Source organism: Rhodococcus sp. JS3073 (assembly GCF_026810085.1).
Classification (GTDB): Bacteria; Actinomycetota; Actinomycetes; order Mycobacteriales; family Mycobacteriaceae; genus Rhodococcus_F; species Rhodococcus_F wratislaviensis.
Genome location: NZ_CP113951.1, coordinates 4,842,740 through 4,900,410, shown reverse-complemented (window position 1 = coordinate 4,900,410; position 57,671 = coordinate 4,842,740). Strand labels below are relative to the sequence as shown.

Annotated in this window: 48 protein-coding genes and 3 pseudogenes (1 of these 51 cut by a window edge); 32 read left to right on the top strand and 19 right to left on the bottom strand. The window is 65.3% G+C overall.

The window, feature by feature from the left end:
* Positions 1 to 264: 264 nt before the first annotated feature.
* The 3 genes from OYT95_RS22155 to OYT95_RS22145 are packed head-to-tail and all read right to left on the bottom strand — an operon-like array spanning position 265 to position 3,353.
* Positions 265 to 1,188: a 2-hydroxyacid dehydrogenase gene (locus OYT95_RS22155; RefSeq protein ID WP_268789073.1), complete on the bottom strand. Its 924-nt coding sequence runs from the start codon at positions 1,186 to 1,188 to the stop codon at positions 265 to 267.
* A gap of 1 nt (position 1,189) precedes the next feature.
* A complete protein-coding gene (locus OYT95_RS22150; RefSeq protein ID WP_268789072.1) occupies positions 1,190 to 1,996 on the bottom strand; it encodes a class II aldolase/adducin family protein in 807 nt (268 codons plus the stop codon).
* Between the two features lie 34 nt (positions 1,997 to 2,030).
* Positions 2,031 to 3,353, bottom strand: a complete 1,323-nt coding sequence (locus OYT95_RS22145; protein WP_268789071.1) for an MFS transporter — start codon at positions 3,351 to 3,353, stop codon at positions 2,031 to 2,033.
* A 291-nt stretch (positions 3,354 to 3,644) separates the two neighbouring features.
* Between OYT95_RS22145 and OYT95_RS22140 the strand changes: the two genes are divergently transcribed.
* The 3 genes and pseudogenes from OYT95_RS22140 to OYT95_RS22130 all read left to right on the top strand — a co-directional run.
* Positions 3,645 to 4,805, top strand: coding sequence for a PucR family transcriptional regulator (locus OYT95_RS22140; protein WP_268789070.1), 1,161 nt, complete (start codon positions 3,645 to 3,647; stop codon positions 4,803 to 4,805).
* 392 nt (positions 4,806 to 5,197) lie between these two features.
* A complete protein-coding gene (locus OYT95_RS22135; protein ID WP_128640822.1) occupies positions 5,198 to 5,467 on the top strand; it encodes a response regulator transcription factor in 270 nt (89 codons plus the stop codon).
* A gap of 614 nt (positions 5,468 to 6,081) precedes the next feature.
* Positions 6,082 to 6,858: pseudogene (locus OYT95_RS22130) on the top strand (SDR family oxidoreductase); the annotation flags it as partial.
* Here OYT95_RS22130 and OYT95_RS22125 read toward each other — a convergent pair.
* Positions 6,814 to 8,175 (bottom strand): cytochrome P450, encoded by a 1,362-nt coding sequence (locus OYT95_RS22125; RefSeq protein ID WP_268789069.1) that lies wholly within the window; start codon positions 8,173 to 8,175, stop codon positions 6,814 to 6,816. The pseudogene OYT95_RS22130 and the gene OYT95_RS22125 overlap by 45 nt on opposite strands.
* Positions 8,176 to 8,266: 91 nt before the next feature.
* On the opposite strand from OYT95_RS22125, the gene OYT95_RS22120 reads away from it, so the two are divergent.
* Positions 8,267 to 8,887 carry a TetR/AcrR family transcriptional regulator gene (locus tag OYT95_RS22120; RefSeq protein ID WP_268789068.1) on the top strand — a complete coding sequence of 207 codons (621 nt, stop codon included), beginning with the start codon at positions 8,267 to 8,269 and terminating at the stop codon, positions 8,885 to 8,887.
* A 180-nt stretch (positions 8,888 to 9,067) separates the two neighbouring features.
* Here OYT95_RS22120 and OYT95_RS22115 read toward each other — a convergent pair whose 3' ends face one another.
* Positions 9,068 to 10,312: a PucR family transcriptional regulator gene (locus OYT95_RS22115; RefSeq protein ID WP_268789067.1), complete on the bottom strand. Its 1,245-nt coding sequence runs from the start codon at positions 10,310 to 10,312 to the stop codon at positions 9,068 to 9,070.
* A 133-nt stretch (positions 10,313 to 10,445) separates the two neighbouring features.
* Between OYT95_RS22115 and OYT95_RS22110 the strand changes: the two genes are divergently transcribed.
* Complete coding sequence (locus tag OYT95_RS22110; protein ID WP_128640816.1) at positions 10,446 to 11,999, top strand: aldehyde dehydrogenase family protein; 1,554 nt, start codon at positions 10,446 to 10,448, stop codon at positions 11,997 to 11,999.
* Positions 12,000 to 12,023: 24 nt separating this feature from the next.
* Positions 12,024 to 12,851 carry an SDR family oxidoreductase gene (locus tag OYT95_RS22105; RefSeq protein WP_268789066.1) on the top strand — a complete coding sequence of 276 codons (828 nt, stop codon included), beginning with the start codon at positions 12,024 to 12,026 and terminating at the stop codon, positions 12,849 to 12,851.
* A gap of 210 nt (positions 12,852 to 13,061) precedes the next feature.
* Here the strand turns inward: OYT95_RS22105 and OYT95_RS22100 are convergent, their stop codons facing one another.
* Complete coding sequence (locus tag OYT95_RS22100; protein WP_268789065.1) at positions 13,062 to 14,312, bottom strand: TetR/AcrR family transcriptional regulator; 1,251 nt, start codon at positions 14,310 to 14,312, stop codon at positions 13,062 to 13,064.
* 669 nt (positions 14,313 to 14,981) lie between these two features.
* Between OYT95_RS22100 and OYT95_RS22095 the strand changes: the two genes are divergently transcribed.
* From OYT95_RS22095 to OYT95_RS22060, 9 genes and pseudogenes are all read left to right on the top strand, one after another.
* Positions 14,982 to 15,755: an enoyl-CoA hydratase-related protein gene (locus OYT95_RS22095; RefSeq protein WP_128640813.1), complete on the top strand. Its 774-nt coding sequence runs from the start codon at positions 14,982 to 14,984 to the stop codon at positions 15,753 to 15,755.
* 19 nt (positions 15,756 to 15,774) lie between these two features.
* A complete protein-coding gene (locus tag OYT95_RS22090) occupies positions 15,775 to 16,941 on the top strand; it encodes an acyl-CoA dehydrogenase family protein (protein ID WP_328286564.1) in 1,167 nt (388 codons plus the stop codon).
* Between the two features lie 2 nt (positions 16,942 to 16,943).
* Positions 16,944 to 18,017 carry an acyl-CoA dehydrogenase family protein gene (locus OYT95_RS22085; protein WP_268789063.1) on the top strand — a complete coding sequence of 358 codons (1,074 nt, stop codon included), beginning with the start codon at positions 16,944 to 16,946 and terminating at the stop codon, positions 18,015 to 18,017.
* Complete coding sequence (locus OYT95_RS22080) at positions 18,014 to 19,630, top strand: AMP-binding protein (RefSeq protein ID WP_268789062.1); 1,617 nt, start codon at positions 18,014 to 18,016, stop codon at positions 19,628 to 19,630. The genes OYT95_RS22085 and OYT95_RS22080 overlap by 4 nt, the downstream gene beginning before the upstream one ends.
* A gap of 46 nt (positions 19,631 to 19,676) precedes the next feature.
* Positions 19,677 to 21,308 (top strand): flavin-containing monooxygenase, encoded by a 1,632-nt coding sequence (locus tag OYT95_RS22075; RefSeq protein ID WP_268789061.1) that lies wholly within the window; start codon positions 19,677 to 19,679, stop codon positions 21,306 to 21,308.
* A 96-nt stretch (positions 21,309 to 21,404) separates the two neighbouring features.
* Positions 21,405 to 21,764: a Dabb family protein gene (locus OYT95_RS44700; RefSeq protein ID WP_442972568.1), complete on the top strand. Its 360-nt coding sequence runs from the start codon at positions 21,405 to 21,407 to the stop codon at positions 21,762 to 21,764.
* Positions 21,697 to 22,563 carry an SMP-30/gluconolactonase/LRE family protein gene (locus OYT95_RS22070; RefSeq protein WP_268789060.1) on the top strand — a complete coding sequence of 289 codons (867 nt, stop codon included), beginning with the start codon at positions 21,697 to 21,699 and terminating at the stop codon, positions 22,561 to 22,563. The genes OYT95_RS44700 and OYT95_RS22070 overlap by 68 nt, the downstream gene beginning before the upstream one ends.
* A 720-nt stretch (positions 22,564 to 23,283) precedes the next feature.
* Positions 23,284 to 23,622 carry a WhiB family transcriptional regulator gene (locus OYT95_RS22065; RefSeq protein ID WP_128640805.1) on the top strand — a complete coding sequence of 113 codons (339 nt, stop codon included), beginning with the start codon at positions 23,284 to 23,286 and terminating at the stop codon, positions 23,620 to 23,622.
* Between the two features lie 127 nt (positions 23,623 to 23,749).
* Positions 23,750 to 24,399 (top strand): annotated as a pseudogene (locus OYT95_RS22060) (tryptophan-rich sensory protein).
* Between the two features lie 474 nt (positions 24,400 to 24,873).
* On the opposite strand, the gene OYT95_RS22055 reads toward OYT95_RS22060, so the two are convergent.
* Positions 24,874 to 27,015 (bottom strand): MMPL family transporter, encoded by a 2,142-nt coding sequence (locus OYT95_RS22055; protein ID WP_268789059.1) that lies wholly within the window; start codon positions 27,013 to 27,015, stop codon positions 24,874 to 24,876.
* Positions 27,016 to 27,117: 102 nt separating this feature from the next.
* On the opposite strand from OYT95_RS22055, the gene OYT95_RS22050 reads away from it, so the two are divergent.
* The gene (locus OYT95_RS22050; protein WP_268789058.1) at positions 27,118 to 27,564 is read left to right on the top strand and encodes a MarR family winged helix-turn-helix transcriptional regulator; all 447 of its coding nucleotides are present in this window, start codon (positions 27,118 to 27,120) and stop codon (positions 27,562 to 27,564) included.
* Here OYT95_RS22050 and OYT95_RS22045 read toward each other — a convergent pair whose 3' ends face one another.
* On the bottom strand, positions 27,565 to 28,368 hold the full coding sequence (locus OYT95_RS22045) for a hypothetical protein (protein WP_268789057.1): 804 nt from the start codon (positions 28,366 to 28,368) through the stop codon (positions 27,565 to 27,567). It abuts the gene before it with no gap.
* Between the two features lie 96 nt (positions 28,369 to 28,464).
* The gene (locus tag OYT95_RS22040) at positions 28,465 to 29,016 is read right to left on the bottom strand and encodes a lipoprotein LpqH (RefSeq protein ID WP_268789056.1); all 552 of its coding nucleotides are present in this window, start codon (positions 29,014 to 29,016) and stop codon (positions 28,465 to 28,467) included.
* Between the two features lie 203 nt (positions 29,017 to 29,219).
* Between OYT95_RS22040 and OYT95_RS22035 the strand changes: the two genes are divergently transcribed.
* The 5 genes from OYT95_RS22035 to OYT95_RS22015 all read left to right on the top strand — a co-directional run bounded on the left by OYT95_RS22035 (position 29,220) and on the right by OYT95_RS22015 (position 34,907).
* Positions 29,220 to 30,545: a hypothetical protein gene (locus tag OYT95_RS22035; protein ID WP_268789055.1), complete on the top strand. Its 1,326-nt coding sequence runs from the start codon at positions 29,220 to 29,222 to the stop codon at positions 30,543 to 30,545.
* A complete protein-coding gene (locus tag OYT95_RS22030; RefSeq protein WP_268789054.1) occupies positions 30,542 to 31,573 on the top strand; it encodes a hypothetical protein in 1,032 nt (343 codons plus the stop codon). Before OYT95_RS22035 ends, OYT95_RS22030 begins: the two co-directional genes overlap by 4 nt.
* 1 nt (position 31,574) lies before the next feature.
* Positions 31,575 to 33,086 carry a tetratricopeptide repeat protein gene (locus OYT95_RS22025; protein WP_268789053.1) on the top strand — a complete coding sequence of 504 codons (1,512 nt, stop codon included), beginning with the start codon at positions 31,575 to 31,577 and terminating at the stop codon, positions 33,084 to 33,086.
* Between the two features lie 271 nt (positions 33,087 to 33,357).
* On the top strand, positions 33,358 to 33,765 hold the full coding sequence (locus tag OYT95_RS22020; protein ID WP_128640801.1) for a YciI family protein: 408 nt from the start codon (positions 33,358 to 33,360) through the stop codon (positions 33,763 to 33,765).
* Positions 33,762 to 34,907 carry an RNA polymerase sigma factor gene (locus tag OYT95_RS22015; RefSeq protein ID WP_268789052.1) on the top strand — a complete coding sequence of 382 codons (1,146 nt, stop codon included), beginning with the start codon at positions 33,762 to 33,764 and terminating at the stop codon, positions 34,905 to 34,907. The genes OYT95_RS22020 and OYT95_RS22015 overlap by 4 nt, the downstream gene beginning before the upstream one ends.
* A 10-nt stretch (positions 34,908 to 34,917) precedes the next feature.
* Here OYT95_RS22015 and OYT95_RS22010 read toward each other — a convergent pair.
* From OYT95_RS22010 to OYT95_RS21990, 5 genes and pseudogenes are all read right to left on the bottom strand, one after another.
* A pseudogene (locus tag OYT95_RS22010) lies at positions 34,918 to 35,061 on the bottom strand (Lsr2 family DNA-binding protein); the annotation flags it as partial.
* 102 nt (positions 35,062 to 35,163) lie between these two features.
* Positions 35,164 to 35,445, bottom strand: a complete 282-nt coding sequence (locus OYT95_RS22005; RefSeq protein WP_268789051.1) for a hypothetical protein — start codon at positions 35,443 to 35,445, stop codon at positions 35,164 to 35,166.
* Between the two features lie 871 nt (positions 35,446 to 36,316).
* Positions 36,317 to 37,996, bottom strand: a complete 1,680-nt coding sequence (locus OYT95_RS22000; RefSeq protein WP_268789050.1) for a PucR family transcriptional regulator — start codon at positions 37,994 to 37,996, stop codon at positions 36,317 to 36,319.
* Between the two features lie 92 nt (positions 37,997 to 38,088).
* The gene (locus tag OYT95_RS21995; RefSeq protein WP_268789049.1) at positions 38,089 to 39,591 is read right to left on the bottom strand and encodes an amidase; all 1,503 of its coding nucleotides are present in this window, start codon (positions 39,589 to 39,591) and stop codon (positions 38,089 to 38,091) included.
* A gap of 162 nt (positions 39,592 to 39,753) precedes the next feature.
* Entirely contained in the window at positions 39,754 to 40,863 is a 1,110-nt protein-coding gene (locus OYT95_RS21990; RefSeq protein ID WP_268789048.1) for a ring-opening amidohydrolase, read from the bottom strand.
* A gap of 805 nt (positions 40,864 to 41,668) precedes the next feature.
* Here OYT95_RS21990 and ahpC point away from each other — a divergent pair.
* The 4 genes from ahpC (at position 41,669) to OYT95_RS21970 (ending at position 45,889) form a co-directional block, all read left to right on the top strand.
* A complete protein-coding gene (ahpC, locus tag OYT95_RS21985; RefSeq protein ID WP_005250059.1) occupies positions 41,669 to 42,232 on the top strand; it encodes an alkyl hydroperoxide reductase subunit C in 564 nt (187 codons plus the stop codon).
* A gap of 174 nt (positions 42,233 to 42,406) precedes the next feature.
* Complete coding sequence (gene ahpF, locus OYT95_RS21980) at positions 42,407 to 43,999, top strand: alkyl hydroperoxide reductase subunit F (protein ID WP_128640794.1); 1,593 nt, start codon at positions 42,407 to 42,409, stop codon at positions 43,997 to 43,999.
* Between the two features lie 111 nt (positions 44,000 to 44,110).
* A complete protein-coding gene (locus tag OYT95_RS21975) occupies positions 44,111 to 45,385 on the top strand; it encodes a CHAT domain-containing protein (RefSeq protein ID WP_268789047.1) in 1,275 nt (424 codons plus the stop codon).
* A 90-nt stretch (positions 45,386 to 45,475) separates the two neighbouring features.
* Positions 45,476 to 45,889, top strand: coding sequence for a VOC family protein (locus OYT95_RS21970; RefSeq protein WP_128640792.1), 414 nt, complete (start codon positions 45,476 to 45,478; stop codon positions 45,887 to 45,889).
* Here OYT95_RS21970 and OYT95_RS21965 read toward each other — a convergent pair.
* Entirely contained in the window at positions 45,854 to 47,065 is a 1,212-nt protein-coding gene (locus tag OYT95_RS21965; protein ID WP_268789046.1) for an FAD-dependent monooxygenase, read from the bottom strand. The two genes, OYT95_RS21970 and OYT95_RS21965, sit on opposite strands and share 36 nt — an antisense overlap.
* Before the next feature lie 91 nt (positions 47,066 to 47,156).
* On the opposite strand from OYT95_RS21965, the gene OYT95_RS21960 reads away from it, so the two are divergent.
* On the top strand, positions 47,157 to 47,873 hold the full coding sequence (locus OYT95_RS21960) for a TetR/AcrR family transcriptional regulator (protein WP_128640790.1): 717 nt from the start codon (positions 47,157 to 47,159) through the stop codon (positions 47,871 to 47,873).
* A gap of 15 nt (positions 47,874 to 47,888) precedes the next feature.
* Here OYT95_RS21960 and OYT95_RS21955 read toward each other — a convergent pair whose 3' ends face one another.
* Positions 47,889 to 48,215: a hypothetical protein gene (locus OYT95_RS21955; RefSeq protein ID WP_128640789.1), complete on the bottom strand. Its 327-nt coding sequence runs from the start codon at positions 48,213 to 48,215 to the stop codon at positions 47,889 to 47,891.
* Positions 48,216 to 48,278: 63 nt separating this feature from the next.
* Positions 48,279 to 49,289, bottom strand: a complete 1,011-nt coding sequence (locus OYT95_RS21950; protein WP_128640788.1) for a GlxA family transcriptional regulator — start codon at positions 49,287 to 49,289, stop codon at positions 48,279 to 48,281.
* Between the two features lie 105 nt (positions 49,290 to 49,394).
* Between OYT95_RS21950 and OYT95_RS21945 the strand changes: the two genes are divergently transcribed.
* Positions 49,395 to 49,691: a putative quinol monooxygenase gene (locus OYT95_RS21945; protein WP_128640787.1), complete on the top strand. Its 297-nt coding sequence runs from the start codon at positions 49,395 to 49,397 to the stop codon at positions 49,689 to 49,691.
* A gap of 85 nt (positions 49,692 to 49,776) precedes the next feature.
* Positions 49,777 to 50,958, top strand: a complete 1,182-nt coding sequence (locus tag OYT95_RS21940; RefSeq protein WP_268789045.1) for a zinc-dependent alcohol dehydrogenase — start codon at positions 49,777 to 49,779, stop codon at positions 50,956 to 50,958.
* A 135-nt stretch (positions 50,959 to 51,093) separates the two neighbouring features.
* On the opposite strand, the gene yddG is transcribed toward OYT95_RS21940, so the two are convergent.
* Both yddG and OYT95_RS21930 read right to left on the bottom strand, forming a co-directional pair.
* Entirely contained in the window at positions 51,094 to 52,101 is a 1,008-nt protein-coding gene (gene yddG / locus OYT95_RS21935; protein ID WP_328286506.1) for an aromatic amino acid DMT transporter YddG, read from the bottom strand.
* 491 nt (positions 52,102 to 52,592) lie between these two features.
* On the bottom strand, positions 52,593 to 52,766 hold the full coding sequence (locus OYT95_RS21930) for a hypothetical protein (protein WP_268789044.1): 174 nt from the start codon (positions 52,764 to 52,766) through the stop codon (positions 52,593 to 52,595).
* A 344-nt stretch (positions 52,767 to 53,110) separates the two neighbouring features.
* Here OYT95_RS21930 and OYT95_RS21925 point away from each other — a divergent pair, with 344 nt between their 5' ends.
* The 4 genes in view from OYT95_RS21925 to OYT95_RS21910 are tightly spaced (at most 46 nt apart) and all read left to right on the top strand, a layout consistent with a single transcriptional unit that may run on beyond the window.
* The gene (locus OYT95_RS21925; RefSeq protein ID WP_037242665.1) at positions 53,111 to 54,505 is read left to right on the top strand and encodes a protoporphyrinogen/coproporphyrinogen oxidase; all 1,395 of its coding nucleotides are present in this window, start codon (positions 53,111 to 53,113) and stop codon (positions 54,503 to 54,505) included.
* A 46-nt stretch (positions 54,506 to 54,551) separates the two neighbouring features.
* The gene (locus tag OYT95_RS21920) at positions 54,552 to 55,445 is read left to right on the top strand and encodes a dihydrodipicolinate synthase family protein (protein ID WP_268789043.1); all 894 of its coding nucleotides are present in this window, start codon (positions 54,552 to 54,554) and stop codon (positions 55,443 to 55,445) included.
* A gap of 3 nt (positions 55,446 to 55,448) precedes the next feature.
* Entirely contained in the window at positions 55,449 to 56,936 is a 1,488-nt protein-coding gene (locus tag OYT95_RS21915) for an alanine/glycine:cation symporter family protein (RefSeq protein WP_268789042.1), read from the top strand.
* A 43-nt stretch (positions 56,937 to 56,979) separates the two neighbouring features.
* Positions 56,980 to 57,671, top strand: the beginning of a protein-coding gene (locus OYT95_RS21910) for an aminobutyraldehyde dehydrogenase (protein WP_268789041.1). The gene runs 817 nt beyond the window's last position; 692 of the gene's 1,509 nt are visible here — the first part of the coding sequence; the start codon lies at positions 56,980 to 56,982; its stop codon lies off the right edge, out of view.

Below are 57,671 nucleotides of genomic sequence, written 5' to 3'. Positions count from 1 at the left end.
AGTGGATCTGCGTCCGCCGGCCCCGGCGTCCGGGTAGCGGAGTCGACATCGTGTGCGACTGCGGATGTATCAATACAAGCACGTCCAGGCCTGATTTCGGGATGACGAACCTCAACCGGTTCGCCCAGAATCGTTGTGCATTCCCACAGGCAGAGCATTCGCGGGGTGAACGGGCCGTGTGCGGCGGATTCGCTCAGTCGTGACACTTATGCCCACCCACCCGGCTCGGGTGGGTGGGCATACGTACGTCTTCGACCGCTCGGGCTACCGATCCGGTTCCTCCGGAAGCGCGGCCACCGCCTCGGCGAACATGCGGAACGGGGCGTGGATGGACAGCTCGGAGATCCACGCGGCGTGCGGTGTGATGACCAGATTCGGTGTGGAGGAGAGTACGTGACCGTCGACGGGCGGTTCGGTCGCGAGCACGTCGACCGCGGCACCCGACAGGTGACCGGAGCGCAACGCGGCATCGAGGGCCCCTTCGTCGACGATTCCGCCGCGAGACACGTTGACCAGATAGCTGTCCCGCCGCATGGACCGCAGCGCCTGTGCGTCCAGCCGCCCCCGGGTCTCGTCGCTCAGCGGCACGTGCACGGTCAGAACGTCGCTGGTGGTGATCAGCTCGTTCCAGCTCACCTGGGTGTAGTCCGGGAAGTCGTCGCCGATCGGCCGGCGCGAATGTATCTGCACATGCATGCCGAGTGCATGTGCGCGGTGTGCCACCGCACGCCCGATCGCACCGAAACCCCAGATCCCCAGTGTTGCACCACGTACGAAACGGGGGCGGGGGGTGCCCACAGTCCAGCCGCCGAGGTGAACCGATCGGTCGAGTCGGTGCGTCTGGCGGAGAAGCCCGAGGACGAGGGCCGTGGTGTGGTCGGCGACCTCGTCGGTGCAGTAGTCCGGAGTGTTCGTGACGGTGATACCGCGGCGGCGTGCCTCCTCGAGGTCGAGGTGATCGGTACCGGCGGACGTCGCGGCGAGCAGCCGCAGATTCGGGACCCGATCCAGGTCCTCCGGCCCGACCTGCGCGGTCTCCGGATTCACCGCCATGGCGATGACGTCGTCACCGTGAGGCAGGTGCGGCAACACGTCGAGCATCCAGAGGTCCGGCAGCAGTGCGGGATCGGCGATGAGCGTACCGACCCCGTCCACGACCACGGCGCGGCGTTTGGTGTTTGGTGTCATCTCAGGACCGGTAGTCCGGGGCAATGCGATCGACCAGACGCAGCAACGCAGTCCAGGCGAGGTCCCAGTTGTCGCTGTTGTCGTGGTCATCGGTTTCGCCGACACGGTTTTCGTTGTTCAGCTGTCGAGCGGTGTGCTCGCAGACCTCCGGCGACGGAACGATCAGTTCCTGGCCGGTGGACTGCGCGGCGACCTGCATCTCGCATGCACGCTCGAGGTAGAACATCCGCAGGAAAGTGCGGCGCGCGCTGTCTCCCACCGTCAGGAGGCCGTGGTTGCGGAGGATCATCGCGTTCTTGTCACCGAGGTCCGCAACGAGTCGGACCTTCTCCGCATCGTTCAGCGCGACACCCTCGTAGTCGTGGTACGCGATCCGGTTGTAGAACTCCATCGACGTCTGGTTGACGGGCTGAAGGCCGTTCTTCTGCGCTGCCACCGCACAACCGTTGCGGGAGTGGGTGTGAAGCACGCAGTGCGCATCGGGCCGGGCGGCGTGGATGGCACTGTGAATGACGAACCCGGCCGGGTTGACCCGGTACTCCGACGGGGTGAACAGCTCGCCGTCGAGACCCACCTCGACGAGGTTCGACGCGGTGATCTCCTCGAACAAGAGTCCGTACGGATTGATCAGAAATCGAGGTTCGTCGCCCGGAAGTCGTTGTGAAATATGGCTGAAGATGAGATCGGTCATCCGGAAGTGCGCGACGAGGCGGTATACGGCTGCCAACTCGACGCGCAGGTCCCATTCGCTCTGCTCCTGCGTCGAGGCCGGGACGGGCGCGGGAATCTGCTGCTCTGCTGTGCTCATGACGACTGTTCCTTCTGTGGGTCGAGAGTGAATGTCAGTGCTTGAGGCCGTCTTCGACAACACTCCATCGTGGTGCGAGAACGCCACCGGCAAGCGCGATCGCGCCGATGGCCACGAGAATGATCGCTGCGGGCCAGAGGTGGTCACCGGTGACGGTCAGCACGGCGGTCGCGATCAGCGGGACGCATCCGGAGACCAGTCCGGCGATGTTCGACGAGACGGCCACGCCGCTGTACCGCACTTTCGCGGGAAACAGACTGGTGAGTACGGCACCGCTGACGGCGTACGGATAGGACACGGCCGCAACGCCCAAACTCATCCCGAGCACGACGAGGACGGGGTGCGCGGTGCCGATCGCCCAGAAGATCGGGAACGCGAGGATCATCGTGGCGACGGCACCGCCGATCACGACGCGGCACGAACCGAATCGCGAACCCCATCGTCCGCCGGAGATGATGACGGGAATCTCGATGACCGCCGCGATGACGGTCGCGAGAAGGAGCATCGACGCTTCCAGGCCGAGAACCCGCTTGCCATAGCTGATGATGAACGTCGTGATCAGGTAGAAGCCGCCCGCGCCGATGAGCATCACGGAAGCACCGACGAGCAGCTGCCGCCACGCCCCGACGAACACCTGGCGCAGGGGCGCCTCCGCAACGGCGTCCTCCTCCTGCAAGGCCTCGAATTCGGGGGACTCCTCGAGTTGACGCCGGATCAGGATGGACACTCCCAGCAGGGGCAGGGCCAGCAGGAACGGGATGCGCCAGCCCCAGGAATCGAAGACGTCCTCCGACAACAGGGCGGAGGTGAGGAAGAAGGCACCCGAGGACAGGATCGTGCCGACCGGGGATCCGAGCTGCGGGATGGACGCATACTTCGCCCGTTCCTCCGGTGAGGCGTTCTCGGCCGCAATCGTGACGGCACCGCTCCACTCACCTCCGACGGCGAGTCCTTGAAGCACGCGCAGCACGATGAGTGCGATCGGCGCGATGACACCGATCGAGTAGTAATTGGGCAGCATGCCGATCAGCACGGTCGCGACCCCGATACCGACGATGGTGGTCATCAAGATCTTCTTGCGACCGACGCGGTCGCCGAGCCATCCGAACAGCAGCCCACCCACCGGGCGCGCAACGAATCCGACCGCCAGCGTGCCGAACGAGGCGAGCGTCGCCGTCAGCGCGTTGTCGGAGACGAAGTACTGCACGTTGAACACCAGCGCGGCAGCGGTGGTGAACAGAAAGAAGTCGTACCACTCCATCGCCGTTCCCACGAATGCGGCGAAAGCCACGCGCCGGGACGTGTCGCGTGGAATCGGGGTCGTGGGGCCGACCTGTCGGGTTGCCGAGGGGCTCATGGTGGTGCTCCGAATGTCGCGGGTGAAGGGCAGGTCGTCCAATTGGCGTGTGTTCAATCAAACCCCACCCGGCAGCGGGAGGAAATCGCAATCTGCCTCGAGGAAGGGCAGGATTATTGTGTATGTGCATAATGTGACGGCGAAGGAGCAACGATGCCGGCGCGCTGTCCCAGGCGATTCACCCACCGCGACAAGAGCCGATGAACGAATCTCCAACGACGTGTTACCCCGATGCTCACAGTGGAGATCTCGACGAAACCTGACCGCAAACTCGGGTGAAAGGACGTTGCCGTGAGAAACCTCGCCAAGCGGAAGCAGGAGACACTGGCTCGTTGGCGTGAACTGATCGTCGGAACCATGCGCAACACGGACGACCTGGCCACCGCGTTCCTCGACAGACTCGAATCCGTCGAGGCATACCAGTCCGGGCTGGTCGACCGGGACGGTCTGCGCGATTCCGCTCGCGAGTCGATTCGGTTGATACTCGAAGCCGTCACCGCAGGCGCGACGACGACTCAGCTCAGCTCGTTGCCCTCCGACCTGGGTCGCCTGCGCGCGCGGCAGGGGATACCCGTCGAAGATCTGGTGACGGCGGTCCGGCTCGACTTCGGCATCATCTGGTCTGCTCTGCTGTGGCGCGCGAACTCGGCAGACATGGCCGTTCTCGCGTTGCACGTCGACAGTCTGTGGAACGTGGTCGACGACTATGCGCGCGCCGTCCACCAGAGTTACCTCGAGGAGAAGGCCGCGATGGCCGCGTTCACCCGTGACGAGCAGCAAACGTACCTGGCGGAACTGTTCGGGCCTGCAGGCCTCGTCCCCAGCAAGATCGAACAGATCGCCCGGGCGTTGAAGGTCGACGCCGACGCCACGTTCCGGGTCGTCGTCGTCGATCCCGAAGAGTCCCAGGCGGTGCACAGGATCGCGAACACACTCGCGGCCGGTGGCGAACAACTCTTCGTGCTGAATCAGTCTGGCCGCGTGGTGGTTCTGTGGCCGGCCCCGCGGACACCCACCCGGGGGCTCGAAACACAGCACCGGCAACTGCAGGACGTGGCCGGCGGCATGGTCGCGGCGGTGTCCGGCCTGGCCGCGGTGCCGGCGGCCGCGAACACCGCCCACGAGATCTTCCGGACGATCCGCCCCGACGAACACGGCCTGACGACGCTGACGGACGCATGGGCCCGGGTCACCAAGGGCCGGCTCGACGATCAGACCGATTTCTCGGCCCACCTGCTGTCCGGCCTCGCCCCGATCACCGACGAGGAACGCGAACGCATCCTCGAGACCGTGCGCGCCTATCTCGCGACGGGAAGCGTCACCGACACCGCGGCGCAATTGTTCTGCCACCGCAACACCGTGCTCAACCGCCTCGGCCGATTCGAGAAGCTGACGAGCCTGAACGTCACCGTCCCCGATCAGGCAGCGCTGGCGCTACTCGCGTTGGCGTGACTCCGTGTGAAGTGTCGTCTGTCGGCCACGGTAGCCACTCGCCTTTCGCGGGGAGACTCGACAACTCCGCGCACTCTAGCTCTTGATCCTCGGCCTATACACCTGGGATGTCGGAGATCCGCACGTCGTCGGTGTTCAGGTCGCGCAGCACCTCGCTGCGTACCGAATCGAGATAACCGATGTGAGTCGCGAATGCCTCGCGGTGTGAAATTACAGGTCCAGGTCGAGCCGCTCCTCGATATCCATCTCGAAGTCCCGCGGTGAACAACGGACAAAATGGACACTCCTCGGCGTTGCGGGGCTGTACGCCGACCCATCCGGTTGGTGTGCTGCCTCGAATTGCGCAGTAAGTTCAGCGGCAAGCGCTGCGGCTCGGAGAAGGTGAGATCGCGATGACTTCAGACCCCACGCCCGACTCCGTCGGGGAAACGGAACGGCGGCCCACGCTGACACCGCGCGAGCTGGAGATTCTCCGCCTGTGGCTGCGTAGTGAATCGAAGACGGTTGCCGCGTCCGATCTGGGAATCAGCCTGGGCACGATCAACACCCACCTGATCCGGATCCGAGCGAAGTACGCTGCCGCCGGGCGCCCCGTTGCCGACAAGTCCGGACTGTTGATCCGGGCGCTGCAGGACGGGCTGGTGTCCCTCGCCGAGCTCTGATGCGACGGTCCGCTGCATTCTCTAACGGCTCTAACAGGTCTGAGCGTTGTAGGGGGGTGACCCGTCGGCCTTGTTCAGTGCGGAGGATCCGACGGGCGTGGCCGGGAATTCTCGGCCTGACGCTGTGTCGCGACGACCGAGGGTGGCAGACGGCGACGGGCCGTCTCCATGACTAGTTTCCTACTGTTCGTCGTGCGGACCGGCCGGCGTGCGGTCTCGGGTCCTCAGGGCGTCTCGGATCGCCGGTACAGGGCTTGGTCGTTGAGCCGTGCTGCCCGGGCATTCTCATGGGCAACTATCGCTTCTTGCCAGTCGTGATCGGTCAGAGCGGCGTGGTCGCGGACGACTGGGGGTGGGACGCCGAGTTGCGCGGCGATCTGCGCCCACGACATGCCCGCCGTAAGGGCCTCGCCTGGTCCGGGAGCGGATCCTCCTGCAGGTCGGATTTCGAGGTTTGCGCGGCGCTCGATGGAATGGCGCGTGTGGCGTCCGTCTATGGTGCCGCCGCCTCGGGCGGGCGCATCGAGACGAGGTCGTCGAAGCCGTGGTCGTCGGCTTGCAGCTGGGACATCGCCTCGACGAACAGAACGAACCCCGCTGGAATGGCTCGAACGGACATCCGGGTCATCAGCCCGACACGAGTGATCGATGACCGCTACGCCAACAGCTACGCGAACAGCAAATGGGCCGGGGAGGTGCTGCTGCGCGAGGCCCACGACCTGTGTGGCCTGCCCGTCGCGGTCTTCCGCTGCGACATGATCCTGGCGGACACCAGGTACGTCGGTCAGCTCAACGTGCCGGACATGTTCACCCGGCTCATGCTGAGCCTGGTCGCCACCGGCGTCGCGCCCGGGTCGTTCTACGAACTCGACGCCAACGGCAACCGGGCACGCGCGCACTACGATGGACTGCCCGTCGATTTCATCGCCGAGGCGATGGCCACCCTCGGCGAACGGGTGGTGGACGCGTTCGAGACCTACCACGTGATGAACCCGTACGACGACGGTATCGGGCTCGACGAGTACGTCGACTGGCTGATCGATGCCGGTTACTCGATCCAGCGCATCCCCGACTATGACACCTGGCTGCAGCGGTTCGAGACGGCCATCCGTGCCCTGCCAGAACAGCAGCGCCAGCACTCTCTACCGCCGCTGTTGCACAACTATCAACGACCCGAAATGCCAATCCGCGGGTCCATCGCGCCCACCGTGCGCTTCCGGGCCGCGGTGCAGGAAGCGAAATTCGGCCCAGACAAAGACATCCCGCACGTCTCGGCGCCGATCATCGTCAAATACATCACCAACCTGCAACTGCTCGGACTGATCCGCCAGACCACCCCAGTTTCCTCAAGAAGTAGCGAGCAAACGCAGGTCGACAGGTTGTCCGTCTGAGGGGAACGGCAAGGACGTGAAGTTGAGTGGGGCGACGTAGTCGGCGTCGACGTGCCAGTCGAAGCGCAGGAGGAGATGATGCATGATTGCTTTGATCTCGGCGCCGGCGAAGTGCATTCCGAGGCATTTGTGCACGCCACCACCGAAGGGCTCCCAGGCATATCGGTGCACCTTGTCTTCACGTCGATGCTCCGCGAAGCGTTCGGGATCGAAACGCTCGGGTTCGGGCCAGTACTGCGACATGTGGTGGGTGAAATGTGGCACCACCGCCGCGTAGGTTCCCGCAGGCACGAAGTGCCCTCGCACCTGGGTGTCGTGAACCGCTCGGCGCGCCATGACCGGCACCGGAGAGACGATCCGGAGGCATTCCTTCATGACCAGATCGAGGCTGTCCAGTCCGTCTAGATCGGCATAACTCGGCGCCGGGGTCCCCAACGCGAGCGACTCCGCCCGGCATTTGTCCTGCCACTGCGGGTGTTGACCCAGGTACTGCATCATCGTGGAGATGGTGATCGTGGAGGTGTCGTGCGCGGCCATCAGGAGGAAGATCATGTGATCGACCACCTCGTCGTCGCTGAAGCGTTGTCCTGCTTCGGATTCGATGTGACAGAGCACGGAGAACAGGTCGTCCGTTTCGTGTGATCGACGCGCCGGTAGGTATTGCCGGAAGAAGTCTTCCAGGACTCGGCGTCCGTTTAGTCCTCGCTTCCACCTGGTCCCCGGGACCGGATAGCGGACCACCGAGGTTGCCGCCTGCACGCAATCGACGAAAGCCTTTTTCACCGAGGAAATCTCGCTCTCGGTAGACCCTTCCGCGCCACCCATGAAAATGTCGGTGGCGAGATCGAGAGTGAGCGTCTTGAGCGCCGTGTAGGCGCGGAATCCGTCGGTGGGAGTCCAGGCGTCGAGCGCCGAATCGATCGCCGGGTTGAGAACGTCGACGGTATTCTCGAGGCGCGACCGGGTGAAGGCTTGCTGCATGATTCGACGGTGTCGTAGATGTTCTTCCGAATCGAGAAGCATGAGGCCACCGTGAAAGAAGGGGCCGATCAGCACCGACCAGCCGTCACCGTTGACGAATGCCCGATCTTTGTTCTGCAGCACTTCCTGGCATGCGTCGGGTCCGAGGACTGCGACCCAACGCCGACCGACCATCGAGAACCAGGAGACCTCGCCGTAACGGTCCCAATGCTTTTGCATCAATGCGAGTGGATCTCGGATGTATTCGAGTACGTGCCCGACGCCGGGCAGCCCCGATCGCCCCGAGACCGGGTGCAACTGCGACTGCGCGGGTGGAACGGCCAGGATCTTGGACATGACGAACCTCAACTCCCGTCTCATCTGACAGCGCCTCCTGTCAGATGAGCGTAGTCTGCGCCATCGAGATCACGTCTGTCAATATCGATCCATGACTCCCCCTACGCCCCGTCGATACGCTGGACTGAGCGGCGACCAACGTGCAGCACTGCGCCGCGAGAGTCTGCTCGAGGCGGGATTGGACGTGTTTGCAGCCACAGGTAAGGGCGGCGCCACCATGACCGCCATCTGCGCGCACGCCAAGTTGACGGAGCGATACTTCTACGAAAGTTTTACCAGCAGAGACGAACTCCTACAGAAGGTCCTGGACGGCATCGCCGCCGAGGTCCGTCAGGCGGGACTGGATGCGCTTCGAGCGAGCACCGGGACGAACGAACAACGCGTACGAAATGCCATCGCGTCGTTCGTCACCATCCTCACCGAAGATCCACGCAAGGGACGGGTTGCGATGATCGAATCCGCCGCGTCCGAACCTCTGCGCACCCACCGACGCGCAGCACTGCGGGGCTTCGCTCAGATGGTGGCGGACGAAGCCACGCGCATGTACGGAGATCGAGCGTGGCCACCACATCAAGGTGAAATCAACGGACTGCTGTTTGTGGGCGGCTTGGCCGAGCTGGTCACCGCATGGTTGAACGACGAGATCTCCATCACGCCCGGCGAGATCGTCGATGCGGCAACATATCAATTCACCTCCACCGCACACCGATGAGGGGCGCGGTGCTTGGGTTCGTAATGTGATCGAGGCAGACGCCCTCGATGCACAGGAAAGGCAAGGTCCTGACGCTGCGACGAAATGCTGTACACGCGGCTACCCAACACTTGAACTGTGCGGCATCGATCAGTGTGTAGGGCCAGCGCTTGGGGCGCACTCGCCGACGGAGGTGCCTTTTCACTCCTTCAGAACGACCGGACCGTAGGTGTCGGCGTATTCGAGCGCGAGTTCCAGCTTCAGCCTGTTCGGTCCGACGGGGCGGCCGAGCAACTCCTCGGCGCGCTGGATGCGGTAACGCACGGTGTTCTTATGCACGCCGAGCGCCCGAGCAGCCGCGTCCGGACTGCGGTTCACGGTCAGATAGCCGCGCAGCGTCCGGCGCAGCATTGCGGAGGCTGCGTCGGTACCGTCAAGGCCGCGCAGTTCACGGGAAACCAGCGCCCTCGCCGCGTCGGGATGGCCGTCGAGCAGGTGGACAATTTCGACGTCCCCATAGCAAATGAGCTGAGTCTCGGCCGGTCGAGATTCCGAGATATGTTGAGCAGCAATAGCTTCGGTGTGACTTTGCCGAAATCCCTGAATTCCCTTGCTCGGGTTACCAATCGCGATCCGGATCCCGGCCGGGATGTCCGGACCGATGTCCAATGCAGTGAGATCCGGCTCGACTTCCGCCGCCAGCCATGCCCAGAGCCCTCGCGATCCGGACGGCACAGTAAGCATTTGCCGAGCCCCGATCTTGGCCGCAACCGTACGGGCGGCGGAGTCCAGAACGCCGATCTCGTCCTCGGCCTGATTCGACTGTGTGTCCTCGAGCCACAGCACAAGTGCGGTGTTATGCACGAGCAAGGGGTAATTCAAACGATTCGAGGCTGCCACGGCATCGGCGATCTCGCCTCGGATGATCGCCTGCACCGTTTCTGCCTGCCGGGCGAACGCGCCGCTCAATCCCCGCTCTCGTTCCTCGCTGTAGGTATCCGCGAGTACCTCCAATGAGACGTTAAGCCAGTGATTCGCTCGCTCCAGTAGCCGAATCAGGACTTTCGGTTCCAATACCGGGTCGGTGATGCGCTCACTTGCTGTTTCCGCGGCGAATCTCAGCAGAGCTTTCTGGCCGACTCGGTAGATCTGCATCAATACCCTCAGATGCAGGCCCCGTCGGGCGATTGTGCGCGCGAGACCATGTGCCGCGGGTGGGAGGTCCACCTCCGCGGAGTCTCCGGTGAGCCAGACCAGCAGTGCGCGCCCTTGGTCACGGGTGCTGGCATCGAGGTCCCGTCGCAACTCTCGGTCCGCGGAAACCTCGGGAACCTCGGCCACTATCACGGCGTCGAACCTCGCGACGAGACCATCCAGGGTGCCGGGCACCAGCGCCTCCGCAGCGAACTCCCGGAGCCAGGCAAGCACCATGTCGTCAGCGGACACGTCGATACCTCCTTCTAATTGGACCCAGAGCACAAATGACGAGGGCCCAATTGGCTGATTTCGCTAAGAAACGTGCGGATTGGTTGTGCAATTCTAATAGGAAGTGTCGTGCATCATAGGAGGCGGGGTTCACATGAGATCCGGAAGCAAGGCGCACACGAGGTGCGACGACATCGACGTGCACTGCCCCGCCGACGGCCGCCTCGTCGCGCGTGTACCGGACGAGAGTTCCGAGGCAGTGACCGATGCCGTCCGTCGACTGCGCGCCCACCAACCCGAGTGGGAAGCGCTGGGGCCGAAAGGAAGGGCCGCGTGGCTGCGGAAGCTGCGGGACTGGCTTCTCGACAATGAGCGCCACCTCATCGACGTGCTGCGGTCCGAGACCGGGAAGCCACGTGCCGAAGCAGCCATCGAGCCTGCGCTCGCGTGCGACCTGATCAACTACTTCGCGGACAACGCCGGCAAATTTCTCGCCGACGAGCGGGTGAAACCGCACGGGCCGCTGTCGATGACAAAGCGACTGATCAAGACCGTCCGCCCCTACCCGGTGGTCGGTGTGATCACCCCGTGGAACTTCCCGCTCGCGATGCCGGCGATGGACATCATACCGGCGCTGCTCGCTGGTGCGGCGGTGCTGCTCAAGCCGTCTGAGGTAACGCCGTTGTCAGCCGTCGAACTAGCTCGGGGATGGTCGGAAATCGGTGCACCCCCGGTCTTCTCGGTACTCACTGGCCTCGGCGACACGGGTGCAGCGGTAGTGGATTCGGTGGACTTCGTGCAGTTCACCGGCTCCACCCTGACCGGTCGAGCGATCGCCGTGCGGGCCGCAGAGCGGCTGGTGCCATGCAGTCTCGAACTCGGCGGCAAAGATCCGGCCATCGTGCTGGCGGATGCGGACCTGGACCGCGCGGCATCCGGAATCGCTTGGGGCGGACTGTTCAACGCCGGACAGGTGTGCGTGTCGATCGAACGCGTTTACGTCGAGGCGCCCGTGTACGACGAATTCGTCGCGCGACTGGTGGCACTCGTCGGCTCGCTCCGACAGGGTGACGACGGCGACGGGTATCGGATCGATGTCGGTGCGATGGCTACACAGGCCCAGCGTGACCTCGTTGCCCGACACGTCGCCGACGCTGTGGACGGCGGCGCCACGGCGCTGACCGGCGGCAAGGCCGGGAGCGCTGGCACCTTCTTCGAGCCGACGGTCCTCGTCGACGTGAACCATTCGATGGCCTGTATCCGGGAGGAGACGTTCGGGCCCACGATCCCGGTGGTGAAGGTCGCCGACGCCGACGAAGCCGCGCGCCTGGCCAACGATTCCGAGTACGGCCTGTCCGCGACGGTGTGGTGCGGAGATCGGGCCCGCGGCGAGGCGATCGCGCGCCGGCTCGAAGCCGGCGCGGTGAACATCAACGACGCCTTCTCCAACCTGTTCGCGCTGGGGTTACCGCACGGGGGATGGAAGCAGTCTGGTCTCGGCGCGCGATTCGGTGGTGAATATGGAGTTCGGAAGTACACCCGGCAGCAGGCGATCACGGTGCCGCGCGGACCCGCAATGAAGCGGGAGTTGCTCTGGTATCCGTACGCACCCGGCCGCGGTCGTCTCGTCGGCCGGGTGCTGCGCGCCCTCGTCGCGCGCGACCCGCGCCGCCGCCTGTCCGTGACAAGCCGCTCGAACTCCCTGTAACGACGACAGAAGGACAGAAGGAAAATGACACAATCTCGGCACGGTCGCGTCATCGCGATCACCGGCGGTGCCCGCGGAATCGGGTTCGCGACCGCCACGGCCCTGACCAGGCTCGGCGCGAAGGTGGCGATCGGGGACATAGACGAGGACAAGCTGAAGGAGTCCGCGACCGAACTCGGCCTGGTCAGCTACCGGAAGCTCGACGTGACGGACGCCGAATCGTTCGGGGCCTTCCTCGACGACGTGGAAGCAACGCTCGGACCTATCGACGTGCTCGTAAACAACGCCGGCATCATGCCCGCCGGCCGAATCGCGGACGAGCCCGATGCAGTCACCCGCCGGATCCTCGATATCAATGTCCTCGGGGTGATCACCGGTTCCAAACTGGCTGTTCGGCGAATGCTGCCGCGCGGCCGTGGGCACGTGGTCAATATCGCCTCACTCGCAGGCGAAATCTACACCCCAGGGCTGGCCACCTACTGCGCCAGCAAATATGCCGTCGTCGGCTTCACGGACGCGGCGCGGGTGGAGCACCGCGGAACGGGAATCGAGTTTTCCGCGGTGCTCCCGTCTTTCGTCAACACCGAGCTGACTGCCGGCACCAAGGGGCTCCCTGGACTCAAGAACGCCGAGCCGGAGGACATTGCGCGTGCCATCGTGGCATTGATCGAATGCCCCAAACCGAAGGTGCGGGTGACCAAGCTCGTCGGCGCCCTCGCCGCGAGTCAGAAGTTCTTCCCTCGTCGGATCAGCGAAGCGCTCACCCGTGCGCTCCACACGGACAGAGTGTTTCTGGAAGACGTCGACATCACTGCGAGGCAGGCCTACGAAGAGCGGGCTCGTCACAGCTGAGCAGACTTTCGGATGCAGGTCATGCAGGTCACGAAGTCCCAGCCATGGGACGGTTATCGGGTGTTGAGTGTCTCATCCTTCGTCGTCGACGGCGGGGCGTCCTGGGAAGCCTTGCAGACTTGGGGCGATACCTAGATCATGAGGGTGAGGAAAGCCGCGATAGGTACAGCGCTCTTGTCGCGATCGCAACCATCGCCGGCGCCTACTCCGTTATTCATCACGCCGCCGACCCGATCGTGCCGATGGCATCGGGGTATTTAGAAGAGCATTCATCGAGCACGCAACTAGCTCGTCGGGGAACTCGGCGTGTCGTGAAAGGTGCGGAATACGGACAAGATCGTTGAGTGCTGTGCGAACCGCATTCACCAGCGCGAGTGCGTCTGCCTCGGTGACTTCTGAACGCGAGGTTCGTAGCCATTTGACCCATTCGGCGAGGTCGTCCTGGCGGATTCGCCGATCACGCTCGGCAGCACTAGCGGGGAGGTTGAGGGCTTCGGTAACTGAAACCGCGAACAGATCCGTTGCTTCGGTTGCGATACGAACATAACCTCTCACGAGGCCTTCGATGACCTGTTCATCGGAGGCGCTGTGATGCATGGCCCTGGAGCTCTCCAGGGCCATCCATTCCTGTACTCGGATGATCATGGCGGAAAGGATGTCGGCCTTGCTGTCGAAGTACCTGTAGACGGCAGGGCCTGCGATGCCGAACTCGTCGAGGCTGACTCCACCGAATCCGCGCTCCCGGAACGCGTGCGCCGCTGCTGCGATGATCTGTTCGCGACGTGATGTACCTGGTCGTTCGTTTGCGACTGGAGCCTCCGCCGCTGGCGCATCGCGGGGCTCGGGTGACGCTGACGCGAATTCGGGGGTATGGATGGCTGCCAACGCAGCAGACACCAGTAGTGGGGACAGGCGACGCTGCGACAGTGACCGGTCGCAGTGCCCTGGGCTGGTGATGATGCTCACCGCCATCCACGCGCGTACGTCGGCACCGAATCTGCTCTTGGAGGGATCGGCTTTTTCAATGGCCCTTCGCACCGCGCCTCCGATGCGACGAGTACCCTCGCGCACTCGCTCGAAGTCATCGGCGGTGAGGTGCCGTGCTTCTCGCTGCCATAGGGGGCCGAGTCGAAGGCTCTCCAGTGATGCCTCGACCATTCGCGTCAATAACTCCTCTAAGCTGCAGACGCCGGTTTCGGAGCGCTCGGCGGATTGGGCTGCCATGAGCAGTCGGTCCTGGTCTTCGAGGACCACCTGCGACAGTAGATCCTGCTTGTTGGCGAAGTGCCGGTAGATCGCCCGTGCGGTGACGTCGGTTGCCTCAGCGATGTCTTCCATCCGCACGGCGTGAAACCCGTATTTCGTGAACAATTCACTGGCGTTGTGGAGTATCTGCGCACGCCGGTCACTGGGTCGCCGGCGCGTGGCAGTGGACGCCTTCACAGTTTGCGATGCGGTCACGACGCCCCCTTTCCTCCTCGAGGCCCATATGGAATGCACACGATGTCCGGACTGGCGGCGCAGCCGTTAATACAGCCTTCTGACGATATACCGGCGGCGGACGGTCCCCCGCAGTATCCCGCACTGCCGCCGTTCGAGGGCCGATCAGACACAATGCCTCCTCCCACGCGAGGCGGCGCAGGCGCACTGCGCCCGAGCGTAGGTGAAGTCTCCACTACGGCCGCAGTCCGAACAGTATGCACAACTTGCGATAAGGGTCATGGACAACTTCCTTTTCATGATGCTACCTGCTTGATTCGATGAAAGATACGTTCGCCTGACATTTTCGGCTCAAGACCCGGGGACGCGCCCCCTCGCACTGCCGCGGTTCACTCGCGGATCGGCAGCACTCGCGGCCTGGTATTTGCGGCCCTAACAGGTCATATGCATCCGAATGAACGAAAAATCAACCATGCATCCTCTGAACTCTCCGGCTCTGAGCAGTTTCACATTCTCAGATAAGAGCTATTGACATACCCACGGAGCGGGGCCTACTAATGTGAGTAGCAGCACACCCGGTTAGTGAAGCAAACCACTAAGGATCAAGGACATGCTTCCTCACGGAGGCGACCATCCGCACCCGGCCGGTCACAGCTTCTGCTTTACGTCCGTTCGAACAAAGGAACTTCGATGAAGGATCTGCAATTTCTGCAATGGAAGACCGATCAGAAGGTAGGCACGGTCTGGCTTACCCGCCCGCCGGTCAACGCGGTCACCCGGGAGATGTACGCAGAGATCAAGTGGTTCTTCACCCACACGGAGGAGTACCTCCCCGAGGCTCGGGCGATCGTCTTGACCGGCGCCGGCAAGCACTTCTGCGGCGGCAACGATCTCACCGAATTCCAGACGATGACGCCGGAAAACGCCGGAGAGCGCATGCTTGCGGTCCGTGAAGCATTCTGGTCGATCTACGATTGCCCGTTGCCGGTGATCGCAGCTGTCCACGGAGTGGCCGTGGGCACCGGATTAGCCCTGGCAGCGTCGTGTGATCTGGTCGTGGCAGCCAAGGGCGCCACCTTCACGCTTCCCGAGGTCAACGTCGGTGTGATGGGCGGCGCCAAACATGCCTCACGCCTGGTACCGCAGCAGTTGGTCCGCTATCTGCACCTCACCGGCGAACCGCTGTCTGCCGAGGAACTCGCGCAGCAGGGCGGCGTCTTGAAAGTCGTCGATTCCGATCAGCTACTCGACGTAGCCTACGACGTGGCGGCCAAGATGGTCCGGCACTCCCCGGTCACGTTGCGGTTCGCCAAGCGCAGCCTCAATGCGATCGAATACCAGGACCTCAAGGGCGGCTACGAGTTCGAGCAGGGTCTTTCCGGCGAGTTGTCCGCTTACTCAGACGCCAAAGAGGCCGTAGCAGCATTCTTCGAGCATCGCGCACCGGCCTACACGGGAGCATGAGATGAATGCTGTTTCACCTGTGCCGGTCGAGCAGATCACCGCGATCGCCGATCTGCGGCGCGAGGCTCGGAGGTGGCTTGCCGAAACAGAGATCCCCACCGTGCCGTTGGAGCTGGAGGAACGGTTCAACGTCCTCCGTCGATGGCAGCGCACACTATTCGATGCCGGATGGATGGGGCTGGGATGGTCACGTGAAACCGGCGGACGTGGCCTCACCGCCCGGCACCAGCAAGTCTTCTCCGAGGAGCTGGCGCGCGCTCATGCACCCGCCCCTATCGGATTGATCGGCCTCGATGTGGTCGGCCCCTCGATCCACCGGTACGGTTCGTCCGAGCAGCGCTCCCGTTTTCTGCCACCGCTGCTCGCCGGCGAAGACATCTGGTGTCAGGGGTTCTCCGAACCCTCTGCCGGCTCCGACCTCGCATCACTGCGGACCCGCGCTCTTCGCCACGGGGACAAGTACGTCGTCAACGGACAGAAGGTCTGGACCAGTTGGGGCAATCAGGCCAGTTGGTGCGCACTGCTGTGCCGCACCGACCCCGACGCCGAACCCAAGCACGCCGGCATTTCCTACCTCATCGTCGACATGAGTTCCCCCGGAATCACCGTCCGTCCACTCGTCCAGATGACAGGCGATGCCGAATTCTGCGAGGTCTTCTTCGACAACGTCGAAGTCCCGGTCGGCAACCTGGTCGGCAAGGAAAACGACGGCTGGCGAATTGCCCTCGACACCCTGTCTCAGGAACGTGGCAACTATGCAATGCGCCGACAGGTGGAGATCGGCTGGGGTGTCGAGAAGACGATCGACGGACTACGAGGTACCTCCCCGGAATCGACGACCAATCGTCGGATCAGCACTGCCATCGGAGAGTCACACGTGGCGCTGCGGGTGTTGGATGCTCAGATCCGCCGAACTGTGCAACGCCTGATCGACGAAGAGGGACCACATCCGCTCGACTCGATCGACAAGCTCGTCCTCAACGACGCAGAGCAGGTGGTCGGTCGCGCCCTCGCCGATCTCCTCGGACCGTTCCGCCTCGACACCGAATCACAACCTCTCGGGCTGAACGCCGCGCAGTTGATTCACGATCACTACTTCTCGCGTGCCGCATCGATATACGGCGGTACATCACAGATCCAACGCAACATCGTTGCCGAGCGGCTGCTCGGCCTACCCAGGAGCTGATGATGAGTCTCACCGCACCTGACGTGGATCTCGTCACCCCGATCCGCGAATTCTTTGACCGCCGTGTCACATCCGACTACCGTCATGCCCTGCTCAGCGGGGGCGGCTGGGACCCGGATCTGATGGCCGAACTCGACGGCCTCGGCTGGTTCGAGCTGACCCGCCCCGAAAACCGCGGTGGTCTAGGAATCGACCTGACCGCGGTCGCCGGTCTGATCGCCTTGGTCGGTGATCGGCTCGTACCCGGCCCCCTGGTCGAGCAACTGATCCTGCCGGCGTACCTCGACATTCCCGAAGGTTCGCTCGTCGCATTCGCCGACCCTGCCGTCACCCTCGACTGGGCATCCTCGATCGGTTCCGTGCACATGAAATCGGGGCAGATCCAGGGAACGATCGAACTCGTACGCTTCGGCGCCGAGGCCGACTCGCTGGTACTGGCAGTCGACGGCCCGGACGGACCGGCGCTGCTGCTCCTACCGGGCAGCGACCCGGCGCTGGCGCTCACGCCGATCACCAGTTCTGATCCCACATCGCATTACGTGCGCCTGGAGATCGCATCGCGAACTGTCACCGCCGCCGAGATCCTCGCCACCGGAATCGAAGCGGCCACACTCCTACGACAGATCCGGGCATGGTTCCGGCTTCTCAGCGCCTGCGAAATCAGTGGTATCGCCCGCCGTATGCTAGAGAAAACTGTCGAGTACGTCGCGCAGCGCCAGCAATTCGGCAAGCCCGTCGGATCATTCCAAGCCGTGAAACACATTGCGGCGTCGATGGCACAGGCGACCATCTCGATAGAGGCGCTCTGCGAGGCAACGGTTTCCGATATTGCCTCTGCCGAGGTTGATTTCGACATCGAGATGGCAACGTGGACGGCCAAGGCCTATGCCGCCGGCGCCGGACGACAGGTGGTCGAGGACGCCTTGCAGTTGCATGGCGGGATCGGCTTCACCACCGAATACGACCTACACTGGTACTACCGCCGCGTCCTCGCCCTGCGAACCTGGTATGGGGACGAGCACGAACTCCACGCACTCATCGGTTCGCGGCGCCTGACCGACGGATTCGACCGATGATCACCGCAACTCACACCGATTCCGCGCGCCGCGACCGCTACCTCACCAGCGGCGAGTGGACCCACAGCACGATCGATTCTGCTTTGGCCGAGTATGCACACCATCACCCCGATCGGCTGGCTGTGGTCGATGGCGATCGTCAGGTCAGTTATGCCGAACTCGACGCCATGATCCGCCAGTTGGCCGGCGTGCTACTCGAACGTGGGATCCGGCCGGGCGACTCGGTGGTCTGGCAGTTGCCGAACTGGCTTGAAGCGATCGTCGTACATCACGGTGCGCTGCGGATCGGCGCCGTCTCCACCCCGATCATCCCGATCTATCGACATCGCGAAGTGCAGTTCATTCTGAAGCAATCGCGAGCGCGTATCGCGTTTGCGCCCGGCATGTTCCGCACCTTCGACCACCGCGGGATGTTCGACGAGCTGGCGCCCACGCTTCCCGACCTCGAGCATGTGATCACCGTTCGCGGTTCCGCCAACGAGTTCGACCACCTCCTCTCGGAAGCAACTCCACTCGACAATCCCGTCGAGCAGGCCAGCACCGATATCGCATTGCTTCTGTACACATCCGGAACCACCTCCGATCCGAAGGGTGCTCTACACACCCACGAAAGCCTGGATTACGAGAACCGGAGCATCATCGAACTCTTCGATCTGACCGGCGAGGACATCGTGTACATGCCCTCACCGGTCGGTCACATCACCGGCATTCTGTACGGACTGCAGTTGCCGTTCATGCTCGGCAGCCATGTCGTGTTCCAAGATATCTGGGACCCCGGCGCCGGCCTGGAGTTGCTGCAACGCCGACGCTGCACGTTCGTCATCGGTGCCACACCCTTCTTGCACGGACTGGTACACCACCCGGATCGCGCCGAGTACGACATCACCCTGCGGGTTTTTGGTTGCGGTGGCGCCGACGTACCCCCCGAACTGATCCGGCAGGCCGAGGAGCAGCTGGGCTGCACCGCGACCCGCATCTACGGATCGACCGAATTCCCGACTCTGTCCGGCGGAAACGCGAGCGATCCGCTTGACAAGCGCGCCACCACAGACGGGCGTCCCATCGGGTCCGCAGAAGCGAGGACTGTCGATGAGCACGACACTCCGGTCCCCCCGGGCGCGGTCGGCGATCTGCAGGTTCGCGGCCCTGACCTGTTCACCGGATACCTCGATTCGACACTCAATGCGGATGCCTTCACCTCGGATGGCTGGTTTCGGACCGGTGATCTGGCGGTGATCGACGAGGACGGGTACATCCAGATCACCGGCCGGCGTAAGGACATCATCGTCCGGGGCGGGGAGAACATTTCCGCCAAGGAGATCGAAGACCTGCTCTTCGAATATCCCGGTATTGCCGATATCGCAGTGATCGGCATGCCCGACCCGATCATGGTCGAACGCATCTGCGCCTATGTGGTTCCGAGCGACCAGGCGCATCCACCTGCCCTGGACGAGCTCACGTCGTTCCTGCGCGAACATCGGATGGCTACCCAAAAGCTGCCCGAGCGGCTCGAAGTCGTCGAACAACTACCGCGGACGGCGACAGGCAAGATCCAAAAGTTCGTCCTGCGTGACCGAATCCGAGACGCTCTGATCTCCGACAACGCTGTCTGATCGCACTCCCCCATCTCCCTCGTACCCCTTCCGAAAGGAAAATCCCGTGAATACCACACTCCTCGAGGAGCTCGACGTCCTCGTCATCGGCGGCGGCTTCTCCGGCGTCTACCAGCTCGACCGGCTGCGCACCCTCGGTTATAACGTCAAGATCTACGAGGCCGGCACCGGACTCGGCGGCGTCTGGCATTGGAATTCCTATCCAGGTGCACGCGTCGATACCTGGGCGCCGGTCTACCAGTTCTCGCGTGAAGAGCTCTGGCGCGACTGGAACTGGAGCGAGATGTACCCCGGTCGTGACGAGCTGGTTCGCTACTTCGAATACGTCGACGAGAAGCTCGACCTGAGCAAAGACGTCCGCTACGAGACCCGTGTCCTGGCAGGCCGGTTCGATGAAGAAACCCATAAGTGGACATTGGTCTCCCGCAACGAGCGCACCGGTGAGGAATTCACCACCCAGGCGCGGTTCGTGATCATGTGTCTCGGTGCCGGCTCCAAGCCCCTCTTCCCCAACCTCCCTGGCCTCGAGAAGTTCGGGGGCGACTACTTCCACACAGCACGCTGGCCACTGGAGGGCTACGACCTTGCGGGCAAGCGGGTCGCCGTCATCGGCACCGGAGCCAGCGGCATCCAGGTAATCCAGGAGGCCTCGAAGGTCGCAGATCATCTGACGGTGTTCCAGCGCACCCCCAACACCGCGCTTCCGATGAATCAGCAAGCGCTCACTGAGGCGGACAATGCCGAGATGAAGAAGACCTACCCGGAGCGATTCGCCAACCGCAAGAACACCTGGGCCGGTTTCGATTATGACTTCCTCAAAGAGAACCTCCAGGATCTGAGCGAGGAACGTCGCAACGAAATACTCGAGGAACTCTGGACCAACGGTGGACTGCAGCCCTGGCTGGGTGGCTTCCTGAATGTCCTGTTCGACAAGGACGACAACGACATCCTGTATGCGTTCTGGCGGGACAAGACACGTCAACGTATCACCAGGCCGGAGCTGGTGGAACTGCTTGCACCGACCGAGCCGATCCATCCGTGGGGCGTCAAGCGTGTCTCCCTGGAGCAGAACTACTTCGAGAGCCTGTGCCGTGACGATGTCGAGCTCGTCGATTCCTCTGCCAATCCGATCCGGGAGGTCACCAGTGACGCCATCGTCACCGCGGACGGAACCCGACACGAAGTCGATGTCATCGTGCTGGCCACCGGCTTCGACTCGGTCACCGGAGGTTTGACTGCCATCGATATTCGCGGCACAAGCAATGAGACCTTCGAGGAGGTGTTCCGCGGCGGCAGCCGGACAGCACTGGGCAAGGCGACAGTAGGCTTCCCGAATCTTCTGTACGTCTACGGGCCCCAGAGCCCGAACGCATTCTGCAATGGTCCGACATGCGCCGAACTTGAAGGCGAACATCTGATCCAAATCGTCGAGCACATGCGGAACAACGGCTACACCCGTATCGAGGCCAAGCCGGAAGCCCAGCAATATTGGGGTGCGCATATCGCAGAGCTGACCTCGGCCACCCTTTTCCCGCTGGCCAAGTCTTGGTACATGGGCGCCAACGTGCCCGGCAAAACCGTCGAAATGCTCATGTATCCCGGCGGTCTTTCGGTATACCTCGAGATCCTCGAGAAGGCCGCTGCCGGTGGATATCAGGAGCAGTTCGAACTCGTCTGATCTCACCTGACCAGCCACCCGAGCGGAACCCGAGGGTAGACATGGTCATACATGTCGTGACATTCATCTTCAAGCCGTCCATCTCGACCAGTTAAAATCGACGAATTCCAAACGGATTTCAAATTTTTCGGCGACCAAATACCGTACGCGCGCAATGTCCGACACGGTACCGACCTCGGAAAGCGACCGAACAACGCCAGCTGCGCACTGGTTCCCCATTTCCAGGACGAAGCCGACTTCCAGCAGTATCTCGACCACCCTCTCCACAAGGAGCTGATCCAGTCCACAATCGTGCCCAAGTGTGAATCCTGGCTCGGGGACCCAATTCCTGACAGCCGAGTGACAATCACCCAGTACCTCAACCCGCACGGACTAAGGAGTTCACGCGATGCTTATCTACCAACCCACAGCATTCTCGACCGGGCATCAGTTTCTCGAGGCACCTCGCTGGCATGACGGAAAACTCTGGGCCAGCGACTTCTTCAGCGAACAGGTGCTCACCTTCGCTGAGGACGGCGCCGCAACGCCGATAACCAAAGTGCCCGGACAACCGTCCGGACTCGGTTTCCTTCCCGACGGGACACCTCTTGTCGTCTCGCAGAACGAGCGGTCGGTGTATCGCATCACCGCCGGCGGCAAGCTCGAGCAGTATGCCGACTTCAGCGCACTTGCTGGAGGGATCGGCAACGACCTGTACGTTTCACCGGCGGGCGACGCTTATGCCGGCAATTTCGGATTCGCGCTCGGTGAAGAGGATCCGAAGCCGACTCACCTCGTCCACATCCGTGCCGACGGCAGCGTCTCGCAGGTTCCTGGAGATCTGATCTTCCCCAACGGCTGCGCACGTACCCCCGATGGCACCCTGCTGGTCGCGGAAACCTTCCCGCACCGCATCAGCGCGTTCGACATGGCGGAAGATGGCGGTTTGACCAACCACCGAGTATGGGCGCAGCTCGACGAATCGTTTCATCCCGATGGCATCGCCCTGGATAGTGACGGCGGCCTCTGGTTCGGGAATGCGTTGACCCTCGGCGCCGACAGTGGCTTCTATCGGGTCGTCGAAGGCGGCCAGATCACCGATAAGGTCGAGGTCACCGACACGTGGGCAGTGGCGTGTGCCTTCGGCGGAGAGAACCTCGACACCCTCTACCTCTGCTGCAACACAACGACGCTCGAAGAGTTTCACGAAGGACGCTCGACCGCTCATGTAGCCGTCGCGCAGGTCGGGCGCACCGGAGTTCCGGCGTCCATCTGAACGTGAGGAGACAGGCGTGAACACCACGATCGTCACAGAAGGCAGGGTTCATCGCGGGCGATCTTGTCGACCGTCGATACGGCGCACGCCGACCCGCCCGAAGCCCTCACGTCGATATCCACCGACAGCGTCGCCCCGTCCGCCTCTCGAACACCGCCCGAGAAGCGCCGGATTACCGTCCGAGCCAGTCAGGCAACATCTCGATCCCGGACGTGGCGATTAAGCCGGTCACGGGCGACGCTCGCGAACGAGACGGCGGATGTGACGCCAGTTACTTTCGAGCGATACCCTTCAGTATCGTTCGCCGTGTCGCTACCATCAATTGCACACCGTTTACCACCTCGTTAGAGGTGACCGAGTGTGGATCATCCGGGTTCGTCCCGGTCCCACCGATGTCGAGCCCAGGCATCAACGCACCGACACGCCCTGCGGACGTGGTGCCGCACCTATCACAGTCCCGGACCCAGGTCTGTCGCTGCCGCTACCCGACTGCCGCCCCCCGGGCATCAGAAGTGACACCGCGATGTGTCGAGGGGTCACGTCGCACAACACCTTCGGATGAAAATCACTACGCCGTGGTTGTTTCCCGGGAGGCCACGCCAACCCACACCGATCCGCCTGGCACACCGCGGCAACAAGCCCAGGCCCGCCAGCCACGCACGCTCTGCCCATACCGACGGATCGGCCCACCGGTCCCCTCCGAAAGCGACCCACCCCGCTGTGCCTGATCATTTCCACCACTCCCCCGACCGGGACTGGCACCACCGCGCGTCCTGCCGCGGCACCGACACCAACCTGTTCTTCTCCCCCGACGGTGAACGCGGCCACGACCGCGCCCGACGTGAGCGCGGCGCCAAACAGATCTGCCAGAACTGCCCCGTACTCGCACAGTGCCGAGCCCACGCCCTCACCGCCACCGAGACCTACGGCATCTGGGGTGGCATGTCCGAAAACGAGCGCACCCGCCACACCCGACGCACCCGCGTCCCAGCCCGCCACCGCGACGCCACACACGCTCCGGCACCACACCACCACCGCTCTCCCTGCTCGCGCACGTGACGAACACGACATCGATACCCCGGCACGGCTCCGCACTGGACCTGCGAACGTCTCTCCGCAAACCGGCAGACGGCACTCCGGAAGTCCCTATCGTCGACAACGGACGTTCTCCCGCAAAGGAGTGACCATGAGCGGATCGATCGAATCATCCCCGAACGACGAGGCCCGTGTGCTCGTCGTGATCCTCTCCACGGTGGTGGCGGTCGTGGGTTCGATCGTCGGCTCAGGGGCGCTGGTAGGAACCCCGATCTCCCAAGTCGCCGACGGCGCCCTCGCCGCCGACGCCACCGCGGTGGCCCCCGGCCGGGCCTGCCTTCTCCATCTGGACCCTGATCTACCTCGGGTTCCTCGCGCTCGCGATCTGGCAGGCACCGCACCGATCCTCGGCAACGCCGCGCCGGGTGGTGGCTCGCCGCGGCGATGATCCTGAACGCGGCGTGGATAGTCTGCGTGCAGTTCGAACTGCTGTGGCTCAGCGTCCTGACCATTCTCGCGTTACTCGCAGTGCTGGTTGTCGTGTTCGACATCCTGACCAACATGAAGCCGTCCAGTCGTGTCGAGGCGATCGTGGTCGACGCCACCGCGTTCGTGTACCTCGGATGGGTGTGTGTCGCGGTGGTCGCCAACATCGCCGTCGCGCGGACCACCGGCGACGGTTCCACCTCACAGCCCGCCGCCATCGCCGCGCTGACGGCCGCCGCGCTGGCCATCGTCGCGACCGCGATCGCCCGGCTACCCCGCGCACGTTCCGGCGAGCCCACGGTCACGAACCCGTAATCGTGTAGTGCTTGGCAGGTCGACCACGAGCGATCTGTAGTGGCCGACAGATTCCCCCGATCACACCCGTCCTGGCCGCCCCACAACTGCGCCCGCATCTTCTCCTCGAAACACTGGTCTTCCGACGCCGAACATGGAACGTCCCCGACGAGAACGAAGTCGTCGTGTGCGGAGGTCAACCAACCAGGGGACGATAACTCTCGAGCTCGAGAGGCGACCGCACATGTCCCGCTTCCGCCACGGCCGTCACCTCATCGAGGTAGGCCAGGACGGGCCGGATCGGCGGTCGAGGTCGTGCCCGGGTCGCAGAACTGGACCTCCAGACGATCACCGGCCGTGGTCGCGTCCCTACTGACTGCACCGACATTCAAGTTGTACTGCGCAGTCCCGCTGTGCCGTTAATCGAGCCAGGCTCGGCTGCGCGACCATGAGCGAACAGGCAGGCATCACGCTTGCGGCATTCGCCGAGCGCGCTCACATACGACTCGAGTCCAATTCCGGCTCCGCAGAGACGTTCTCGTCGGGCTCCGGCGCCGACGCGAGCTTGCTCGGCCACCAGATCTTCTGCCCGATGTCGACGGTGAGGGCAGGCACCAGGAGCGACCGCACCAGGAGGGCGTCGAGGAGCACTCCGAACGCCACGATGAAGGCGATCTGCGCGAGGAAGATCAGCGGGATGACGGCGAGCGCCGAGAAGGTCGCCGCCAGAACCACTCCCGCCGACGTGATCACGCCACCGGTGACGGTCAGGCCGCGCAGTGCCCCGCGGCGGGTGCCGATGCGCCGGGCCTCTTCCCGGACCCGGGTCATGAGGAAGATGTTGTAGTCGATTCCGAGGGCGACGAGGAACACGAACGCGAACAGCGGGACGACGGGATCGGCACCCGGGAATCCGAAGATGTGCTCAAAGACCAGGGACGAGATGCCCAACGTCGCAGCGAAGGACAGCACCACTGTGCCCATCAGCAACAGCGGCGCGAGGATCGACCGCAGCAGCAGGCACAGGATCGCGAACACCACGAGGATCACGACGGGGATGATCAGCGTGCGGTCACGCGTCGACGTGGTCTTGGTGTCGAGGTCCGTGGCGGTGGTGCCGCCGACCAGGGCGTCGGCGCCGACGATCGGATGGACGGCCTCACGCAGGCGGACGATGGTGTCCTCGGCCGCGAGGGAATCGGCCGGATCGGTCAGGGTGGCTTCGATCGCCACCCGGCCGTCCACCACCAGTGGTGCCTGCGTGCCGGGGGCGGACAGCACGGTGATGTCGCCGACTCCGTCGACCCGGGCAGCGTCGACTACCGCCTCACGGGAGCCCTCGTTCGCGATGATCACTGCCGGCGAACCGGAGCCGGCGTCGAAGTGATCGCCGAGAATCTGCTGGCCCGCAACGGAATCGACGTCGAGGAGGAACGTCTCCGACTCGGCGACACCACTTGCCTCGAACTGGGGCATCAGGAGCGCGAAGAGCACCAGCACCAGGCTGGACGCCACCCAGAATCGGCGTGGATGCGCACCGATCCGTGCCGCGAGTGCGGCCCAGAACTTGTGGTCGGCGGCCTCGTCCTTCTCTGCGTGCCGTGCGTCGAATGCGGGCCTCCTCGGCCAGTACGCCGTCCGGCCGAGGAGCACGAGCAGCGCGGGGAGGTACGTCATCGACGCGACGAACGACGCCGCGATGCCGATGGCCGCCACCGGTCCGAGACCGCGGTTGGAGTTGAGATCGGACAGCAACAGGCAGAGCACGCCGGCGATGACGGTGCCCGCGGACGCGGCGACGGGTTCGAGCGTGGCCCGCCACGCCGTCCGCATGGCGCGGTATTTGTCCTGCTCGATCCGCAGTTCCTCGCGGTAGCGGGACACGAGGAGCAGTGCGTAGTCGGTCGCGGCACCGAATACCAGGATGAACAGGATTCCCTGACTCTGACCGTTCAGCGCGATCACGCCGGCGTCGGCGAGCAGGTACACGAGGAGACTCGACAGTCCCAGCGCAAAGACCGCGGAGGTGATCACCACGAACGGAAGGATTGGACTGCGGTAGACGACGATGAGGATGAGGATGACCACGACACCCGCGACCAGGAGCAGCAGTCCGTCGATTCCGGCGAACGCCGCGGACAGATCCGCGACCTGACCGGCGGGCCCGGTGACGAGGACGGTGAGACCGTCCGGTGCGGCGCCGAGCGCGTCCCGGAGTTCCGTGACACTGTCACCGACCTCGCCAGCGCTGTCGACGGGCACGAACATCTGCAGCGCCCGGCCGTCGGCGGACGGGATCGGCGGTGACACCTCGTCACCGAATCCCTCCGAACCGGCGAAGGAGTTCGCGGTGCCGGCGAGGAACTCGGTGTCGGCGGCGGTGATCCCCGACGTCCGTTCGGCGACGACGATCGCCGGCACGAACTGCGTGTCGGTGAACCCCTTCTGCAGCGCGGACACCTCGGTGGCCTCGGCCGACGCGGGCAGGAACGACGTGCTGTCGTTCTGCTGGACCGTGGACAGTTTGCCGGCGAACGGGCCACCGAAACCGCCGACAGCGAGCCAGACGATCAACAGTAGGGCTGGCAGAATCCACCGCAGGCGACGAACCGGGCGTGGGCGGGCAGTTGTGGTCACGTGCTCTCCAATGCTGGCGGTGCGTTCGACGACCGGATGTCCGGATTGCGATGTTCCTATTTTGTTCAGCCTGCTGAGCAAATTGCAAATGGAGGCGAAGAAATGACGAGCGACGGCATGGACGAGTGGCCCACCGGACGGCTGTTGTCCACGGCTGCGCGGCTGGTCGAGCACTCGTGGGAGGACATTCTCCGGTCACAGAACATGACTCACGCGGGTCTGATCTGCCTGCACACGATCGCCGACCGGCCGGCCTCGCAGCGGGACATCGCGAAGGCCTCACGGGTGACGGACCAGACCATCAGCCGCACCATCGACCGCCTCGAACGAGCCGGGTACGTCACCCGGGAAACCGATCCGCTCGACGAGCGGCGCAAGCGGGTCGCGATCACCGAGTCGGGGCGCGCGATCTACCGCCACCTGCTGACCCTCGAGAAGGAGGATGCGGCCCTCACCGCCGCGGTCGGCGACGTGGGGCCGCTGCGCGAACAGCTCCTCCTCCTCGTCCGGTCGCTGGGACTTCCGCCCCGGGACGAGACCGAGACCTGATCACACATTCGCCGGCAGGGCGATGACGACCTCCTGCTCGTTTGCCGGCAGATAGTGCACCGTCACCACCCGGCCCACCTGGACGTGCCCGACGCTGCGCGGCGGCAGGAACTTCTCGACGCGGGTGGTGAACGTCGTGCCGTCGGGCCGGGTGACCGCGAGCCCGAGTTCGGCCTTCGAATTCCCGTTGCGGATCTCGCCGGGCACACTGAGCGACTGCACCACCGCCTGCGCGGGGATGCCGCGTGCCGCGATGTCGAGCTTGCCCGGGGTGGTGATTCCCTGCCGAATCATGGATCGGTTCAACGCGTCCTGCGCCGTCGACACGTCTCCCGAGCGGTCGATCTCGACCTTGTCGGTGCGGTCCGGAAGGTAGCGGACGGGGAGGACGACACCCGGACGGAGAAGCGCCAACTCGGTCAGGGGCACGATCATCCGGGCGTGTGATTCGAACATCGTGCCGTCGGCGCCCTCGACGCCGAGATCGATCCGCACTTCCGGTTGATCGTTGAGCGTCATGCCCGTCTGACGCACCGACCGCACGGTCCCGATTCCGACCGCTCCGTGCCGGAACGCGGCACTGTTCCGCCCCGTGAACGCTGCCAGCACACTGTCGCCGGTGACGGCGAAACAGACCACGACCATGCTGACCGCGACGATCGGCCAGATCATCTGTGGGCCGACCCACGACAGCGCGTCGATTCCGTAGTTCGTCCGGCCCCGACCGCCGAGGCCGTACCACAGGTAGTAGCCCACCGACCCGGCGAGAAACACCAGGGCGGCGGTACGCACGATCTTCTTCACGATAAGTCCCTTCCGTACCTGAACTGCGTGGAAGAACATGGCGGACGCGCGCGAACTCGACTGCCGCGACTCCGCGCGCGTCCCGGGTGGGCCGGCTCAGCCGCCCACGACGGTCGAGCATGCGAACGTGATGTCGAACTTCGACGAACTCGGCGCGGTCGGGTTGCTCATGTCGGGCGCCCCGACGCCTTCACCGGTGATCGTGTAGGTGTCGCCGTCCTTCACCACTGTCGCGGAGCCGCCGGGCATTCCCTGCCCGAAGCCGAGGGCGTACGGGAGGCCGTTCGACCCGCCCTTGCTGCCCGCGATCCCGACCGCCTGCACGGTGTCGGTGCCGGTGATCGTCGCGGAGACCGCCAGGTCGCCGTACGTCGCGTTGGCGGTGTCCGCCAGCGCCAACGCCAACGTGTCGCCCTGCTTGGCGCAGGTCGCGTCGAAGTCGGCGTCCAGAGCCTTGCCGTCGACCGCGGCCGAGGACGCGCCTGCCGGGCTCGCCACGTCCGAGGCCGCCGGGGACTGTTCGGAACTTCCACCACCGGAGCTGCTGTCACTGGTGTCGCTGCAGCCCGAGACGAGCAGGGCGACAGCGGCCGCCGCCACGATGCCGGCGGTGTAGACGCGCTTCTGAGTCCGAACGATCTTGGTCATGATCCGTCCTTCACATTTCGTGAGGGCGCTCGGCGCCCGTCGTCGATTCGGCTCGCGGACTGGAGCCGATGTGAGAAAGGTAGGAACGTCTCGCGCCCTACCGATCCCAGATTTGTCGGCACGTCGACGCGGCATCCCTGCGGTAACCTGCTCGAATGCGGACGGGATCGAGGAGCTCAGCGGCTGCTCGGCGACCACGCGCCATGGTGCTCGACGAGGTGTGGCGTGAGCTGGATGGCGTCGAACCGCTCAGTGGGCCGGACGGCGGACCGCTGAGCCGCACCGTGAAACTGATCCTCGATCCGCTGGTCATCCGCCCGGTGCAGAACCCGCTGTGTGCCGGTCCGATCGTCACGGCCGACGGTGCCCGGTTGCTCGCTACCCGGGTGCACGCCTCCGCCGACGTGCTCCGCGCCGCCGCTGCCTGGTTCACGCTGCTCAAACGAGTTCGCCGGGCGCTGCGCATCACGGACGGCAACCCCCAGGATCTGTACTTCCAACGGTGTTTCGAACTCGCGACCGGTTATGGCGCACCCGACCCGCTCCGAGACGAATCCGTCGCCGAGGACACGCTCCGCGACATGCACGAATTCGCTGCCGGCCGCACCACGCAGGCGCTGAAGGCCCACGTCACCGATCCGGCGCGGGCCCGGGAACTGAACGCCCTGATCGACGTCGCGTGGGGGCGGCGACCGCTGTCGGTCGCGGCCACCGGCGACCACGCCCCCACAATCGACGTGGTCCTGGACGCCTGCCCCGGCGCGCGACTCGAGCGGGACGGTGACGACGGACGGCAGGCACTCGACACCCTGATCGCCGGGCACGCGGGGACTCACCACGGGATTGCGCTCTGGACCACCGAGGTCTCGGCCCACCGGCTCGGCTTGACGGGCCATCCGGTGCCCGGGCCGCCGCGGCTCGGGGCGGCGGCATCGACCGCGACACTCGGACTCCCATTCGACCGGTCCGTCTACGAACGCGTCTTCACGGTTCTCCGCGCGTCGACCGACCGCGCGGAACTGCCGCCGATCCACGAACTGGTCACCACCGAGATCGCCCGAAGTTGCTCACCCTGGTCGCTTCTCGACGAATCCCTGCGGGTCGCGGCGACGACGGGCGCAGCACTGGCGACCGGTCTGCGTCCGATCGGAACGGCATCCCCTCCGTCGGCTGCGGACACGACCGCCGTCCGGGTGATCAACGGCCGCTGGCAACGGGAGGCGTACGTCCTGCAGGCGCGCCGCCTCACGGTGAGCGCCGACGCGGCGTCGCTGCCCGAAGCGAATCCACTGGCGGCCATCGCCGCCGAACTCCGTGAGCCGTGGCGGCCCTACCTCCGCCGTCTGTGGGTCCGACTCCACGGCCGCGACGTGCGCGAGTTCTCCGTCCACGAACCCGACGAACTCTGGGACCTCCTCGACGGCGTGGCGCGATCGGTCATCCTCGACCATCGCATGCGGGTCAAGCAGGCGCTCAGCGCAATTCCGCTCGCAGATGCGGCGGATGCTCCCGAATCGAGGGCGAGTTGACTACCGGCACGGTGCGGATCGAGCACACGCCCGACGGGATCTGGATCATCACCCCCGACGACGCACCCAGCATCCTGGACGACGCCGCGGGTATCGACGTGGCAGTGCTGGAAGTCGTCGGCGGACACCTGTCGTGGAGTGTGCTCGCCGAACACCCGGTCCCGGTCGCGGTGCTCGACGACGTCGCCTCGGCGCAGAACTGGGTGTGGGCCGTGTTCGGCGAGGAGGTGGCGCTCGCCGTGGCGTCCGGGTCCGGGCGCGACGTCACGGTTTCCCCGGCGCGACCTCGGATGGCCGACAGTGCACGGCGACTCGCGTACGCGCACTGGGCGGCGCGGTGGTGGCCCACCTCGACGATCGACGCCGTCCCGCCGCTCGACGAGGGGTTGTTGAACGGCGAGATGGCCACGCTCGTCGCGGAATGCGATCTACTCGTCGACGGGGACGACGCCCACGTACCAACCGGCCCGGCGCCCGCCGACCGCCCCGGACGGGCAGACGACTACGCCCTCGCGGCCGGCACCGCGACCGCGACGCTGCCGAGCACACTCGTCCTGGCGCGGGGTATCACCGGATCCGACTGGCGCCGGTACCCACCCGGACTCGTCGACGCGTCCGAGCGGGCGGTGTCGTGGGAGGTGGTGCGCGCCGCCGGGGACACGACCGTACGGGTGAGTGTCGTTGCGGCACCCGGTCTCTCCGAACCAGTGCCGGAACACGTACGCCCCCGGGCGCTGGTCGGCACCGCATCGGGCACCGTCGATGTCGCGCTGCAGCTGTCGGGGGACGTCTGGTTCGGCGAGTCGGCCGCACCGCAGGGCTCGGAATCTGGGGTGTCCGTGGACGTGCATCTGCCCGGGTTCGGCGTGAACGGTCACGCCGATGGTGGGGGTCCGGAGGTCCGGGAGCGGGTTCGGGCCCTGGTCCGCCGGCGGCTACGCCGGGCTGCGGAGACGGCACCGGACGACGCGCCGGACGCGCCGTTGCTCGCCGAGATAGCGGCGGCCGCCTCGGATTCGGACTTCTGACGTGGGAGATCAGAGTGCGCGGGACCTCCTCGCAGCCGGCGCGGCAGCGTACTCCCGCGGAGAGGTCGCCGAGGCACTCCGGACATTCGAGCGGGTCGCCCGCTCGACCACCGGCGATCTTCGGACGAGCGCGATCATCAACGCGGCCAGCATGTCCGACGAACTGGGCGATCATGCGAGGGCCGTCGACCTCTACCGGGAAGCCCTCGCGGTGATGCCGGCCGACGCGATCCGGATGCGTCCCGCCGCGTTGGTCAACCTGTCGCAGGCATTGCAGCACATCGGCGACCTCGACGGCGCGCAGGACGCGCTCGAGCAGGCGCGGGAATTGCTCGCAACGGCCGACGATCGGGGCGACCTACGGGTCGCGTGCCTGCTGTCACTGACCGCGGTCGCGATGCACCGGCAGCAGTGGGCGGACGCGGCCGACATCGCCACCGAGTCCCTCGACGCGGCAGTGCGTTTCGCCCCAGGGCTGGCCGGACACCCATTGATGAACCTCGCCGCCATCCACTTCGAGACCGGGCGTTTCGATCTCTCCGACGATTTCGCCGGGCAGGCGCTCGACGCGTTCGAGACCGCGGGCGACGTCAACGCGGTCGCCGAAACGCAGCAGAACCTGGGCATCATGCACGCCCGCTCGGGGCGACCCGAAAACGCGGAACCACTGCTGCTGTCGAGCCAGACGTATTTCGAGCGCGCCGGGATCGGCCACCGGGCGGGGATCGGATCGAAGGTGCTGGCGTTTCTCGCCGAGGGGCGGGGCGACACCGAACGCGCGACGGAACTCTATCGCGGCAGCCTCGACTACTTCCGGAGTTCCGGAGCGGTACTCGACGTCGCGGACGTCGAGACTCGCCTCGCCACCGTCGCCTTCGCCGAAGGGCGGTTCGACGAGGGAGAGAGACTGCTCGCTGCCGCGTTCGACACGTACCACGGGCTGGGGCTCGGGCTGCATTGTGCGCAGGTCGACTTCTGGCACGCAGCCTTGCTCGAATCCGCGCTCGCAGCCTCCGGCACCCCCGACAGCGCGGTGCGGGCACGTGCCACCGCGCTCGCGGTGCCCGCGGCGATCGCCATCGACGCCGTGCGGTCCACGCTGCCGAACGGGCGTCAGCGCGAGCAGTGGAACCGTGAGATCGCCGATCCGGCGATGCAATTGGCGTTCCGGCTCGCCTACGCCTCGGGTGACGCGCGACTGGTGGCCGATCTCGTCGAAACGCAGTGCGCGGGGACGACGGTGGACGTCGGCCGGGCCGGGCACAGCACCCCGGCGCGGCTCCCCCTGCAGTTGCCCGACCTTCCCCCGGCCGGCGCGACCGGCACCGACGGCTCGTTCCTGCTCGGCGCCGCACTGGCGGGAGTCGCGGCCGGCGCCGGCCTGCCGGTACCCCTCCCGCCGCGGCTGGCCGTGACGTCGGAAGGACGGATGGCGCTGGGCACCTCGATCGCGGTCGCCGAGGAACGCTATGGGCGCGAGGTCCGGGACAGCCGGGTGGTGCCTGCGTGGTGACCGGTAGCCGATCGGCGTGCGTGCGGACGGGTTTCTCGTTCGGCGGTGTGAGCGTCGTCGTCGACTGTGACCGGGGAGAAGCGTCGGCGCGCCCGAGCACCGCGCGGTCGCTCGCGTTGGCGGATCGCCCACGCCTCGATCCCACCGCGGTACGCGGGGCCGGTGAAGTCCGCCAGGAAAATATCGCGACGGAATGTCGAGAACCCGCGCGTCGCTCCGTCCCCGAAGTGAACGCGGCCACAATGGGCCGCACCACACCAAGGAGAACATGATGGCCAAGTACCTGCTGCTCAAGCATTACCGCGGCGCGCCGGCATCGGTCAACGACGCGCCCATGGACCAGTGGACGCCGGAGGAGATCTCGGCCCACGTGCAGTACATGAACGACTTCGCCGCCCGGCTCGAGGGCACCGGCGAGTTCGTCGACAGTCAGGCACTCTCCCCGGAGGGCACGTTCGTCCGCTACGACGGCGAGGGGCGACCACCCGTCACCGACGGCCCGTTCGCCGAGACCAAGGACCTGATCGCCGGCTGGATGGTGATCGACGTCGAAACCCACCAGCGGGCGCTCGAACTGGCCGGCGAACTGTCCGCGGCCCCGGGCGCGGGTGGGAAACCGATCCACGAGTGGCTCGAGCTGCGTCCCTTCCTGTCCGAGCCGCCCACGGTGACCGAGTGAACGAGTCGCTGCTGCGAGAACTGGTACCCGCGGTGATCGGTGCCCTCGTCCGCCGCGGAGCCGACTTCGCGGCGGCCGAGGACGCTGTGCAGGAAGCCCTGGTCGAGGCTGTGCGCGTATGGCCGGACGACCCGCCGCGGGACCCCAAAGGCTGGCTGGTCACCGTGGCCTGGCGCAAGTTCCTCGACGCCACCCGCGCCGAGACCTCCCGTCGAAACCGCGAGGTGCTCGTCGAGGCAGAACCCGTACCCGGCCCGGGCGAGGCGGTGGACGACACGCTCCAGCTGTACTTTCTGTGCGCGCACCCGTCTCTGACACCGGCCTCGGCCGTCGCGCTCACGCTGCGCGCCGTCGGCGGCCTGACCACGCGGCAGATCGCGCAGGCCTACCTCGTGCCCGAGTCGACCATGGCCCAGCGGATCAGCAGGGCCAAACGGACCGTCTCGAGCGTCCGGTTCGACCAGCACGGCGACGTCGCCACGGTGCTGCGCGTGCTCTACCTCGTCTTCAACGAGGGCTACTCCGGTGACGTCGATCTCGCCGTCGAGGCGATCCGCCTCACCCGCCAGCTGGCGGCCAAGACCAAGCACGAGGAGGTCGCGGGCCTGCTCGCGCTGATGCTGCTGCACCACGCCCGGCGCCCCGCACGGACCGCCCCCGACGGCAGGCTCGTGCCCCTCGCCGACCAGGACCGCAGCCTGTGGAACACCCGCCTGATATCCGAGGGCGTCGACGTGCTCCAGGCCGCGCTCGCCCGGGACCGGCTGGGGGAGTTCCAAGCCCAGGCGGCCATCGCCGCGCTCCACGCCGACGCCCAGAAGGCAGAGGAGACCGACTGGGTGCAGATCGTCGAGTGGTATGACGAGCTGGTGCGTCTCACCGACAGCCCGGTGGCCCGCCTCAACCGGGCCGTCGCGGTCGGCGAGGCCGACGGTCCGAGGGCCGGTCTCGCCGCCCTTGCGGGGCTCGACCCCTCCCTGCCCCGCCACGCGGCCGTCGCGGCGTACCTACACGAGCGCGACGGTGACCCCGTGACCGCAGCACGGCTCTACGCCGAAGCCGCCCGATCGGCGCACAGCCTCCCCGAACGCGACCACCTCACGCGACAGGCCGCACGGCTCAACGCGCAGCTGCGCAGTTGAGCGGCGATCATCAGTGGGCGTCGTGGAAAGCCTGCTCGATCTCGGTGGGGATGCGGCCCCGGGAGGACAGCTCGTATCCCTGCTCGACCGCCGACGCCCGGACCTTCTTCGTTTCTCCCTGCGGCCGCTTCGTAGCAGTGGGGTCGACCGGCCGGTACTCGACGCCGTCGACGGCGTAACCATTGCAGGACCCACCTCATACAGTCGACCGGGCACAACCGGCCACTCGTTGGACTGCCCGCTGTCTGAATCCGGGCTAGCCCGATTCGGTGAATCGGGGCTCGATCACCAGGGCAATGGTCGCAGCCACGACGCTGCCGCTCAGGACTCCGGCAAGCGCGGTAGCCCACCGCTGTCCAACCGAAGCATCGATGGAGGTCAGTGCGCTTACCAGCATTGCTGCCGACCCAGCCAATGCCAGGGTGACGGTCGAGCGCAGAAACTGGCTGGCGCCGTTCTGGAATCGCAGAAGCGCCGGGGGGATCAGTACGTTCGAAACAATGAGCAGCGCAATACCGACGTAGAGCAAAGCATTCATTGGTTTCCTCTCACGGGGCGGTGGACGGTGAGGGGCGAGCTCCTAGCTTGCCGAAGACCGGTGCCGCCCACCGACGTGACGGGTAGTCGACGCGTCCTGGTGGCTCAGGCGCATGTGTCCTGGCCTCCCTTCCAGAAGTGTCGCTGTGCAAGCGCGCGGATATCGAGATTCCGGCAAGGGCACCGGGAGAGAAGAAGTGGCGCGCGCCGCCACGTCATATATCCGCGGGTCTGCGTTCGGGTTTACTCCCGCCAACTTCACCCACTCTTCCATTGATACCCAGGCACAACGCTGGTACTCCCTACCAAAATTTGCCAACTAATTGAGCAAACATCGCCGATGCCCTCATGAAAGGGACATGCGTGAGCTGGGGCAATCAGCGCTCATGTCGTGAAAACATCTGCCCCGCTGTCGTTCCCGAAGTGCCGTTCAACGACATTGCGGCCCTTGCACTTCTCGCCTTCGGGGCCGACAGGCCGACCATCGTCGCCGCCCTTGCGGGCGCGTGTGCACTTCCGGTCGTCCGCTTCGGCGATGACCGCCTCGATCCCGCGGGCGCAGGTGCGCCGGGGTCCAATGGTTGCTCGTGGCACCGGTCGCGCTCACCGCGTTCATCGTCGAGCGGACCTTACCCGTGATCGATTGTGCTACAACATATTCCCCTGCTGCCGTGCGGACCCTTGATGCGTACCTCGCAGGCCCGGACGGCCGTTCTGGGCGTTCGACGTCAGTCCCGCTATGCCCGGCTGACACGTCTCGTGAAGCTGCTGGGTGCGTCTCGCACGATCCGGCACAGTTGGTGTGCCTCGGACTTGCCCCGACGGATCCGCAAGCCTGTTCGAGCGTTCCCAACTCGGCCACCGCTGATCGGCTACAAACCCTCCATCTCGACGACCCGCAGTGCAAGCGCTACATCCAAGCGCAGAATCGGATCCGTCGTGAAAGGACCGACGATGCTCTCCAACTTACCGATCCGGTAACGCAACGTGTTGTAGTGGAAATGCAGGACGCGTGCAGTCTCGGCGACGTTGCAGTTGGTGTCCAGGAGTGCCTGCAGTGTCTGGCGGAGATCGATCGCTTCGTCGGCGTCGCCGGCCAGCGAACCGAGGACCTCGGTGGCGAAGGCTTGGAGTTCAGCGCTGTCGTCGACCAGGGAGAGCAGCCTGTGGACGCCCAGTCCGTCGAAGTGGGCGACAGCACCGTTCCCGTGCATGCGCCGCCCCACCGTCACAGCCTTCCGCGCCTGGTCGTACGCCTGCGGGATGCCGGCCACCGAGTCGATGACGCGACTGACTCCGGTGCAGAACGAATGCCGGCCGCCTCCACGGTCCCCGGTGACAGCAGCGATCAATTCCTCGATCACAGTTTTGGCATCACTGCCGCCCACCGGCATCAACGCCACCACTTCATGACTGAAGCCAACTACCGGTGCGAACCGATCTCTGCGACGGACCACCTGCTGCCAGGCAGCGGTGAACCGCTGTTGCGGCATTCGCCCGGCAACCGGCCGGGGTGTCGTCCGGCCGGCCGTCGCCGGATCGGCGTCCGGGTCGAGTTCGGCGACGACGACCACCATGCGGCGGTTCACGTCCCATTCGAGCTGCGCGCAATGTTCCGTGATCTGGGCGGTCGTCCCTGCCGTGCCGTTGAGAACATCGCGCAGGAAGTCGCCGCGAAATTTGGATTCGACGGCCGACACCGCGAGCTGCTTGGTGACCGCCAACGCGACAACGGTTGCGGCGCGCTCGAGCGCTTGCACGGTGACCGGGCCGAGTCCGCCGTCTGCCACGAAGGCGACGATGAGGCCATGGTCGATGCCGCCGGCGGCAACCGGCGCGACGGCGATCTGACCTGCCTCGGTGTCCGGTGCCGGCTGCAGGCCGTGGTGTAGGCGCTCGGTACGAAGCCGGCCGGACGGGTCGAACAGCGGCAACCCGTGCAGCGCCTGCAAGTTGGGAGTCGCACCAGCTGTCGCCTGCACTCGCCCGTCGGGCGTGCAGATGAGGACCGCGGCGTCGAACAGCGCCGCGACCTCGTCCGCAATCTGCGGCAGATCCCCGCCCTCGAGGACGATCTTGGTCAAGGCACGGTGCATGCGGTCCGCAACGTCCAGTGCCCACGCCTGACGATCGACGAGGTGGGTAAACACCTCGGACATCACCTCGTCGAACCCAATCTCCCGCGGGATGAGGAACAGCGGAAACCCGAGACGGTCGGACGCCTCGAGCATCGCGGCGGGAAGCTCGTCGAGGTACCGGCCTTCCTTCACACCGAGTGCGGCCGCGCCGCGCCGGGCGAGACCTTCGATGAGCTCGACCAGCGCGGCGGGGTCGAACGGCTGGCCCGAGTCGGCATGCCGCAGCGGGAATCCGGTGGTGATCAACAGTTCGTTCGGCTTGACCCACGGCAGTATGTCCGGCACCTCGATGACGTTGACCCGCAGGACGATCTGCTCCAGGCCGCCAGCCCCCGCGATCAGCTTCGAGCCGGTCAGGCTAGGCAGGGTCAGCAGCTCCCGAACCGTCAACTCGTACCCGACAGGTGTTGGCAAATCATGTGCCTGTGGTCGCTCTCCGTTGGCAACATCTTCCATATGCCAACCGTACGCCGACGACGATAGAGCGCCCGCGTCACCAGCACGGCTCAGCCCGGGAGGAGCGAGGGCGGAAGCACACGCTCCACCCACTTCGTTGCCTGCTCGTACGCGTGGGCGAGTTGGAGAACGGCCCGGTCTGCGCCGTGTCGTCCAATGATCTGGATTCCCATGGGAAGCCCGCGGTCATCGAAACCGACCGGCATCGCAGCAACCGGAAGACTCGCCATCGTCCACGGTGCGACGGTCTCCATCCACCGGTGATAGGTATCCATCGGCCGGCCCGCGATCGTCGTGGGCCAGTGTGTGGCCTTGTCGAACGGAAACACCTGCGCACTGGGCGCGAGGATGTAGTCATAGGTTTCGAACATCTTCGTGACCGCCGCCTGCCAGTCGTTACGTGCCGCCGCAGCCCTGGTGAGGTCGAGCGCGGAGAGAGCGATTCCGTGCTCCATCTCCCACACGAACTCGGGCTTCATCTGCGCGCGTGTCTGCGGGTCGTTGTAGAGGTCGACCAAGCCGAGTTGCGCCCACCAGCGCCACCTCAGAAACAGCTGCCAAATGTCCTCGGGCTTGTAGTCGGGGAGCGCCGCCTCGACGCGGCAACCGATGTTCCCGAACGCCTCGAATGCGGACTCGCACAGTTCGAGGACTCCGGGTTCCGTTGCCAGGTACCCGCCCCAGTCCCCTACCCATGCGATCCGAGTCCCGCTGAAGTCACGGTCAAGGCTCCGGGTGAATATCTCGGGGTCCTCGTCGATGCCCAGCGGGGCGTTGGCGTCGGGACCCGCCATCGTGGACAGCAGGTGCGTCACATCAGCCACCGACCGCCCCATCGGACCGACAACCGCGCCCTGCGCGATGAATCCGGTCTCGGGGATGCGCCCCCACGACGGGCGAAAGCCCACAACATTATTGAAGGCCGGCGGATTGCGCAGGGACCCCATGTAGTCACTACCGTCGGCGACCGGAACCATCCGCAACGCCAGGGCCGCAGCAGCGCCGCCGCTGCTTCCACCGGCGGTGCGGGAGGTGTCGTACGGTGTCGCCGTCGTGCCCCAGACCGGGTTGTACGTTTGCGATCCGAGTCCGAACTCGGGGGTGTTGGTCTTGCCGATGATGATGGCACCGGCTGCCCTGATCCGGGTGACGAACATTTCGTCCGCGTCGGCGATCCGGTCGGCAAAGATCGGCGATCCGGAGCTGAACGGTAGTCCCTTGACCGCGGACAGGTCCTTGACGGCGTGCGGGAATCCGTGCATCCAGCCGAGGTAGTGCCCGTCGGCCAATTGGCGGTCCCGCTCGCGCGCCTCGGCCAGCAACGGGTCCCGGTCACGCAGGGCGACGATGGCGTTGACACTGCGATTGTGCAATTCGATGTGGTCGAGATAGGCGGTCATGACGTCGATGCACGACACCTGGCGACTCTTGATCACACTACTGAGCGTCAGCGCGTCACACATGACGAGCTCCCCATATTCGCGCGGCGGGAACGAGGGTTCCGTGCGAGGGCCGGAATCGCCGACGGTGACGGGGTCGATGACGTGTGACATGGGTGAACCTCTCCACGTTTCAATAACGAGTACCGGCGAACCGCCGACGTGCATGGACTCCGACCGCAGCATCGTTCACGATCGGCGGTTGGTGTAGTCGAGGTTGCGTCGCGGCCCGGTTGCCGGGCCGCGACGCAACCTCACTCACGTTGTGAGCACGAACTATTGGCCGAGGTCGACGATGGCGGCAACGGGGCCGCCGCCCTCAGGACCCTGGTGTGCTGCCGACACCGACACGAACACCGCCGGGTCCCCCGTCACCGACGACGCGACACCGCCCACGCAGGACTTGATCTGGCGGTGCCAGTGCACATCCGAGTCATCGAGCATCGCGTTGCGGCGGCCGCGGACCGTCCCGTCCTGGCTTGCTTCACATTTGAGGAAGACGTTGACGAGCCGGCCGTCCAGGTCGCTCGTGTGGGGCCGCTCGGGCAGCTCGAGTCCGGCGTCCCGGATCGCCGCCCAGATGCCGTCCTGGTCGAGCGGGTCCTTCATCACGCTGTGCCCGATCCGGTAGCGACCGCCGACACCACGCGCATTACCGACGACGACGACCTGGGCCCTGTCCAACTCGACCCCCGACGAACAGGATGCCACCGACGAGAAGAGGTCCCGGCGGTGCATGACATCGGCATCGCCGGGCATGTCGATCTCGCCCAGCGCGACGGCAATCCCCAGTGCCGTAACGCCGTTGGACAGGTCCATCGACTCGTGGGTGTGCTCGGTCCACACCGTCTCGCCGCGGCTCTTGGCGTCGCGGATGGTGTGGATCGTGAGCAACGGCGTCTTCGTCTGCACGTAGTGCACGTCGGCCGGGTCGCTGATGCCGGCATTGGCCATCGCCATCTTCACCGCCGCGGCCACCTTCGTGATCATCGGCGTGCGACCGATGTCCTCGGGCAGCAGCTGCTCACTCATCGCGACACCGACGGTCAGCCGCGGCTCGTCGGTCTTCGCCGCCTTCCCGGCTGGCACAGTCGCGAAGATCGTTGCGTGCGGGCTGATCACACCGTCGGTCCCGCCGGACCAGACGATGGGCACCTCGGCCACCTCGTCGGCGCTGCGGCTGCCCTTCGCCGAGAGGACCTCACGAAAGGCTCGGTCCGCGATGATGCGCGTGTAGTCGTTGACACCGCCGTTGCCCTCGGTCTTGCCGATGACAGCGACGACACGGTCCGCGTCGAGCACGCCGTCGTCGATGAGCTTGGCCAGCTCGCCGGCGTCGGAAACGCTGTGCAGCGGAACCTTGCGGACCTCGATTGCGTCAGGCATTGACATCTCCTCTATGTGGGGCGTACGGGGTAGGAAAATCAGGCGGTGACGATCGTTCGGCTGGCGGCGCGTCCACGGTGAACACGGTGCGGGATGTGGCGACCACCCCGCCCGATCCCAACGAATCGGCATGCGGGTCGTGACCTCGGCGACCACCGCCAGAAGTCACCACCGACTGTGCGGATCTGCGGGAACCCGATCAGAACTCTCACGCCGCCCACGCTATGAGGGCGACCACTTGTGAGCACTGGCAATATTTGCCCAAACCAGAGCTGCCATTGGGCAGATCTGACTCGCCGTCATCCCCGAAGTCTCGTGGCCGCACCTCGCGCACACCCCGCCACCCGATCCACAGGCACGGCATGTTCCGGGATTCCGACCGCGGCGACGTAAGCGGCCACACCTGGCGACTGGACCTGCACCGCATCCCCACCGACCCGCCACTACTGCAGGTCCTCGCCGACTCCGGCCACTGGGATCCGTGGTTCTCCCCACCGGAAACCGGACCTGACACACGACCTTCCGCGAGACGGGACTCCCGATGGATGTGTACGGGGGACGCCTCCGCTTCCATTCCCTACGAGGGTTTTCGGGGCGATGGGTGTCACGGTCGTCACACCGCACCTCCGGCGAGTACCCCGGGCGGTGCGGGTGGAGTGCCGCGCTGACCTGCAATGCTGCCGATTCGGTGACCATTGATAGCCCCACCCAATCTATGGAATAGGTCTCATAGATTGGACCTATTCCAATGTGCTGGATAACCTCGTCGCTGTCGGCTTCCCCGTATCCACGAATAGAGGTTTCAATGGCCCTGATCAACACGCAGATCAAGCCCTTCGCCGCGAACGCCTTCAAGGACGGCGCGTTCATCACCGTGTCCGCGGACGACATCAAGGACAAGTGGGCGGTCTTCTACTTCTACCCGGCCGACTTCACCTTCGTGTGCCCGACGGAACTCGGCGACCTCGCCGACCACCACGAGGAACTGCAGCGCCTCGGCGTCGAGGTCTTCTCGGTGTCCACCGACACGCACTTCACGCACAAGGCATGGCACGGATCTTCCGACACCATCGGCAAGATCAAGTACGCCATGATCGGTGACCCGACCCAGGAGATCAGCAAGAACTTCGAGGTCCTCCGCGAGAACGAGGGATTGGCCGACCGCGGCACGTTCCTCGTCGACCCCGACGGTGTCATCCAGTTCACCGAGGTCACCGCAGAAGGCATCGGGCGCAACGCCGCTGAGCTGGTTCGCAAGGTCAAGGCCGCTCAGTACGTCCGGTCGCACCCGGGCGAGGTCTGCCCGGCCAAGTGGGAAGAGGGCGAAGAGACTCTCGCCCCGTCGCTGGATCTCGTCGGCAAGATCTGACGCAGCGCAGTCGTACCGCAGGCACGGGCTCAGGTTTCCTGAGCCCGTGCGGGCGGTTCCCGGTGCTCAGCTCCCGTGGGGGCAATCGGTGTCGCACCAACACCTTCCGGACCACCTGAACCAAAATTTCCGGTTTCCGATCCCTTGTCCTCCCGATCGATGGAGTAGATCCTCATGCTCGAAGCCTCGCTTGCCGGCCAACTGAAGTCCCTGCTCGAAAAGCTGACCCTGCCGATCGAGCTCGTGTCCTCACTCGACGACGGACCCAAGTCGGTCGAACTCGCCGAACTGCTCACCCAGATCGCGGCGATGTCGGAGAAGATCACCTACGAACGCCGCGACGACGACACGCGACGCCCGTCGTTCGCGGTCCGCCGCAGCGGCACCGACATCGAGGTCCGCTTCGCCGGCATCCCTCTCGGCCACGAGTTCACCTCGCTCGCACTCGCTTTGCTCCAGGTCGGCGGCCACCCGTCGAAGGAGGCCCCCGAACTGCTCGAGCAGGTCCGCGACCTCGACGGCGACTTCCACTTCGAGACCTACTTCTCGCTGTCCTGCCAGAACTGCCCGGACGTGGTGCAGGCGCTGAATCTGATGTGCGTGCTCAATCCGCGCATCAGTCACGTCGCGATCGACGGTGCCCTGTTCCAGGACGAGGTCGACGGCCGCCAGATCATGGCTGTCCCGACGGTCTTCCTCAACGGCGAGCTCTTCGGCTCCGGCCGGATGAGCCTGGAGGAAATCGCCGGCAAGCTCGACGTCGGCGCCGCCGACCGCGCCGCCACCGCGATCGCCCAGAAGGATCCCTTCGACGTGCTCGTCGTCGGAGGCGGCCCGTCCGGCGCCGCGGCCGCGGTGTACGCCGCGCGCAAGGGAATTCGCACCGGAATCGCCGCGCAGCGCTTCGGCGGCCAGGTACTCGACACCATGGCGATCGAGAACTTCATCTCCGTTCCCTACACCGAGGGCCCCCAGTTCGGGTCGGCGCTCGAGAATCACGTCCGTCAGTACGGCGTCGACATCATGAACACGCAGCGGGCCGCGAAGCTCGTGCCGGCAGCCACCGAGAACGGTCTCGTCGAGATCGAACTGGAAAGCGGTGCTTCGCTTCTCGCGCGCACCGTCATCCTGTCGACGGGTGCCCGGTGGCGCTCGATGAACGTGCCCGGCGAGGACACGTACCGGAACAAGGGTGTGACCTACTGCCCACACTGCGACGGACCGCTGTTCAAGGGCAAGCGCGTCGCCGTGATCGGTGGCGGTAACTCCGGAGTCGAGGCCGCAATCGATCTCGCAGGAATCGTCGAGCACGTCACGCTCGTCGAGTTCGACTCGGAGCTCCGCGCCGACGAGGTGCTGCAGCGCAAGCTGCGCAGCCTCCCGAACGCCGACATCCTCCTGAGCACGCTCACGACGGAGGTCCTCGGGGACGGAAACAAGGTCACCGGCCTGACCTACCAGGACCGCACGACCGACACGTCGCACACACTCGACATCGAGGGTGTCTTCGTCCAGATCGGCCTCCTGCCCAACACCGAGTGGCTGGCCGGGACGGTCGAGTTGTCCGATCGCGGCGAGATCGCAATCGACGACCGCGGCCAGACGTCGGTGCCCGGCGTGTTCGCTGCCGGCGACTGCACGACGGTGCCGTACAAGCAGATCGTCATCGCCGCCGGTGCCGGAGCAACCGCAGCGCTGAGCGCATTCGACCGGCTCATCCGAACGGGTGCACCCGCCGAGGACGCCGCTGCAGCAACGGTCGGCTAGCCAACCCGATACCGAAAGCCGTGCCTGCATGCAGGCACGGCTTTCGGCGTCGACAGGCCCGGGTGGCCAGCACCCACCCCACCGATCCGGAGGGTAGGGAATGCTGGGACGGTGCCGACTCACCCATGTTCCCCGCCGACCGCGATCGTGCGGATGGCCGACGCCGGCGACCTGTACACGTCGTGGCGGTGGACCCACGACTCCCACCCCGGCGGTGTCGGCGTCGCACCCGCCGCGCAGGTGGACGCGACCGTCGCCGCGCTGGCCCGGGTGCTGCCCGACCTCACCGATCCGCAGGGTCTGCACCACGCTCTGACGGCGGGCGGCTTCTCCGGTTACGAGTCGGAGCATGATCTGGCCCAGCTCCTTTCACGCACATTCCTTCCGTTCGGCCTCGCACAGCAATTGCACGAGTTGTTCACCCGCGGCGTGCGCCCCCACCTGCGGATCCAACCGTCGCCCCGCGTCGCGCAGGTGCCGTGGGAACTGATCGCACCCGACGCCGGGCTGCGTCTCGTCGACATCGCCGACGTCAGCCTGCTGGCTCCGCTCAGCATCGTCCACTCACCCGCCCGGCCGGTCCGCACCTGGGCGCACACCCGGCAACTCCCCGTCGTCGCGGTGCTCGACCCGCGGGTGCCGGGCTTCCGTGCGGATTCGGCGCTCGGCTCGGTCCTGGGGCGGATGGCCGCGGACTGTCCGCTGTCGCGGCGGGTCGCGAGCTACGCCGGCGAAGGCCGGCTGCTCCCCGACGTGAACGAACCGACGGACTGCTTCCGCCGCGAGGACGTCGACCGGGAGTGGCTCGGCACGGCGTTGCGTGAGGGTGCGGGCCGGCTGGTGTACGTCGGGCACGTCACCGCGGCGGCACCCGAATCCGGGCAGAGCGAGCACGCCGAACTCCACCTCGCCTGCGCCGCGGACTCCGTCGGGTTCGCGGAGCCGACCCGTGCCCACCGGCCGTTGTCCGCGAAGGACCTCCTGCTGGGAACGCACACGCTCACGGCCGAACCGACCCGCGGCGCGGACCTGTGGCCGATCCCGAGCCGGGTGGCATTGATCGCCTGCGAGAGCGGTGGCGACCTGCGGTTCAGCGAGGCGCTCGGACTGGTCTCCGCGATGATCGCCGGCGGGGCGGAGCTCGTCACCGCCAGTCGCTGGGCGTTGCCCACCGACCTCGCGTTCCAGCGCATCGCCGGGACGGCACCACACGCGCGTCCGCTGCAGGACGCAATCTGCTCGATCGACGCGGCGCACGACGTGCCCGACGCGGTCGGAGCGCTCTGCGACTGGCAACGCGACCGAGTGGCCACGTGGCGGGACGAGCGGACGATCGAGCACTCACCGGTGCTGTGGGCGGCGTTCGCGACGATCTCCACCTCCTGATTTGAGGCGGCCGTCCGTTCCCCACATCGTGTCGGCCGGTCGTTGTACCGTCGTTCCTGTCGGTTCCGGCACGAAGAAGGAGCATGTCCCATGACCTCTCGTCTCAACCCCTACATCAGCTTCAACGGCGACGCTCGGCAGGCAATGGAGTTCTACAAGGACGTCTTCGGTGGCACTCTCGCGTTGAACACGTTCGGTGAGTACGGTGCGCCGGACGGCGAGGGCGCCGACAAGATCATGCACGCCATGCTCGAGTCGGACAACGGTTTCACTCTGATGGGTGCAGACACCCCGCCCGGGATGGAACACAACCCGGGAACCAACATCGCGGTGAGCCTGAGCGGAGACGACGGCGACCTACTCCGCGGCTACTGGGCCAAGCTCGCTGACGGCGGATCCGTGTCCGTGCCCCTGGAGAAGCAGATGTGGGGAGACGAATTCGGCGCCTGTACAGATAAGTTCGGTATTTCATGGATGGTCAACATCGCCGGCACACCGGGCTGACCGGAGCGCCGGGTAGTCCTCCAGATCGATATCGGTGGCGAAGGCGTCGGTCAGCTTCATCAGCAGGCCGAACAGGAACGTGGACTTGAACATCCAGTTGCGCAGCCTGATTCGAGTAGCCGACTTCGGCGCGAGAAACGGGCCGGCGCTGCCCTTCCGGGCGATCCTCGCGTACCTCAGCATCTGCTCGGTGTAGCGTCCGAACGCCACACGGTGGTCGCCGTCGGCGGCGGCGAGCTCACCCGCCAGGACGTACGCACCGACGAGGGCGAGGCCGGTCCCGAAGCCGCCCAGCGTGTTTCCGTACGCCGCATCGCCGACCAGCGCCACACGGCCGGCGGTGTAGGTGTCGGTCTCGACCCTCGCGATCGAGTCGAGGTAGAAGTCGGGTGCGTCGTCCAGGTGCGCGAGTAGCCCGGGCACGCGCCACCCCGCATCGGCGTACGCGGTGGTCAGCATTCGTTTCTGCTGGGCAGTGTCGCCGCGGTCGTACTCGATCCGGTCGGAGGCGAAGACGAACAATTCCGGAGCCTTCGGTCCACCGACGACGGCCATCCGCCCCGGCTCGTTGTACATCAGTCCCGTCCCGCGTTCCCTGTCCGGCGTGACGTCACTCGCCGAACCCGTGGTCCCGACGACGGCGTAGTAGTACCCGAGGAATCGGACGAACTCGTCTTCCGACCCGAACCGGTGGCGTCGGACGGCCGAGTGGATGCCGTCGGCCCCGAACACCAGGTCGAACCGGCGTGCGTCCGCTTTCTCGAACGTGACCTCGACGCCCGACTCCGTGTCGACCAGTGCGGTGACGGAATCACCGAAGAGGTACTCGCACGAGTCCGCGGTGCGTCGGTAGAGGATCTCGGTGAGATCGCCCCGCAGGATCTCGACGTCGCCGCCGACGAATTCGCCCGGGATGGTCGCCAAGTGCTTGTCGCGTTCGTCGACGATCAGGAGGTCGGTCTTTCCGGTCTGCCTGCCCAGCACGTCCTCGAGAATTCCCATCCTCTCCAACACTTTTCGGTGAACCTCCCCCTTGAAGTCGACGGCCTGGCCGCCGAGCCGAACGTCCGGCGCCCGCTCGACGACGGTGACGGCGTAACCGCACCGGCTGAGCCAGAACGCCAGAGCAGGCCCGGCGATGCTTGCACCCGAGATCAGGACGGTTCTGTTCGGCATGGAAGCCTCCACGAAGTAATTGTGTCTGACGGATACAATTCAGTGTATGGTAGACACTATTCCGGATCAAGACTCGTCCGGAGGAGTGCAGATGGTCACCCAGCCCCGTACCGCCGAGCTGCTGTGGGGATCGTCGGAGCGCCCGAAGCGGGGACCGAAACCTGCGCTGAGCCTCGAGCAGATCGTCGCCACCGCGATCTCGATGGCGGACGCCGAGGGCCTCGCGACGCTGTCGATGCAACGCCTCGCGGAGGACCTCGGGTTCACCAAGATGTCCCTCTACCGCTACACCCCCGGCAAGGCCGAGTTGACCGCCCTCATGCTCGATGCCGCTCTCGGGCCCGCGCCCGACCTGTCCGAGATCGACGGCGGCTGGCGCGCCGCACTCCACGAGTGGGCTCTCCGGATGTGGGCGGGCCTCCGGCGGCATCCGTGGGTGGTGGACGTCGCGGTCGGTCCGCGAGTGTTGGGCCCGAACGAACTGGACTGGCTCGAAACCGGCCTCGAGGCACTGCGCGACACGGCACTCACCGGTGGGGAACGCCTGGACGCGGTGGTCCTGATCACCGGCCACGTGCGCAGCCTCGCCCAGCAGGCGACGGCACCCGGCGCCGAAACCGACACACCCGAGCAGTCCCTGAACGCGATCATGACGGGGATCCTCGCCGACCACGCCGACCGCTACCCCCAGGTGACGGCCGCGTTCGCGTCGGCCAGTTCCACTTCCGGGCAGGATGACGCGCTGGAGTTCGGCCTGGCCCGGATCTTCGACGGTCTCGCCGCCCTCGTCGCGGCCCGCGCCGACTAGCAGGGCACGGGGCCCTCAGCTCGCCTGCGGTTTCAGGTCGCCGTAGTAGGTGTGCGCCTTGCCCGCGAGAAGCCACAGAGGCGCCGACGCGTCGTCCTCGGACAGGTAGCCCTTGTCACGACCGTCCGCCAGGTACTGGGAGCGCACCCATTCCTCCATCGCCTCGTTCGACTGGTCGGGCAGTCCGTAGATCTGCGCGACGGCGCGGTGGAGTTGGTCGTCGTCGACGGTCATGCCCTGTGGCTGCTTTCGCAGGTTCAGCGCCTTGTCCGTCTCCCCCGCTCGATGCAGGTGAACGATGTGGAAGGCCATTTCGCACACGAACGGCTGGTTTCGATTCACGATGCTCCTCTCCGTTCGTCACCCTCGATCGTCCCGCCCGAGTTCGTCCGGCGCCAGTGCGAGCTATCGCCCGGTCCGCGCTCCCCGCCCGTGCTTGCGGTGTTCGGAGCCGAATGACGCGTTGCCACGACGGATCTCGGTGGTGCTCGTGTGACGCCGGCGGCGAATCAACGCGCGCAATGTGGCCGCGTTCTGGTAGCCCACAGCGGACGCGATCGTGTCGACGCTCTGCGGCGTCGTGCGCAGCAGGAATGTCGCCTGGTCGAGTCGGATCTCCTGAACGAACTCCACCGGCGACATACCCAGCACTGCGGCGGTGGTGCGTTGCAGCGTTCGTTCACTCACCCCGATCGCGTGTGCGACCGCGTTGATCGGCAACGGCTCCGAGAGGTGGTCGCGAATCCACCGTTCGAAGGCGGTCATCGTCGTATCGGCGGTGGCGAGCAGGGACGGCACCGCGAAGATCGCCTGTGAGGGCCGATCGCCGATCAGGAGGTACCGCGCGACGAGATCTGCCAGCGCCGGGCTGTGCTGCTGGACGATCGCCAGCGCGAGATCGATGTGCGCGAACGCCGCCCCGGCCGTCGTCACCCGGTCGTCGTGGATGAGGGTGCGCCGCTCGTCGAGGTCGACGCGGGCATAACGGGCGCGGAACGCCGGCCCGAGCCACCAACTCGTCGTCGCGGTCAATCCGTCGAGCACCCCGGCCTCGGCGAGGAAGAACGTGCCGCTGCACGCCGCGGCGAGGGCGGCGCCGGAACTGCGACCCTCCGCGACCCAGTCGAGGGCGGGATGCCCGCGCACCGCGTCGACGATCCGATCCGGCGTCTTCACCCCGACGGCCGGCATGACGAGGACGTCGGGAGGGTCGGTGATCTCCGTCAGCGGGGTGGTGGCCAGCACGAGTCCGTGACCGGTGCGGACCGACGGTCCGACAGCGACGGGAATGACGGTGAACGCCTGGCCGCCCGTCTCCGCGTTCTCGCGCAGGGCATCGGCCGTCGCCAGGACGTCGAGTATGACGCTCAGACCCGAATCGAACATGCCGTCCACGGCGAGCACCGCGACTCTCATGACGGAAACGGTAACAAAGGTGGCGCTTCCGCCGCCCCGTGTGCCGCTCGACGCCCATAGCGTCAGGGTTGAACGAAGTCGGACATCGACCGAAGAGGAGACATCATGACGATCGACAGAGGAATCCTGGCACTGCTCGAAGCAAAGCCGGGCAAGGGCGGAGAACTGGCCGCGTTCCTGGAGCAGGGGCGCGCCCTGGCGGCGGAAGAACAAGGCACCGTCACCTGGTACGCGTTCAAAGTCAGCGACACGACGTACGGCATCTTCGACACGTTCGAGAACGAGGAAGGCAGGCAGGCGCACCTGACCGGAGCCATCCCCCAGGCACTGGGCACGGTCGGCCCCGAACTACTCGCCAAGGACCCCGACATTCGTCCCGTCGACGTCATCGCCCTCAAGTAGGGCCGCTCCCCTCGAGCACGGTTTACCTTGATCCCCCGTCGGGCACCCGAACACGGACATAGACCGACGAGAGGTTTGGTTCCCAGTGCGAGCAGTCACGTGGCAAGGCAAACGAAAGGTCAGCGTCGATACCGTCGCCGATCCGAAGATCGAACACCCGACCGACGCCATCATCAGGGTCACGACCACGAACATCTGCGGTTCCGATCTGCACCTGTACGAAACTCTCGGTCCGTTCATGGGACAGGGGGACATTCTCGGCCACGAACCGATGGGGATCGTCGAAGAAGTCGGGGCGGAGGCGGGCAACCTGAAGGTCGGCGACCGCGTGGTGATCCCGTTCCAGATCTCGTGCGGCGACTGTTTCATGTGCAACATGCAGCTGTACACGCAGTGTGAGACGACGCAGGTTCGCGAGCAGGGCATGGGGGCGGCGTTGTTCGGTTTCTCCAAGCTCTACGGCGAGGTGCCGGGAGGACAAGCCGAGTACCTGCGCGTCCCGCAGGCCCAGTTCACCCACATCACAGTTCCCGAGGGCCCGCCGGATTCCCGCTTCGTCTATCTCTCCGACGTGCTGCCGACGGCGTGGCAGTCGGTCGAGTACGCCGCCATCCCCGAGGGCGGGTCGGTGACCGTGCTCGGCCTCGGCCCGATCGGAGACATGGCGGCGCGCATCGCCCACCACAAGGGTGCACGAGTCATCGCGGTCGACAACGTTCCCGAACGCCTTGCTCGCGCCAAGGCCCGGGGCATCGAAACCCTGGACCTGGACGAGCACGGCGGCGATCTCGCCGACGTCATCCGCGATGCGACCGACGGTCGCGGCACCGACTCCGTGATCGACGCGGTCGGCATGGAGGCGCACGGTTCACCGATCGGCAAGCTCGCCCAGCAGATCGTCGGGTACCTTCCCGATGCGGTCGCAGCGCCGCTCATGCAGAAGGCGGGTGTCGACCGTCTCGGCGCGCTGTATTCGGCGATCGACATCGTCCGCCGCGGAGGAACCATTTCCATCATCGGCGTCTACGGCGGCATGGCCGACCCGATTCCCATGCTCACCTTGTTCGACAAGCAGATTCAGCTGCGCATGGGCCAGGCCAACATCAAGAAGTGGGTCGACGACATCATGCCGCTGCTCGGCGACGACGACCCGCTCGGCGTCGACACCTTCGCCACCCACGAACTCCCCCTCGAACAGGCACCCCACGCCTACGAGATCTTCCAGAAGAAGCAGGACGGGGCGGTCAAGATCCAGCTCAAACCCTGAACAACGCAGGCGCCCAGCCGTATCGACGCAAGCCCGGATGCGAAGGCGGACACCGCCAGCGGGTACACCGATCGACAGCGCAGAGTGACTGAGAGAGAAAGCATTCGGCGATGCCCTCAGCCACCCGCAACTACGTCAGCGCGCCGACCCGACGTCGATCGGCACACGAGGTGCCGAACGGTGATCACCGACGATGGTTATCGCGCATTCCACTCGCGTACCGAGAAGTGAACGAACGACGGTGGGCTCGTCGATACTCTTCTCGTCGCCGCTCTGTTCGTCGAGGGAACCGTCCTCTTCGGGAACTCCGACGGCTGCCTTCGGTTCGCGCGTAGCCAACCAGCACAAGATTGCCCCGAAGCACACCACGGCGGTTCCCACCCAGAACGTGAGGCCGAGTGCCGTGGCCAACATCAACGATGAGAATGCGGCTGACAGTACGGGCGTGAAATACGAGGCAGCGGCGAGCAATGTCATGTTTCCGCGAAGGATTCCGACATTCCACAGCGCATAGCCGAAGCCGATCGCGCACGCCGCCACCAACGTGGCCGCGATTGCGGTGAAGCTGAGGTGCATGGGTTCGCGACCCGAAAGGAGGTACATGCACCAGAACGACACGGCCGTCAGCACGAAGAACGGAGTGATGCCGTTGTTCCCGTTTGCGAACATCTTGGTGACGGTGCAGTACCCCGCCCAGATCAGTGCGCCGGCGAACGCGAGAGCGTAGCTCAGGGGATTCGAGCGCACGTTGTCGACAGTGCCTGTGATGTCCAGTCCGGCGTCACCGCCGAGTACGACTGCAATGCCGACTACCGACAATGCGATGCCGGGCAGTATCAGGCGCGACGCCTTCTGTCCCGCGAACACGATCGCAAACACCACCGTCAGGCTGGGCCACAGATAGTTCACGATTCCGACTTCGATTGCCTGCCTTGGAGTGTCCGCCAATCCGATGGCAAGGGCGAAGCACACCTCGTACGCGGCAAACATCACGGCACCTGTGACGAGATACGCCCGGCTGAAGTCTTTGAACTTGGGCCATCCCACAGTCACCGACAACAGCATCGCACAGCACGAGTAGATCATCGCAGCGCCGCCGATCGCGCCCAGGCTATCGGTGACGAGACGGATCATTCCGACCATCGAACTCCACAACACAATCGCCAACAGCCCCGCCGCGGTGGCACTTCGGCTCGACTTGGTCGCTCTCACAACAACACTCCCCCTTTGCCGTGCTCGCAAAACTCTCGGTGAGATCGTCACTCGTACCGGTTCGATCGGGATGCGCCGAGTTCGGGCGCCGTCGCCAGTCGCCGGAAGGTGAACCACTACTGCAACCGACGATGCGGTTGCAATCGACGGTGAATGACACTGCCGCTTACAGTGCGGTAACACGAATGTAATCTGTGATCACATGAGGGACAAGGCCTTCGTCGAGTGAGACATACCACTGTCGGGGTACGGAAAGCTCAGACTGATTGCACTCGCGCAGATTTCAACACTCGCGCGCCCGAAGAGCGCGAAACTTCCTTCGGGCCCTTGTTCTTTCAGGTTCTCGATCTCATGCGGGATCGACACTGAGACCCGGTGACACGTACTGCGCAGCGGCCACCACCCGTTCGACCGGACGAACCTCAGTGGCAGGGCTCGGCACCCGTGAACTCGGTCGGGAAAAAGTGATGAACATCGGTGACGTGGTCACGTAGCCGGCGGCAGGCGTCACCGGGCAGGACCTGTAGGCGGGCGAGAGCCACCGGATCGGCGTCGTCCCCGTCGACGATCTCGACCGGTCCACGGGCCGACGGCACGCACCATGCACGAACGCTGCGGACAGCCGAGCGTGCGCGTGTAGGTCGAGCCCATTTCGATCTCCTCGGAATTTGATATATCAGTCCAAGACTACAGGGCTATCAGCATCACGCAAACGCGAGGCCGATCACAACTTCCCACTTGTGTGATCTGTGATCACACTTTATTCTGAATTGAGCGGGTATGACCGGCATCACTGTCAGCCCAGAGAACGACGCGTCCGAACTGCGTGTTTTGCACAGAACCTTGCACGGCCGGATGGCGCGTCCCGAATCACGAACTTGCCACGAACTCGCCCCCAACTTCCGGCGAGAGACAAGGCCCCAGTGAAGGAGATATCGAAGTGCGAGATGTAGTTGTAGTCGGCGCCGGCCTGGCCGGCCTGTCGGCGGGCTGGCGTTTGCGTCACTGGGACACGCTTGTGTTGGAGTCCGATGAGCGCGTCGGTGGACGTATCCGTTCCGAACGTCGCGGATCGTATTGGCTGAACTGGGGTGGCCACGTGTTCGCCGGTCCCGGATCGTCCACTGAAGCCCTGCTCAACGAGGCCGGGGTGATGTCGGTCGACATTCCCGGGTCGCTGCAGGCCCTCTCGATGAACGGGAAGTTCCTTCGCAAGGGACACATCGCCACTTACCCGTTCCGGATCCCGATGTCACTCTCGGCACGCGTCGCGACCATGCGCGCCGGCATGAAGGTCGTTGCGGGCGTCGGCAAGTACACCGGAGTGGTACGCAAGCGCGCCGGTGAGTCCGGCGCCATGCGCCAGCAGCGAATCTACGACTTCGCGAACGACGAATCCTTCCTCGACTTCGTCGGGGACTTGCCGGAGGACGCGGCTGCGCTGTTCAAGACCACTGTCACCCGGTCGGCTGGAAACATGGACCAGATCTCGGCCGGCGCAGGCATCGGATACTTCAGCCTGGTGCTCGGCTTCGGGCAGGGCCTCAGCCGCGGCATCGTCGGCGGGCCGTCCACCCTCACCGAAGCCCTCGCCGCGTCGCTGGGCGAGCGCGTTCAGTTGGGTGCCGCGGTGCAGGAGGTCGTGCACAAGAAGGACTCGGTGATCGTTCGCTACCGCCAGGACGGACGCGACCACGAAGTCGAGGCGCGAACGGTCGTGCTGGCCACGACCGCGGACGTGTCCCACCGGGTCGGTGTCGATCTGCCGCAGGATCTGCGCGACGCACTTTCTCAGATCAAGTACGGCCCCCACGTCAGCTCGGCGTTTCTCACCGACGAAACGACGAAGCGTCCGTGGGACGACATCTACGCCATCGCTGCCCCCAAGCGTTCGTTCGCCATCGCGCTCAATCAGGCAAGTATCGTCCGCGGCACCGAGTCGGTCCGGCAGCCCGGCGGCAGCTTCATGACATTCTCGCCCGCCGCTCTCGGCAGTGCACTGCTCGACAAGAGCGACGACGAAGTGGTGAACACCCACCTCGCCGACCTCGAACAGATCCTCGGGCCCGGGTTCTCCGACACGGTCGTGGAGGCAAAAGCCGCCCGGTGGAAGAACGCGTCACCGTACAGCTTCCCCGGTCGCGCAAAGCTTCAGCCCACGTTGACACGCGGAGCCGGTCGAGTCTTCCTGGCCGGCGACTATCTCGGAACGCTCTACACGGAAACCTCGATCACCTCAGGGTTCTCCGCTGCTCAGGAGGTCACCAGCGTGCTCGCCACCCATCGTCAGACTCGTCGACCTGATGGGCTCACCGTGCACGCCGCCAGCGCCTGACCTTCCCAACACCAGAACATTCCTCAACGATCCAGGAGTCATTTTCATGTCCAAGCAACTCAGCGGTGTCCTCACAGCATTGACCACCCCGTTCGACGCCGACGAACTCATCGATGTGGACAAGCTGAAGCTCGTGGTGGACCGCTCGATCAAGGCCGGCGTCGACGGAGTCGTCGCGGCAGGATCGACCGGTGAGGTCGGGGCACTGTCGTCGGACGAGCGCCTGCGACTCGTCGACACAGTCATCGAGTACACCGACGGCCGGGTACCCGTCATCGCCCAGACCGGTGCCACGACGACCGCAGAGGCCATCCGGCTCTCCCGCGCCGCCGAAAAGTCCGGCGCCGACGTGCTCATGCTGATCACACCGTTCTACGAGCCGCTCTCGACCGAAGAGACGGTGGCGTACATCAAGGACGTCGCGTCCGCAGTCGAGTTGCCGATCATGCTGTACAACATCCCCGCGGTCACGGGTGTGAACCTCGACCCCAGCACTGTCCGCTCGCTGGCCGAAGACGTCGACAACATTCGGTACATCAAGGACTCGAGCGCGAACTGGGAACAGGCACTGCAGCTGATTCACCACCACAGCGACGTGATCGGCACCTTCATCGGCTGGGACTCCTACATCTACAGCGCTCTCGTCGAGGGCGCCGCCGGAGTCATGGCCGGTGCCGCCAACGTCGTCCCGGAGCAGATCGTCGCAGTGAACCGGCTCATCGCCGACGGCGACCTGCACGGCGCACTCGCCAAATGGCGCGACCTGTACCCGGTGATCGACGCGATGATCTCCGTTCCCTTCATCTCTGCCGTCAAGGCAGGTCTCGCTCTGCAGGGCGAACCGGTAGGAGCGCCCCGCCGGCCCACCGCAGAACTGCCCGCAGCGCAGATCGAGCAGATCGGACGGGCGCTGAAGACCCTCGCAGAGCGGACAGCGTAGATCATGGCAGGCCTCGACTGGGCCGAGATACTCACCAGAGTGGCGGACGCCATCTGGGGGCCGATGGCCTACGTCGTCCTCGGTCTCGGGGTGGCGTACACCGTCGCCACCAGAGGCATTCAGTTCCGACGCATCCCGGACATGATCCGGCAGCTGAGGGAAACCAGCGAAGGCGAAGGAGGACTGTCCTCCTTTCAAGCACTGGTACTCGCGCTCGCCAGCCGTGTGGGAGTCGGAAGCATCGCGGGTGTCGCAACGGCAGTCGGCGGTGGTGGACCGGGAGCCCTGCTGTGGATGGCCGTGACGGGTCTGGTCGGTTGTACCGTCGGTTATGCCGAGGCAACTCTCGCGCAGGTGTTCAAACGTCAGGTGGAGGACGAGGACCGGAAGAAGGCCAACGAAGACATCGGCGGCATGCCGTACTACATCAAGTACGGACTGAAGCTTCCCAAGGTCGCAGGGCTCGTTGCGTTTCTCGGACTCGTCGGCTACGGCTTTCTGTTCCCCGGATTTCAGGTCAGCACCATTGCCTCGAGCGCGCAGCTGGCATTCGGAACACCGACCTGGGTTCCGGCAGCGTTGATCACCGCCCTGATCGCTCTGGTGATCCTCGGAGGCACCACCCGAATCGTCAAGGTCACACAGACTCTCGTACCGATTCTCGCAATCGGATACCTGACGCTGGCGATGGCGGTGATCGCCGCGAACATCGAAAATGTGCCGGACGCGATCAAACTCATCGTGAACTCGGCGTTCGGTATCGACCCTGTGCTGGGCGGCATCGCAGGCGCTGCAGTCGCATGGGGCGTGCGCCGGGCAGTCTTCGCATCAGCGAACGGAATCGGCGAGGCGACATTCGCCGCCGCGGCGGCGCGGACGTCGCACCCCGGCAAGCAGGGCCTCGTCCAGACGTTCAGCATCTACATCGACGTTCTGCTGATCTGTATGGCGACCGGGCTGATGATGGTGGTGTCCGGCCAGTACAACGTCTCCGATGGTTCGGGCGGTTACCTCGTACAGAACCTTCCGGACATGGAGGCCGGTCCGAACTGGGTCCAGAAGGCCATCGACACACTGGTGCCCGGATGGGGCGCAGCGTTCATCGCAGTAGCCGTGTTCCTGTTCGGCTTCACCTGCCTCATCGTGTACTACTACGTGGCCAACTCGAATCTGTTGTTCCTGCTGAACGGGCGGAAGGGGCCGGTATCCAAGCTGGTCCTCAAACTCGGCACGCTCGCGATCGTGTTCGTGGGTTCCATTGTGAACGCAGGCCTCGTCTGGGCAATCGGCGATATCGGGCTCGGGCTCATCGCCTGGATCAACCTCATGTGCCTGGTATTGCTCTTCCCGCTCGTCCGCCGAGTGTACCGCGACTACGAACAACAGAAGAAACAGGGACTCGACCCCACCTTCGATCCGACATCTCTCGGCATCGAAGGAGCCGAGTTCTGGGAATCGAACACCGTCACCGGACACAGCGTCTCTCGTTGAGGCGTATCCGCTACTCCCCAGTCGATCTTGGAGGTTCATCCAGATGCCCAACACTCTCACCGGACAGGTCGCCGTCAGCCGAGCACCTGGTGGTTCATTGAACGTCCGGGACGACCTGCCACCGACCCAGCACTACATAGCAGGAGCGTTCGACGCCGTCGACCACTCCGGCTCCCGCACCGACGTCGTCGACCCGAGTACCGAACAGGTCATCGCCGCGGTACCCCAGGGGACCGCCGCCGATGTCGACCGCGCAGTCGCAGCCGCGGTCGCGGCCAAGGACAGCTGGGCCAGGCTTGTTCCCAAGGAACGTTCCACTCTGCTTCACCGCATCGCGGACAGAATCGAGCAGAACTCCGAGGTGCTCGCGCGGCTCGAATCCGCCAACACCGGGAAACCTTTCGAAGTCTCGAACGACGACGTCGCCGGTACCGTCGACACCTTCCGGTTCATGGCGGGCGCACTGCGGGCGACCACGTCGATGGCCGCCGGAGACTACGCAGAGAACCACCTGTCCGTCATCCTGCGAGAACCGCTCGGTGTGGTCGGCGTCGTGACCCCCTGGAACTATCCACTGCTGATGGCGGCGTGGAAGATCGCTCCGATCCTCGCGGCCGGAAACACGGTGGTGATCAAGCCGTCCGAACAGACCCCTCTGACAACACTGAAATTCGCCGAACTCGTCGGTGACCTGCTTCCTGCGGGCGTGCTCAATGTGGTGTCCGGACTCGGAGC

What these genes read in the sequence shown, in the direction of transcription:
- OYT95_RS22155 (WP_268789073.1), bottom strand. Translation starts at nt 1,188, where the DNA reads ATGACACCAAACACCAAACGCCGCGCCGTGGTCGTGGACGGGGTCGGT.
- OYT95_RS22150 (WP_268789072.1), bottom strand. Translation starts at nt 1,996, where the DNA reads ATGAGCACAGCAGAGCAGCAGATTCCCGCGCCCGTCCCGGCCTCGACG.
- OYT95_RS22145 (WP_268789071.1), bottom strand. Translation starts at nt 3,353, where the DNA reads ATGAGCCCCTCGGCAACCCGACAGGTCGGCCCCACGACCCCGATTCCA.
- OYT95_RS22135 (WP_128640822.1), top strand. Translation starts at nt 5,198, where the DNA reads ATGACTTCAGACCCCACGCCCGACTCCGTCGGGGAAACGGAACGGCGG.
- OYT95_RS22125 (WP_268789069.1), bottom strand. Translation starts at nt 8,175, where the DNA reads ATGTCCAAGATCCTGGCCGTTCCACCCGCGCAGTCGCAGTTGCACCCG.
- OYT95_RS22120 (WP_268789068.1), top strand. Translation starts at nt 8,267, where the DNA reads ATGACTCCCCCTACGCCCCGTCGATACGCTGGACTGAGCGGCGACCAA.
- OYT95_RS22110 (WP_128640816.1), top strand. Translation starts at nt 10,446, where the DNA reads ATGAGATCCGGAAGCAAGGCGCACACGAGGTGCGACGACATCGACGTG.
- OYT95_RS22105 (WP_268789066.1), top strand. Translation starts at nt 12,024, where the DNA reads ATGACACAATCTCGGCACGGTCGCGTCATCGCGATCACCGGCGGTGCC.
- OYT95_RS22095 (WP_128640813.1), top strand. Translation starts at nt 14,982, where the DNA reads ATGAAGGATCTGCAATTTCTGCAATGGAAGACCGATCAGAAGGTAGGC.
- OYT95_RS22085 (WP_268789063.1), top strand. Translation starts at nt 16,944, where the DNA reads ATGAGTCTCACCGCACCTGACGTGGATCTCGTCACCCCGATCCGCGAA.
- OYT95_RS22080 (WP_268789062.1), top strand. Translation starts at nt 18,014, where the DNA reads ATGATCACCGCAACTCACACCGATTCCGCGCGCCGCGACCGCTACCTC.
- OYT95_RS22070 (WP_268789060.1), top strand. Translation starts at nt 21,697, where the DNA reads ATGCTTATCTACCAACCCACAGCATTCTCGACCGGGCATCAGTTTCTC.
- OYT95_RS22050 (WP_268789058.1), top strand. Translation starts at nt 27,118, where the DNA reads ATGACGAGCGACGGCATGGACGAGTGGCCCACCGGACGGCTGTTGTCC.
- OYT95_RS22040 (WP_268789056.1), bottom strand. Translation starts at nt 29,016, where the DNA reads ATGACCAAGATCGTTCGGACTCAGAAGCGCGTCTACACCGCCGGCATC.
- OYT95_RS22035 (WP_268789055.1), top strand. Translation starts at nt 29,220, where the DNA reads ATGGTGCTCGACGAGGTGTGGCGTGAGCTGGATGGCGTCGAACCGCTC.
- OYT95_RS22020 (WP_128640801.1), top strand. Translation starts at nt 33,358, where the DNA reads ATGGCCAAGTACCTGCTGCTCAAGCATTACCGCGGCGCGCCGGCATCG.
- OYT95_RS22005 (WP_268789051.1), bottom strand. Translation starts at nt 35,445, where the DNA reads ATGAATGCTTTGCTCTACGTCGGTATTGCGCTGCTCATTGTTTCGAAC.
- OYT95_RS21995 (WP_268789049.1), bottom strand. Translation starts at nt 39,591, where the DNA reads ATGTCACACGTCATCGACCCCGTCACCGTCGGCGATTCCGGCCCTCGC.
- OYT95_RS21990 (WP_268789048.1), bottom strand. Translation starts at nt 40,863, where the DNA reads ATGCCTGACGCAATCGAGGTCCGCAAGGTTCCGCTGCACAGCGTTTCC.
- ahpC (WP_005250059.1), top strand. Translation starts at nt 41,669, where the DNA reads ATGGCCCTGATCAACACGCAGATCAAGCCCTTCGCCGCGAACGCCTTC.
- ahpF (WP_128640794.1), top strand. Translation starts at nt 42,407, where the DNA reads ATGCTCGAAGCCTCGCTTGCCGGCCAACTGAAGTCCCTGCTCGAAAAG.
- OYT95_RS21970 (WP_128640792.1), top strand. Translation starts at nt 45,476, where the DNA reads ATGACCTCTCGTCTCAACCCCTACATCAGCTTCAACGGCGACGCTCGG.
- OYT95_RS21965 (WP_268789046.1), bottom strand. Translation starts at nt 47,065, where the DNA reads ATGCCGAACAGAACCGTCCTGATCTCGGGTGCAAGCATCGCCGGGCCT.
- OYT95_RS21960 (WP_128640790.1), top strand. Translation starts at nt 47,157, where the DNA reads ATGGTCACCCAGCCCCGTACCGCCGAGCTGCTGTGGGGATCGTCGGAG.
- OYT95_RS21950 (WP_128640788.1), bottom strand. Translation starts at nt 49,289, where the DNA reads ATGAGAGTCGCGGTGCTCGCCGTGGACGGCATGTTCGATTCGGGTCTG.
- OYT95_RS21945 (WP_128640787.1), top strand. Translation starts at nt 49,395, where the DNA reads ATGACGATCGACAGAGGAATCCTGGCACTGCTCGAAGCAAAGCCGGGC.
- yddG (WP_328286506.1), bottom strand. Translation starts at nt 52,101, where the DNA reads ATGGTCGGAATGATCCGTCTCGTCACCGATAGCCTGGGCGCGATCGGC.
- OYT95_RS21920 (WP_268789043.1), top strand. Translation starts at nt 54,552, where the DNA reads ATGTCCAAGCAACTCAGCGGTGTCCTCACAGCATTGACCACCCCGTTC.
- OYT95_RS21915 (WP_268789042.1), top strand. Translation starts at nt 55,449, where the DNA reads ATGGCAGGCCTCGACTGGGCCGAGATACTCACCAGAGTGGCGGACGCC.